The organism is Comamonas sp. B21-038 (assembly GCF_022387135.1).
Classification (GTDB): domain Bacteria; phylum Pseudomonadota; class Gammaproteobacteria; order Burkholderiales; family Burkholderiaceae_C; genus Comamonas; species Comamonas sediminis.
The window spans coordinates 4219061-4276731 of sequence record NZ_CP092462.1 but is presented as its reverse complement, the minus strand read 5'-3'; the positions used below and the strand labels follow the sequence as shown (position 1 = coordinate 4276731).

At 61.5% G+C, this 57671-nt stretch carries 37 protein-coding genes (2 of these 37 running past the window's edge); 19 read left to right on the top strand and 18 right to left on the bottom strand.

What is annotated here, in order from left to right:
• From MJ205_RS19430 to dld, 6 genes are all read left to right on the top strand, one after another.
• On the top strand, window positions 1-8370 hold the 3' portion of the coding sequence (locus MJ205_RS19430) for a putative Ig domain-containing protein (protein WP_239809954.1). 2082 nt of this gene lie to the left of the window's left edge; 8370 of the gene's 10452 nt are visible here — the last part of the coding sequence; the start codon falls outside the window, past its left edge; it ends in the stop codon at window positions 8368-8370.
• 1 nt (window position 8371) lies between these two features.
• Window positions 8372-9031 (top strand): hypothetical protein, encoded by a 660-nt coding sequence (locus MJ205_RS19425; protein WP_239809953.1) that lies wholly within the window; start codon window positions 8372-8374, stop codon window positions 9029-9031.
• 809 nt (window positions 9032-9840) lie between these two features.
• Window positions 9841-11523: an L-lactate permease gene (lldP, locus tag MJ205_RS19420; protein ID WP_239809952.1), complete on the top strand. Its 1683-nt coding sequence runs from the start codon at window positions 9841-9843 to the stop codon at window positions 11521-11523.
• Between the two features lie 150 nt (window positions 11524-11673).
• Window positions 11674-12450 (top strand): transcriptional regulator LldR, encoded by a 777-nt coding sequence (gene lldR, locus MJ205_RS19415; RefSeq protein WP_239809951.1) that lies wholly within the window; start codon window positions 11674-11676, stop codon window positions 12448-12450.
• Between the two features lie 68 nt (window positions 12451-12518).
• Window positions 12519-13655 (top strand): FMN-dependent L-lactate dehydrogenase LldD, encoded by a 1137-nt coding sequence (gene lldD / locus MJ205_RS19410; RefSeq protein ID WP_239809950.1) that lies wholly within the window; start codon window positions 12519-12521, stop codon window positions 13653-13655.
• A gap of 22 nt (window positions 13656-13677) precedes the next feature.
• Window positions 13678-15438 (top strand): D-lactate dehydrogenase, encoded by a 1761-nt coding sequence (gene dld / locus MJ205_RS19405; RefSeq protein WP_239809949.1) that lies wholly within the window; start codon window positions 13678-13680, stop codon window positions 15436-15438.
• Between the two features lie 130 nt (window positions 15439-15568).
• On the opposite strand, the gene MJ205_RS19400 is transcribed toward dld, so the two are convergent.
• Complete coding sequence (locus MJ205_RS19400) at window positions 15569-16483, bottom strand: LysR family transcriptional regulator (protein ID WP_239809948.1); 915 nt, start codon at window positions 16481-16483, stop codon at window positions 15569-15571.
• Window positions 16484-17184: 701 nt separating this feature from the next.
• On the opposite strand from MJ205_RS19400, the gene MJ205_RS19395 reads away from it, so the two are divergent.
• On the top strand, window positions 17185-17436 hold the full coding sequence (locus MJ205_RS19395) for a hypothetical protein (RefSeq protein WP_239809947.1): 252 nt from the start codon (window positions 17185-17187) through the stop codon (window positions 17434-17436).
• 125 nt (window positions 17437-17561) lie between these two features.
• Here MJ205_RS19395 and MJ205_RS19390 read toward each other — a convergent pair whose 3' ends face one another.
• The 3 genes from MJ205_RS19390 to MJ205_RS19380 all read right to left on the bottom strand — a co-directional run bounded on the left by MJ205_RS19390 (window position 17562) and on the right by MJ205_RS19380 (window position 21239).
• On the bottom strand, window positions 17562-19073 hold the full coding sequence (locus tag MJ205_RS19390; RefSeq protein ID WP_239809946.1) for a CitMHS family transporter: 1512 nt from the start codon (window positions 19071-19073) through the stop codon (window positions 17562-17564).
• A 174-nt stretch (window positions 19074-19247) separates the two neighbouring features.
• Complete coding sequence (locus MJ205_RS19385) at window positions 19248-19499, bottom strand: TIGR04438 family Trp-rich protein (RefSeq protein ID WP_239809945.1); 252 nt, start codon at window positions 19497-19499, stop codon at window positions 19248-19250.
• 1431 nt (window positions 19500-20930) lie between these two features.
• Window positions 20931-21239: a hypothetical protein gene (locus MJ205_RS19380; RefSeq protein ID WP_239809944.1), complete on the bottom strand. Its 309-nt coding sequence runs from the start codon at window positions 21237-21239 to the stop codon at window positions 20931-20933.
• A 1126-nt stretch (window positions 21240-22365) separates the two neighbouring features.
• On the opposite strand from MJ205_RS19380, the gene MJ205_RS19375 reads away from it, so the two are divergent.
• Window positions 22366-25947: a DUF5979 domain-containing protein gene (locus MJ205_RS19375; RefSeq protein ID WP_239809943.1), complete on the top strand. Its 3582-nt coding sequence runs from the start codon at window positions 22366-22368 to the stop codon at window positions 25945-25947.
• Between the two features lie 624 nt (window positions 25948-26571).
• Here the strand turns inward: MJ205_RS19375 and MJ205_RS19370 are convergent.
• Complete coding sequence (locus MJ205_RS19370; protein WP_239809942.1) at window positions 26572-26856, bottom strand: hypothetical protein; 285 nt, start codon at window positions 26854-26856, stop codon at window positions 26572-26574.
• Between the two features lie 749 nt (window positions 26857-27605).
• Between MJ205_RS19370 and MJ205_RS19365 the strand changes: the two genes are divergently transcribed.
• A complete protein-coding gene (locus tag MJ205_RS19365) occupies window positions 27606-31565 on the top strand; it encodes a DUF5979 domain-containing protein (protein WP_239809941.1) in 3960 nt (1319 codons plus the stop codon).
• A gap of 1337 nt (window positions 31566-32902) precedes the next feature.
• On the opposite strand, the gene MJ205_RS19360 is transcribed toward MJ205_RS19365, so the two are convergent.
• Window positions 32903-34159: a hypothetical protein gene (locus tag MJ205_RS19360; protein WP_239809940.1), complete on the bottom strand. Its 1257-nt coding sequence runs from the start codon at window positions 34157-34159 to the stop codon at window positions 32903-32905.
• Window positions 34160-34770: 611 nt separating this feature from the next.
• The gene (locus MJ205_RS19355; protein WP_239809939.1) at window positions 34771-35502 is read right to left on the bottom strand and encodes an SDR family oxidoreductase; all 732 of its coding nucleotides are present in this window, start codon (window positions 35500-35502) and stop codon (window positions 34771-34773) included.
• Between the two features lie 128 nt (window positions 35503-35630).
• Between MJ205_RS19355 and MJ205_RS19350 the strand changes: the two genes are divergently transcribed.
• Window positions 35631-36458, top strand: a complete 828-nt coding sequence (locus tag MJ205_RS19350) for a LysR family transcriptional regulator (protein ID WP_239809938.1) — start codon at window positions 35631-35633, stop codon at window positions 36456-36458.
• Between the two features lie 74 nt (window positions 36459-36532).
• On the opposite strand, the gene MJ205_RS19345 is transcribed toward MJ205_RS19350, so the two are convergent.
• Window positions 36533-37024 carry a putative signal transducing protein gene (locus tag MJ205_RS19345; RefSeq protein WP_239809937.1) on the bottom strand — a complete coding sequence of 164 codons (492 nt, stop codon included), beginning with the start codon at window positions 37022-37024 and terminating at the stop codon, window positions 36533-36535.
• Window positions 37025-38217: 1193 nt separating this feature from the next.
• Between MJ205_RS19345 and MJ205_RS19340 the strand changes: the two genes are divergently transcribed.
• Both MJ205_RS19340 and MJ205_RS19335 read left to right on the top strand, forming a co-directional pair.
• Entirely contained in the window at window positions 38218-38472 is a 255-nt protein-coding gene (locus MJ205_RS19340; RefSeq protein ID WP_239809936.1) for a hypothetical protein, read from the top strand.
• Between the two features lie 759 nt (window positions 38473-39231).
• Window positions 39232-39837 carry a hypothetical protein gene (locus tag MJ205_RS19335; protein WP_239809935.1) on the top strand — a complete coding sequence of 202 codons (606 nt, stop codon included), beginning with the start codon at window positions 39232-39234 and terminating at the stop codon, window positions 39835-39837.
• 212 nt (window positions 39838-40049) lie between these two features.
• On the opposite strand, the gene MJ205_RS19330 is transcribed toward MJ205_RS19335, so the two are convergent.
• From MJ205_RS19330 to dnaA, 8 genes are all read right to left on the bottom strand, one after another.
• Window positions 40050-40337 (bottom strand): GNAT family N-acetyltransferase, encoded by a 288-nt coding sequence (locus MJ205_RS19330; RefSeq protein ID WP_239809934.1) that lies wholly within the window; start codon window positions 40335-40337, stop codon window positions 40050-40052.
• An 81-nt stretch (window positions 40338-40418) separates the two neighbouring features.
• Window positions 40419-40829 carry a DUF2251 domain-containing protein gene (locus tag MJ205_RS19325; protein WP_239809933.1) on the bottom strand — a complete coding sequence of 137 codons (411 nt, stop codon included), beginning with the start codon at window positions 40827-40829 and terminating at the stop codon, window positions 40419-40421.
• A 95-nt stretch (window positions 40830-40924) separates the two neighbouring features.
• A complete protein-coding gene (locus tag MJ205_RS19320) occupies window positions 40925-41770 on the bottom strand; it encodes a hypothetical protein (protein ID WP_239809932.1) in 846 nt (281 codons plus the stop codon).
• 197 nt (window positions 41771-41967) lie between these two features.
• Window positions 41968-42171, bottom strand: coding sequence for a hypothetical protein (locus MJ205_RS19315; protein ID WP_239809931.1), 204 nt, complete (start codon window positions 42169-42171; stop codon window positions 41968-41970).
• Between the two features lie 48 nt (window positions 42172-42219).
• Window positions 42220-42630, bottom strand: a complete 411-nt coding sequence (locus MJ205_RS19310; RefSeq protein WP_239809930.1) for a hypothetical protein — start codon at window positions 42628-42630, stop codon at window positions 42220-42222.
• A gap of 330 nt (window positions 42631-42960) precedes the next feature.
• A complete protein-coding gene (gene gyrB, locus MJ205_RS19305) occupies window positions 42961-45537 on the bottom strand; it encodes a DNA topoisomerase (ATP-hydrolyzing) subunit B (protein ID WP_239809929.1) in 2577 nt (858 codons plus the stop codon).
• A 119-nt stretch (window positions 45538-45656) separates the two neighbouring features.
• The gene (gene dnaN, locus MJ205_RS19300; protein WP_133856196.1) at window positions 45657-46775 is read right to left on the bottom strand and encodes a DNA polymerase III subunit beta; all 1119 of its coding nucleotides are present in this window, start codon (window positions 46773-46775) and stop codon (window positions 45657-45659) included.
• Between the two features lie 129 nt (window positions 46776-46904).
• Window positions 46905-48440 (bottom strand): chromosomal replication initiator protein DnaA, encoded by a 1536-nt coding sequence (gene dnaA, locus MJ205_RS19295; protein ID WP_239809928.1) that lies wholly within the window; start codon window positions 48438-48440, stop codon window positions 46905-46907.
• 446 nt (window positions 48441-48886) lie between these two features.
• Between dnaA and rpmH the strand changes: the two genes are divergently transcribed.
• The 6 genes from rpmH to mnmE all read left to right on the top strand — a co-directional run bounded on the left by rpmH (window position 48887) and on the right by mnmE (window position 54903).
• Window positions 48887-49021 (top strand): 50S ribosomal protein L34, encoded by a 135-nt coding sequence (gene rpmH, locus MJ205_RS19290; protein ID WP_084635723.1) that lies wholly within the window; start codon window positions 48887-48889, stop codon window positions 49019-49021.
• A gap of 59 nt (window positions 49022-49080) precedes the next feature.
• Window positions 49081-49563 carry a ribonuclease P protein component gene (locus MJ205_RS19285; RefSeq protein ID WP_239812800.1) on the top strand — a complete coding sequence of 161 codons (483 nt, stop codon included), beginning with the start codon at window positions 49081-49083 and terminating at the stop codon, window positions 49561-49563.
• Window positions 49560-49844: a membrane protein insertion efficiency factor YidD gene (gene yidD, locus MJ205_RS19280; protein ID WP_084635722.1), complete on the top strand. Its 285-nt coding sequence runs from the start codon at window positions 49560-49562 to the stop codon at window positions 49842-49844. The genes MJ205_RS19285 and yidD overlap by 4 nt, the downstream gene beginning before the upstream one ends.
• A complete protein-coding gene (yidC, locus tag MJ205_RS19275; RefSeq protein ID WP_239809927.1) occupies window positions 49841-51544 on the top strand; it encodes a membrane protein insertase YidC in 1704 nt (567 codons plus the stop codon). The genes yidD and yidC overlap by 4 nt, the downstream gene beginning before the upstream one ends.
• Window positions 51545-51676: 132 nt before the next feature.
• Complete coding sequence (locus tag MJ205_RS19270) at window positions 51677-53260, top strand: ABC transporter substrate-binding protein (protein WP_239809926.1); 1584 nt, start codon at window positions 51677-51679, stop codon at window positions 53258-53260.
• 173 nt (window positions 53261-53433) lie between these two features.
• Complete coding sequence (gene mnmE, locus MJ205_RS19265; RefSeq protein WP_239809925.1) at window positions 53434-54903, top strand: tRNA uridine-5-carboxymethylaminomethyl(34) synthesis GTPase MnmE; 1470 nt, start codon at window positions 53434-53436, stop codon at window positions 54901-54903.
• 138 nt (window positions 54904-55041) lie between these two features.
• Here the strand turns inward: mnmE and MJ205_RS19260 are convergent, their stop codons facing one another.
• The gene (locus tag MJ205_RS19260; RefSeq protein ID WP_239809924.1) at window positions 55042-56529 is read right to left on the bottom strand and encodes an ATP-binding protein; all 1488 of its coding nucleotides are present in this window, start codon (window positions 56527-56529) and stop codon (window positions 55042-55044) included.
• The gene (locus tag MJ205_RS19255) at window positions 56526-57272 is read right to left on the bottom strand and encodes a response regulator (RefSeq protein ID WP_239809923.1); all 747 of its coding nucleotides are present in this window, start codon (window positions 57270-57272) and stop codon (window positions 56526-56528) included. The genes MJ205_RS19260 and MJ205_RS19255 overlap by 4 nt, the downstream gene beginning before the upstream one ends.
• Window positions 57273-57522: 250 nt before the next feature.
• On the opposite strand from MJ205_RS19255, the gene MJ205_RS19250 reads away from it, so the two are divergent.
• Window positions 57523-57671 carry the start of an ABC transporter substrate-binding protein gene (locus MJ205_RS19250; RefSeq protein ID WP_409450148.1) on the top strand. It continues 1018 nt past the right edge of the window, so the window shows 149 of its 1167 coding nt (coding positions 1-149); it begins with the start codon at window positions 57523-57525; its stop codon lies off the right edge, out of view.

The following is a 57671-nucleotide window of genomic DNA, read 5'->3' as shown; positions in this document are numbered from 1 at the left end:
TCGGTCAGCATTCCGCCGCAAGGCGCCTGCGTCAATGACCTGCAACTGCGCGCCAAACCTGGCAATGTGCAGCTGACCTGGGCCGATACCGGCGCTGCCAGCTATGCGGTCTACCGTGCTGACAAGCTCGACGGCCCTTATGTCCGCCTGGGCACCACGCAATCGCGCCACGCCACCTGGCTGGACCGCACGGTGCAGCCGCAAAAGACCTACTACTACAGCATCCGGGCGCTCGATGTGGATGGCCACGCGCTGTGCAGCTCTGGCGAGGTCGCTACCTATGTGCCCGCGCACTGGAGCATAGGGGATCCGGTGAACCGCCCGCCGATTTTCACCAGCCAGCCGGTGCTTGCCGGGGATGTCCGCCAGCTGTATGAATACCAGGCCACCGCCGTCGATGCCGATGGCGACCCGCTCAGCTACCAGCTGATGTATGCCCCGGTGGGCATGACCGTGGATGCCGCCAGCGGCAAGATCAGCTGGCAGCCCGGCCTGATGGGGGATTTCCGCGTCAACCTGCAGGTGAGCGACGGCAAAGGCCTGCTGGCCAGCCAGGCCTTCTCCATCCATGTGGTCGATGGCAACCTGCCACCGCAGATCACCAGCCAGTTCCCGGCCAAGGTGCCTGCGGGTGTGAGTTTCTCCCACCAGGTCACCGCAACAGATCCCGAGAAAGGGCCGTTGCAGTACACCTTGGGCAGCCAGGCAGAGGGCATCAGCATTGATGCGGCTGGACGCATCACCTGGACAGATCCCCAGCCTGGCACCTACCCGCTGGTGATCCAGGTCACCGACCAGCATGGCGCCCGTGATGTGCAGCGCGTGGTGGTGTCGGTGCAGGCGTTCCCGGAATTCACCAGCCTGCCCGTGTTGACGGCCACCGTCGCCCAGCCCTATAGCTACCAGGCCTTGGCCAGCGACCGCGACGGTGACCCGGTCATCTACAGCGTGCTCAGCGGCCCAGCGGGCCTGGTGATCAACGCCAGCAGCGGCGCCGTGACCTGGCCCTCGCCAGTGACGGGCACAGCAGCGGTGGTGCTGGCCGCCACCGATCCGGATGGCAACCAGGGCAAGCAGAGCTTCAGCATCCGCGTGACCACATCGCCTAACCGTGCGCCCGTGTTCACCGCCACACCGGTGACCTATTTGGCCTATCCGGCGGCCTACAGCTATACGGCCTCGGCCAGTGATGCCGATGGTGACAACCTGGTCTGGACGCTGTTGGAGGCACCAGCGGACATGGCGATCAACGCGCGCAATGGCGCGATCGCCTGGAAATTTGCCAGCAACACCGCCGGCAAGTTTGCCGTGCGCGTGCTGGTGGACGACCAGCGCGGTGGCCAGACCGAGCAGGCGTTTGAAGTCCAGGTGCCCGTGTATGGCAATGGTGCTCCCACCATCACCAGCCGCCCGCCCAGCCAGGTGCGCGCTGGCGCCATCTATACCTATTCGGTCAGTGCGACCGACCCAGAGGGCGAAACGCTCAGCTACCGCCTGGCCTCCGGGCCCGCCGCCGCTGCCTGGGCTGGCAACCAGCTGAGCTGGGCCACCAGCGCGGCCGATGTTGGCGTGCATGCGATGCTGATCGAGGTGGCCGATACCGCCGGCAATGTCGCGCAGCAAAACTGGCAGCTTGAAGTGCTGCCGGCCAGCGGCAACCAGCCTCCGGTGATCAGTTCCACCCCCAAGGTGACGGCCGTTGCGGGCGGGGTGTATGAGTACCAGGTCGTGGCCACCGACCGCGATGGTGACCCGCTCAGCTACCAGTTGCTGACCGGCCCCGCAGGCATGACGCTCTCTGCCACCGGCAAGCTCGAATGGCCCGTGCCAGCAGGCTTCGCTGGCAGCGAGACGGTGGAGATCCAGGTGGCCGATGGCCGGGGCGGCGAAGTGACCCAGGCCTATGCGATTGGCGTGGGCATCACCGCCAACCGGCCGCCGCTGATCAATTCAACACCGGTTGCTACCGGCACGGCCGGTGCAGCCTACCTGTACCAGATTCTGGCCAGTGACCCGGATGGCGATGCGCTGACCTACAGCGTCTCCACCAGCGAGCCCGGTATCTCCGTTGATGCGCAGACGGGCCGGGTCTCCTGGGCTGTGCCGGCCGGCGCGAGCGGCCAGGCGCAACTGACCGTGCTGGTCACGGATGGCAAGGGCGGCACCGCATCGCAGACCTATGCGATTGGTGTGGGCCAGCCCGGCAACCGTCCGCCTCGGGTAACCACGCAGCCAGGCACCAGTGGTATCTCCGGTGCGAGCTATACCTATGCGCTCAAGGCCGTGGATGCCGACGGTGACACCTTGGCCTATGCGTTGACGGAGTTCCCGCAGGGCATGGTGATCGACAGCAGCACCGGAGCTGTCCAGTGGAGCATTCCGGCCAATGTGGCAGGGCTGGCGCCCGTGATGGTGGAGGTGACGGACGGCAAGGGCGGCATCGCCACCCAGGGCTACGCCATCTCGGTCTCGGGCGCGTCCAACCGCGCACCGGCTTTCAGCTCTACCCCAGTCACCTCGGCCACCGCAGGTACGGCTTACGCCTACACCGCGCGGGCGACCGATCCGGATGGCGATGCCATCAGCTATACGCTGGACGCGGCCCCTGCTGGTATGTCCATCAACGCCACATCGGGCGCCATCAGCTGGACACCTACGTTGGCGCAAGGCGGCACCCATGCGGTTGCGGTGCGCGCCACCGATGCCAAGGGGGCCTATGCCACGCAAAGCTTCGGCATCTACGTGCAGTTGCCCAACAACAACCCGCCGCAGATCAGCAGCAAGCCCACCTTGCGCTGGGCGCCGGGCGTGCCCTACCAATACCAGGTCACGGCCACCGACCCTGAAAACGACCCACTGACCTATGCCCTGGACAAGGCCCCGGCTGGTATGGCGATGGCGACCGGCACGGGCCTGCTGACCTGGAACAGCCCGGTGCTGGGCAGCCATGCGGTGGAGATCAAGGTGCAGGACACCCGTGGCGCCTATGTGGTGCAAAGCTACACCTTGCAGATTGCGGCCAACCGCGAGCCGGTCATCACCAGCGCGCCCGTGCCTTCTGCGGCTATCGCAACGCCTTATGCCTACCAGGTGGTGGCCACGGACCCGGACGGCGACTTCCTCACCTACCGGATGAGCGGCGCACCGGCCAGCTTCACGATGTCGGCCACAGGCCTGATCTCTGGCACGCCGACGGCGCAAGGCACGCATGCGATCACGGTGACGGTGTCGGACGGCCAGGCCTCCGTCACCCAGAGCTGGACCTTGCGCGTGACCGAGCCCGCAGCGGGCGGACCGCTGGAGGCCGGCGTGACGCCATCGCCCAAGTACCTCAACCTGGGTGAATCGACGACCCTGCAGGTGTTTGCGCAGGGCGGCACCGCGCCCTATACCGTCAGCAGCCTGACCGTGAACGGCCGCGCCGTTACGGTGGATACCGCCTACCAGGCTGTCTTCACGCCCACAGCGATGGGCAAGCACAACCTGCGCCTAACCTTGCGCGATGCCAAGGGCAGCAGCGTGACCGTGGACGACTGGTTTGGCGTCAAGGACCCCAGCGATGTGCTGGCGCCGTTGGCCGCCATCACTGCACCGGGCAGCTCGGACGACATCACGGTGACCGATGTGTTCGAGCCCACAGCCATCATCGGCACGGCCTCCGATGCCAACCTGGCCGAGTACCTGCTGATGATCTCGCCGGCCGGGCAGAACCAGTGGAGCAAGGTGGGCGGCGGCACTGCCAGCGTCACTGCGGCCAAGCTGGGCGACCTGAACCCCCAGACCCTGGCCAACGGTTTGTATGACCTGGGTTTGATCGTGCGCGATGTCTCCGGCAACGAGACCAGCGCCAAGGTGACGGTGGCCATCAGCGGTGAGCAAAAGGCGGCGCCGCTGCAGCTGACCTTTACCGACATGGCCTTTGAGATCGAAGGCCTGCCGCTGACGGTTCGCCGCAGCTACGACTCGCTCAAGCGCGCGCAGCGCATGGACTTTGGTTACGGCTGGTCGGTGGACTACCAGGACGTCTGGTTGCAGACCAATGGTGTGCTGGGCCGCTCCTGGGTCATGCAGGAGACGGGATCGGGCTTCAACCGCAAGATCTGCGTGCGTCCCCAGGGCTCCCGCGTGGCATCGGTGCATATGCCCGATGGCAGGCTTGAGCAGTTCGACCTGCGGGCCAGCCCGGAGTGCGTGAGCGTGCTGCAGTGGGCCTCCAACCCCAGCGTCAGCCTCGCGTTCAGCGCCAAGGCCAGCAACAAAAGCGGCAGCAAGCTCGAAGCGCTGGGCTACAGCGATCTGCGCCTGGCCGGTGGTGACCTGTTCGACATGGGCACGACGGAGACCTTCAACCCCACGCAGTACAAGCTCACCACCCTGGATGGCATCGAGTACATCCTGAACAAGGACTTCGGCATTCAGCAGATCAAGGACCGCAATGGCAACAGCCTGCAGTTCACGCGCAGCGGTATCAGCCACTCCGGCGGCTGGGCACTGGCCTTTACCCGCGATGCCCAAGGCAAGATCAGCAAGATCACCGGCCCCGGCAGCCAGGTGCTGAACTATGGCTACGATGCGGCCGACAACCTGATCTCGGTGGTCGACCAGAGCAATGCGGTTTCCGACTTCCGTTACGAGAACCCCAAGGTAGCGCATGGCCTGACCAGCTACACCGATCCGCTGGGCCGGCTGGCGCTGAAGACTACTTATGACGACGCCGGGCGCGTACTCAGCCAGACCGATGCCGCCGGCAAGGCCGTGACGGTGAGCACCGACAACACGGCCAACAAGCAGACCATCAAGGACCGCAACGGCAACACCACCGTGTATGACTTTGATGACCGGGGCAACATCACCCGCGTGCTGGATGCCGCAGGCGGCATCACCCAGTACGCCTATGACGCCCATGACAACGAGATCGAGGTGATCGACGCGCTGGGCCGCAAGACCACGCGCAGCTACGACGCCTTCGGCAATGTCACCAGCGAAACCGATCCTGCCGGCCGCGTGACCCAAACGGCCTTCAATGCGCAAGGCAATGTCACCACCATCACCGATGCGGCAGGCAACGTCACCACCAATGGCTACAACGCCAGCGGTGATCTGACAGCCATCACCGATGCCGCTGGCAAGGCCTTTGGCATGGGCTACAGCCCCACGGGCAGCCTGAGCAGCATGACCGACAAAGCCGGCAATGTCACCCGCTACACCTATGCCAAGATAAACGGCACCACGCTCAAGCAGACCGAGACCGCTCCAGACGGTACGGTGACCACCTACGCGTATGACAGCGCAGGCAACGTCACCTCCACCACGCGCGCCATCGTCACCCAGCCGGGCCAACCTGCCACCACGGTGGTAGAAAAGACCAGCTACGACACCAAGGGCAATGTCACCAGCCGCACCAATGCGGTGGGCGATACCACCACCTACCTCTACGATGCGGCCGGCCAGCTGGTGCAAGAGACCGACAGCCAGGGCCGCAAGACGGCGCATGAGTACAGCCTGCGCGGTGAAAAGTCCAAGACCACCTACCCCGATGGCAGGGTAGAGAGCTGGGCCTATGACAACAACGGCAACGAAACCCAGCGCTGCACCGGCAGCCTGTGCACGCGCACAGCCTACGATGCGCTGGACCGTGCGACCAAGGTCACCGACCCGATGGGCTTTGCCGTGGAGAGTGTGTACGACGCAGCAGGCCAGCTCAGCTCCAGCAAGGATGCACGCGGCAACAGCACGGCGTTTGAATACGACCTGGCCGGCCGTGAAACCAAGCAGACCAATGCCGCTGGCATCGAGGTGACGCGCGAGTACGATCTGGCGGGCAACCTGGTCAAGACCACCGATGGCTTGGGCCGGGCGACGGTCCACGCCTACAACAGCACCCAAAAGCGCACCAGCACCACCTTGGCCCATGGTGCGGTAACGCAGTTTGCGTATGACGCCAATGGCGTGCTGCTGAGCGAGACCAACCCGCTGGGCCATGCCTACCAGTTTGGCCACGATCCGCTGGGCGCCCTCAAGACCGTGACCGACCCACTGGGCAAGGTGACCGGCTACACGTGGAATGGCAGCAACCAGCTGCTGACGCAGACCGATGCCAACGGCCATACCACCCGCTATGGCTATGACAGCGCTGGCCGTCGTGTGGTCCGCACCCTGCCAGGCGGCAAGAGCGAAGGCTTGGTCTACGACAGCGAAGGCCGTCTGGTGTCCCGTACTGACTTTGACGGTAGCCAGACCATCTACAGCTATGACGTGGGCGGCAAGCTCAGCAAAGTTACGCGCAGCGATGGCCGCAGCCTGAGCCAAGGCTATGACAGCTTCGGCCGCATGAACAGCCAGACCGATACGGCCTATGGCAACCTGGGCCTGACCCTGGACGGCAACGACCGCGTCACCCGCGAGGTCTGGAGCCACAACAGCCTGGGCACCAGCTTCAGTGCCACCCTGGACTACGCCTGGGACGCCAACAGCAACCGCACCCAGGTCAGCACCTCGGGCCAGGCCATCAAGGCCAGCTACAACACGCTCAACCAGCTGGAGACCCTGACCCACCCCGATGGCACCACCACCCGTTTTGCCTATGACAACGCAGGCAACCGCGTGCAGGTGGTGCGGGCGGACGGCAGCACCACCGACTACCAGTACAACCCGGCCAACCAACTCACCGCCGTGCTGCACAAAAAAGCGGACGGTGCAGACATTGCCAGCTTTGTCTACACGCTCAATGCCGCAGGCCAGCGCACCCAGGTGGCTGAGCGCATGGTGGGGGTAGGCAGCCCGGCAGCGACGGTGGAGCGCTCGGTGCACTACCAGTACGACGCGGCCGGCAAGCTGCTGCAGGAGCGCGTGGCACAAACCGCCCCTGCGGTGTTCGACTCGACCATCGACTACGTCTACGACGACGTGGGCAACCGCAGCCGCCGCACTGTCGGCCACAACGGCCAAGTCACTACCTACCAGTACGACAGCCATGACCGTCTCACGCAAAGTGTGGACAGCCTTACCGGCACCACCACCTACCAGTGGGACGAGCGCGGCAACCTGGTGCAGAAGGCATCACCCGCCGATACCACCACCTATGCCTGGACGGTGGACAACCGCCTGGCCAAGGTCAGCACCGGCGCCAAAACGGTCGAATATGGCTATGACAGCAGCGGCCGCCGCATCAAGCGCCTGGTCAAAGAGGGCGCCACCACCACGGAGACCCACTACAAGGTGGACCACCAGCGCGGCTACAGCGAGATCCTGGTGGAGAGTACCAAGGTCAACAGTGGCCCCTGGGTCGACACCGTGCATGTGCATACCCCCGATGGCCTGGGCGAGCTGATCGCCAGCACCTCGGCCGGCGTGCAAACCCAGCTGTTCAGCGATGGCCTGGGCAGCGTGCGAGTGGCCCAAACCGCTGCCGCCAGCCATGTCTTCAGCTATGACGCATTCGGCATTGCGCTGGGCGCCACCGAAGGCATGCCCACCAATGCGGCCGATGCCGCTGCCACCAGCCACCGCTACACCGGCGAATATGCCGACAGCCAGACGGGCCTGCTGCACCTCCGTGCGCGTGATTACGATCCGCAGGTTGGCCGGTTTATCTCGATGGATGAGCATCCGGGCGCGAATCGCATTCCGCTGACTTTGAACAAGTACCTGTATGGGAATGCGGACCCGGTCAATACGGTGGATCCGAGTGGGAACTTTGGTTTGGGTGGGATGGGTGCATCGATGGGCTCCATGGCCAACCTGGCTACCATGTCCTATGCACGGATGGCCGTTTTTGACATGATCTCCAATGCGCTGCTGTCTCCCATCATGGACGCTGCGGTAAAGAGCTTTATGGGCGATGGAAACACCCAGAGAGTGGTCTATGGCAACGCAGGCGTATCGCAGTTGTTGACGAGTTTGGCGCTGCAATGCCGAGTGACAAAGAAATGTCTGTTGAAGAAGATTCCTGTCATGGTGAACGGTTGGGCCAGCCCTGAGACTTCTCGCCATATCTGGGACTCGTTGCAGGGCAATGGAGGAACAGCGGATGACGTGCCTTACCCGCTCTCATTCATTCTGATCAAACGTTCTGATCGCGATGATGTGAAGCCGAGTGTTAGAAATGCCTCTATTCGATGTGGAAATAGACCCCATGGTTACGATTGTGATGAGTATCCATACGCCTCTACATTCAATGGTGGGACGGCTATGTACGAGTTAGGGGGAGTTTCTTTGCGAGGCGTGCCATTACAAGATAACAGGGCCCAAGGCAATAAGCTAAAGAGTTTTTATCAAAAGAATAGAATTGGAACAGGTAAACCCTTCATAAATCTGGCGATTCCTTATGGTCCAGGATTTTATATCGATAAAAATGGAAAGGCGCATTGACATGAATTTCGTTGCATTGAAATATGAGTTGGATAACCTCTTCAAAGGACTAAACGAGCCTTATGACGTTGTTCCTGAATGGACCGGCGCTGGTGTTTCGCCTCATGTGCTCAAAGAAGCGGAAGACCGCATGGATGTTGTCTTTCCAGAAGTGCTCAAGGATGTATCAGGCCAATTTTCAGCGATTTACCATGAGACTCCTTATTTTTTGGGGAATGCTTTTAAGAGAATTCAGAGTGAAGTTATTAAAAGATCTAGAAGAGAAATTTCTGAAGACTACTTTAAAGATGACTTAGAAATTTCTATTGTTTATGCGCCTCCAGAATGGGATGGTGAGGACGCTCAAGGTCTCAAAGCACTAAATGTTGAATACATGAGTGAAATGGATGCAAAACAATATATTGGAGTAGACTGCGATCTAATGTGGTTGCATGATAGAAGTTTTTTGCTCATCGGAGCCACTTACTCAGAGTCGCTGTATATGGATTTGAGAGAGCCCGCATCCAACCCAAGTTATGGCTCGCTCTATAATTTTAATTCTTTGGAGAATTTTTGCATCATGTATAAAGTGGCTGATGACTACGGGCAATTTCTTCTTAATATCAAGCACTCGCTGGAGAAGAAATTCCAGCTCGACGCTGAAGATGGCGACCATAACTAATTTGTAGGCGCTGTTGAGCTTGGCGGAGAACAGTACGCGCCAGGTTTGGTTGTCGTGATCTTGCATTGGCGCCACAAGAACACATGCCGACGACGTGAGCCCTCCGTAAAGGGGCTACGCCCGTCCACTCTTCGGCATCTCTACCATTCCAGCTGACCACCAGCGGTCTTGTGCAGCAGCCGCATCTCGCCATGAGATGCGGCTTTCCCTCTGCTAGGCAGCATGCTGCTGCAGTGACCACCAAATAGGTGCCCACGCCACCAGCGTGCCGCACAAGTTCCCACATTCCCACCCAAACATCCGACTGCTTCAACAAGCACAGGCAAGCGCCTCAGCGCTATACCGAGCCCGCCATGTGCCAAGCGCTTTAACAGCCAAAGCCCACGCAGAGCCCCAGATTCTGCTGAGTCACCCAGCCCGGCATGGTCCACCCGCGCGAGTACTAAAGACCCTTGACTTAAGGCAAGTGGAGCGAAGAGCCACTGGATGTACGTCCAGCTGCATTTAATAAATTGGTATTACCAATATGACAAATATGCCGTTAGATTGTCAAATTACGGGTTTACCCTGGCAGTAAGTTCGCGTGATTCCCCAATAATCGCCGAACTTTGCCGCAAGTTGGAGACGAAATGGTTTATTGGTAATACCAATTTAGACCAAAGGTCCAACCATCGGCACAGCGAACAAGCCATTCACCAGGCTAGGCCAAGCAAAGGGCAGCCCAAGCAGCCCGATAGCGCCACGCCCCTGGTAAACAGCCCAAGAACAAGGCGCGCCATGCGCCCGTCCTATAACTTCGAGACATCGCCATGCAAACTCTCTGGCAGCAAAACTACGACCCGGCTGGCAACATCTGGGTGTCGGCCCTGGTGGCATTGATTCCGATCCTGTTTTTCTTTTTGGCGCTGACCAAGCTGCGGCTCAAGGGCTACCAGGCGGGGACCGTCACGGTGGTGCTGGCCCTGGCGGTGGCGTTGTTGTTCTACCGCATGCCCGTCAGCGCGGCGCTGGCCTCGGCGGTCTATGGCTTCTTCTATGGTCTCTGGCCCATTGCCTGGATCATTGTGGCGGCCGTGTTTCTGTACAAAATCTCCGTCAAGACGGGGCAGTTCGATGTGATCCGCTCGTCGATCCTGTCGGTCACACCGGACCAGCGCCTGCAGCTCATTCTGGTGGGCTTTTGCTTTGGCGCGTTTTTGGAAGGTGCTGCAGGCTTTGGCGCGCCGGTGGCCATCACGGCGGCCTTGCTCGTCGGCCTGGGCTTTAAGCCGCTGTATGCCGCAGGGCTGTGCCTGATCGCCAATACCGCGCCGGTGGCCTTTGGCGCGATGGGTATTCCGATCATCGTCGCTGGCCAGGTCTCGCAGGTCGATGCGTTTGCGATTGGCCAGATGGCCGGCCGCCAGCTGCCGTTCATGACCGTGCTGGTGCTGTTCTGGCTGATGGCCATCATGGATGGCTGGCGGGGTGTGAAGGAGACCTGGCCTGCGGTGCTGGTCGGCGGCGGCTCGTTTGCGATCGTGCAGTTTCTGACCGCCAACTACATTGGCCCCGAGCTGCCTGATATCACCTCGGCCATCGTGTCCTTGATTGCGCTGACCCTGTTCCTCAAGGTCTGGCAGCCCAAGCGCATTTTCCGTTTTACGCTGGAGGCGGGTGAGCAGGCTGCTACGGCCGTGCCCGCAGCACCGGTACCCTCGGGTGCACCACTGACGGCCATGGCCGTCATCAAGGCCTGGTCGCCCTTCATCATCCTGACTGCGATGGTCACCGTCTGGAGCATCAAGCCCTTCAAGGCGCTGTTTGCCGCAGGCGGCCCGCTGGCGTCCACCGTCATCAATATTCCGGTGCCGTTCCTGCACAACCTGGTCGAGAAGACGCCGCCCGTCGTGGCCGCTGCCACCTCTTATGGCGCTGTCTACACCTTCAACTGGCTGCTGGCCACCGGCACCGCCATCCTGATTGCGGCGCTGATCACCATTGCCTTCACCCGCCTGTCGCCGTCCAAGGCAGTGGCGACCTTGGGTGAGACCTTCAAGGAACTGGCTGTGCCGATCTACTCCATCGGCATGGTGCTGGCCTTTGCCTTTGTCGCCAACTACTCGGGCCTGTCGGCCACCCTGGCGCTGGCCCTTGCGCACACCGGCCAGGCGTTTACCTTCTTCTCGCCGTTCCTGGGTTGGATTGGCGTGTTCCTGACAGGCTCGGACACCTCTGCCAATGCGCTGTTTGCCGCGCTGCAAGCCACCACCGCGCAGCAGCTGGGCCTGCCCCAGGTGCTGACCGTTGCTGCCAACACCACCGGCGGCGTCACCGGCAAGATGATCTCGCCCCAGTCCATCGCGATTGCCTGCGCTGCTGTGGGCCTGGCGGGGCGTGAGTCGGACCTGTTCCGCTTCACCGTCAAGCACAGCCTGGTCTTCGCCGTCATCATCGGTTTGATGACTACGCTGCAGGCCTACGTGTTTCCGTGGATGATTCCAGGTCATTGAGAGTCGCTAACCCAGCCCTTGATACGTCGTTGCCAAGCCTTGTCGTACTAAAGTACTGCCTGCGGCTTGGCGCCTCGTCTCAATCGCAAACCTACGGTTTGCTGGGCTGCTTTAGCGACTCTAGGCAACCAACACCTGAAAGCTCACCCCATGCGCCTCGCTGACCATGTCGTCGAAAAACTGCTTGCCCTGGTGCAGGCCCGCGGGCTGCAGCCGGGCCAGCGCCTGCCGGCCGAGCGGCAGCTGGCGCTGGAGCTGGGGGTGTCGCGCACGTCAGTGCGCGAAGCGCTGCAAAAGCTCATCAGCCAGGGGGTGCTGTCGGCCCGGCGCGGCGATGGCACCTATGTGCAGACGGTGCCATCGGCCGATTGGCTGCAGGAGGCCATGGGCCCGCTGGCCGGCCTGATCGAGTCGGACCCCAACTACCGCTATGACGTGCTGGAGACCCGCCATGCGCTGGAGAGCAGCACCGCCTGGCTGGCTGCGCAGCGCGCCACCGCGCAAGACAAGGAGCGCATCCAGCGCTGCTTTGACGTGATGATCGACCACCAGCAAAGCGGCCATGCCGAGCTGGCCGCGCGTGCCGATGCGCAGTTCCACCTGGCGATTGCCGAGGCCTCGCACAACCTGGTGCTGGTGCAGGTGATGCAAAGCCTGTTCACCGTCGTGCTGTCCACCGTGGAGCGCAACCGCCACGACATGTTCCGCCTGAGCGCCCCCGTCACCCTGCAGCAGCTCACCGTGCAGCACCAAAGCCTGATGCAGGCGATTTTGGAAGGCGACCCGCAGCGCGCCCGCGCCTGTATTGGCGAGCACCTGGAGCATGTGCGCCACACCATCCAGCAGATGGACGAAGAGCGCGCGCGACGCGAGCGCTCGATGCGCCTGCCCGCCGAGCTGATGCCCAGCCTGCCCGCTGCGCGATAGCCTGCGCTGCGCCAAACCACTGCCCGAGACAACAGCCGAGACAAACACCCAGCCCTGAGAGAGCCAGCATGATCATCTCTTCCGCATCCGACTACCGCGCCGCCGCGCAAAAGCGCCTGCCGCCGTTTCTGTTCCACTACATCGATGGCGGCGCCTATGCCGAGCAAACGCTCAAGCGCAATGTTGCCGACTATGCCGATGTGGCCCTGCGCCAGCGCGTGCTCAAGGACATGAGCCAGCTCGACACCAGCACCGAGCTGTTTGGCGAAAAGCTCTCCATCCCCGCCATCCTCGCGCCCGTCGGCCTGCTGGGCATGTTTGCGCGCCGGGGCGAGGTGCAGGCCTCGCGCGCTGCCGCCGCCCATGGCATTCCCTTCACCCTGTCCACCGTCTCCGTCTGCCCGATTGAAGAGGTGGCACCCGGCCTGGGCCGGCCGATGTGGTTCCAGCTCTATGTGCTCAAGGACCGGGGCTTTATGAAGAATGCGCTGGAGCGCGCGCAGGCCGCTGGCTGCTCCACCCTGGTGTTCACGGTCGACATGCCCGTGCCCGGCGCACGCTACCGCGATGCCCATTCAGGCATGAGCGGCCCCAACGCCGCGATGCGCCGCTACTGGCAGTCGGTCACCCACCCGGCCTGGTCCTGGGATGTGGGGCTGAACGGCCGCCCGCATGACCTGGGCAATATCTCCGCCTACCGGGGCAGCCCCACGGGCCTGGCCGACTACATCGGCTGGCTGGGCAGCAATTTTGATCCATCGATCTCCTGGAAGGACCTGGAATGGATCCGCGACTTCTGGAAGGGCCCGATGGTTATCAAGGGCATCCTCGATCCGGAAGATGCCAAGGATGCCGTGCGCTTTGGCGCCGATGGCATTGTGGTCAGCAACCATGGCGGCCGCCAGCTCGATGGCGTGCTGTCATCGGCCCGCGCGCTGCCGGCCATTGCCGATGCGGTCAAGGGCCAGATCAAGATCCTGGCGGACTCAGGCATCCGCAACGGCCTCGATATCGTGCGTGCCATCGCGCTGGGCGCCGATGCCACCTTGCTCGGCCGCGCCTTTATCTATGCGCTGGCCACTTCGGGCCAGGCCGGCGTCAAGCACCTGCTGGAGCTGATGGAAAAGGAAATGCGCGTTGCGATGACCCTGACCAGCGTGGCCAAGGTGGCCGATATCAACGGCGATCTGCTGGTACGCCCCTGAACCCCGTCACCGTCCAGACCCGATGACCGCCGCTACTGCCACCACCACCCCCGTCTCGCGCGATGCACTGCTCGCCCAGCTGCGTGCCGCCGTCGGCCCTGCCCATGTGCTGACCGGCGACCAGGCCACGCGCCGCTTTCGCAAAGGCCACCGCACCGGGGAAGGCCCGGTGCTGGCGGTGGTGCGCCCTGGCAGTTTGTGGGAGCAGTGGCAGGTGCTGGAGGCGGCCGTGGCCGCCGACCGCATCGTCATCATGCAGGCGGCCAACACCGGCTTGACAGGCGGATCGACGCCCGACGGCAGCGGCTATGACCGCGAGATCGTGCTGATCAACACCTTGCGCATCACCGGGGTGCAGGTGATTGCCGGCGGCGCCCAGGTCGTCTGCCTGCCCGGGGCGACGTTGGACAAGTTGGAGCAGGTGCTGGCGCCCCTGGGCCGCGAGCCGCATTCGGTCATCGGCTCGTCCTGCATCGGTGCCTCGGTGCTGGGCGGTATCTGCAACAACTCCGGCGGCGCCCTGGTGCGGCGCGGCCCGGCCTATACCGAGCTGGCGCTCTACGCCCAGGTGCAGGCCGATGGCCGGCTGGTGCTGGTCAACCACCTGGGCATTGCGCTGGGCGCCACGCCGCAAGAGATATTGACCCGGCTGCAAAGCGGCGACTACCGCGAGGCCGATATTGCCCATGATGCGCAGCGCGCCGCATCCGACCCGCGCTACGCCGCCGCCGTGCGCGATGTGGACCAGGACTCGCCCGCGCGCTTCAATGCCGATCCCTCGCGCCTGTTCGAGGCCTCGGGCTCGGCCGGCAAGCTCTGCCTGTTTGCGGTGCGGCTCGATACCTTTCCCAAGGTGCCCAGCACCGTCTTCTACATCGGCAGCAATGCGGCCGACGACCTGACCACCGTGCGCCGCCATCTGCTCACCGCCTTGCCGGAGCTGCCCATTGCTGGCGAGTACATCCACCGCACCGCCTACGACATCGGCGAGAAATACGGCAAGGACACCTTCTTGCTGATCGACCGCTTTGGCACGGCCCGCGTGCCGGCGGCCTTTGCGCTCAAAAGCCGGGTCGATGGCTTTTTTGAACGGCTGGGCCTGCGCGGCGTCAGCGACCGCATCATCCAGGCCTTGACCAACCTGCTGCCCAGCCACTTGCCGCCGCGCATGCGCCAGTGGCGCGAGCGCTATACGCACCACCTGCTGCTGCGCGTGTCCACCGACACGGCCGATGCCACGCGCGCGTTCCTTACGGAGCATTTCAGCGGCAGCGCCAGCGGCGGCTGGTTTGAGTGTGATGCGGACGAGGGCCGCAAGGCGTTTTTGCACCGCTTTGCGATTGCCGGTGCTGCCATTCGCTACCGCGAAGTGCACCGCGCCGAGGTGGAAGACATCGTGGCGCTCGATGTGGCGCTGCGCCGCAATGACCGCGACTGGGTGGAGCAGCTACCGCCCGACGTCGAGGCCGACATGGTGCACAAGCTCTACTACGGCCATTTCTTCTGCCATGTGTTTCACCAGGATTACATCGTCAAAAAAGGCGTCGATCCGCTGGCGATGGAGCACCGCATGTGGGCGCTGCTCGATGCGCGCCGGGCCGAGTACCCGGCAGAACATAATGTGGGCCACCTCTATGTGGCCAAGCCTGCGCTGGCTGATTTTTATCGGGAACTGGATCCCAGCAACAGCTTCAACCCCGGCATTGGCCACACGGCCCGGGGCAAGAACTGGGAGGCTTGCTGTGATCGGCGAACACGCTGGCCTCAGGGTTATGCGGACTAGGGCTTGAGCCCGTCCATCGTTGTGGCGTTGGCTGGCGGGTAGGCTGGCGGTATCGGAAGGTGCTGGAGGGCGCTGATAAGCGCACATTGCTGGGGTCGGCTTCGTGGGGTGCTGGCACCGCCGGGCACGCTCACAGCTCGTCGCAGAGCATGTCCCAGAAGGTCTGCACCAGCAGCGGCGTATCGGCACGCCGGCCATGCTTCATCAGGCAGATCTTTCTGGCCAGGTGCGGGCGGCTCACCGGCAGGTAGCACAGCTGCGGGTCCTGGTGCGCCTGCCGGCTCATGCTGGAAATCACGCCCACCTTCAGATCGCTGTGCACCACGGCATACAGCGACTCGATCGACGACAGGTTCTGCGGGCCGTTGATCTCCACCCCTTGCTCCTTGAGCGCCGAGGCCACCATATCGTAGGTATTGCCCCGGCGCAGCACCACCAGCGACTGGTCTTTCAGGTCCTTCCAGTACAGCTTGGGCAGGCGGGCGAGCGGGTGCCGCTGCGACACCACCACCATCATCTCGTCGGTCGTGATCAGGCGCGAATCGATGTGCAGCGGCGTGTCGAAGTGCAGGCCGATGGCGATGTCGGCATCTCCTTGCGTGATCGACTCGGCCAAGGTGTCGCTGTGCATGTCATCGAGCTCGAACTGCACCTGCGGGTGGCGCTGCTGAAAGCGCCCCATGCGCGGTGCGATCCACTGCGAGGCCGATGGAATGCAGTGCACGCGAATCAGCTGGCTTTGGCGCTGCAGGCGCTGGTGCATGTCTTCCATGCCCTGGTCAAAGGTGGCGATCATCCAGCTGACCTGGGCGCGTACCGATTCGCCGGCAGGCGTCAGCCGCACGCGCCGCATGCTGCGGTCAAACAACGTGGCCCCGAGGGTGATTTCCAGCTCGCGGATCGCGGACGAGAAAGCCGGTTGGCTCATGTCCAGCGCCTGTGCGGCCTGGGTAAAAGTAGGGTGCTCGGCAGCTTGCTTGAAACAGCTCAGCTGCCGCAGGGTGGGGATGGGTGCCGATCTCTGCGGCTGAAATACGTGCGTCATGATGAATTCATTTTTTCAAATGGCGTTAAATCATCCAATTGTAAATTCCTATGTTATGCAGTTTTTACTAAAAAGTAAGTAATTGAAGAGAATTCACCGTTCCTGTGAGGCCCGTAGCGCAATGCTGCAGCGCGAAACGGGTACTGACTTGTCGCCTGGAAAGCCTTTGTGGATGGGGTTTTCACCGGTTTACAACAGCTTAGGAGGCGCTGTTTCGGGTGCGGTTCCGCAGCGGCAAAGGGCGCAAGCACCCAAAGGCATAACATTTGTTAAATTAATTAACTATTATTCCTGATAGGTGTGATATATCATTCGTGCTGCTTTTTTGGGGCGGGGCCCGCGCCCCGCGCTGGCGGCCGGCAACCTGGTGCAGGTGCCTGGCAAAGAACGGGCGTTTGGCAAGTGGCGTGTGCACTCAAGCGATGCGCCCGGCGGCTAGGTTGCCGCCTCACCGGTGGGTGGCGCGCACCCGGAATGCCGGCGCCCCGGGCTCGCCGCTGCAGGCAATAGCGCGTCTGTGCAAACCGGTGCTGTCCGCACGGGCCGCCGCAGCGCGCGGGGCCTGCGTTGCCGCTTCCTTCCCTCCGCATGCCCATGGCTGCATCGCTCGCTGGCGATAAAGCGCAGGCCCGTCTGCCCGTCGAGGCGTCCGGTGCTGCAGCGGCGTTGGACACGACACTTTTTTCTATATGAGCTCTGTGATGAAATTTTCAGCAATTGATTGGAACCAGGCCCCCGCCAACGCGCGCTGGTGGGCGATGGACGGTGATGGCCATGCCTACTGGTACTGCACGCCGCAGATCGCGTCGGCGACGACGTTCTGGTTTGCAGCGCGCCACCCGGCGCCCAGCTTTGGCTATGCCCGCGACTTCCGGCTGTCGCTGCAGGAGCGCCCGGCCGCTGCAGACGATGCACCGGCGCTGGCAGCGGCAGCGCGCATGCTGCGCCGCTGAGCGGGCGCCTCGCGCCCCCACCGCGGCCCCACCGCCCCGGCAGGCACAGCAACGACAACGGCGCCCTCGGGCGCCGTGCTTGTGCCAGTTGCGGGCCAGCTGCCAAGGCCGCCCGCACTGCGCGTTCAGATGATGCCGAGGAACCAGGTCGCTGCCAGCAGCGACAGCGACACCCCCCAGACCCAGAAGAACGAGTAGCGGATATGCTGGCCCATCGACAGCTTGGCCAGGCCCAGCCCCATCCACAGCGCCGGTGAGAACGGCGAGACAAACGTGCCCACAATGCTGCCGATGACCATTGCGTAGGCGGCAGAGGTTGGTGGCACGCCAGCCTGCGAGGTGATCTGCTCGACCACCGGGAACAGCGCAAAGTAATAGGCATCGGTGCTCAGCACCAGCTCCAGCGGAATGCCGATGGCGCCAATGACCAGATGCACATAGGGCAGCAGCACCTCGGGCAGCACATGGACCAGTGCCAGCGCAATGCTGTTGAGCATGCCTGACTCCTTGAGGATGCCCAGGAAGGTGCCCGCTGCCAGGATGATGCTGGCCATCATGATCGCGCCACCCGCATGGGCATTGATGCGCTCGATCTGCACCTTGGGCTGGGGGTAGTTGATCACCAGTGCCACGCACAGCGCAATCATGAAGGTATAGCCCGGCGGGAACACGCCCATCACCAGCACCGCCAGGGTCAGCAGAAACACCAGCGCGTTGACCCAGCGCAGCCGGGGGCGCAGCAGCAGCTTGCGCGCGTCGTCGGCCGTTCGGGCCGCTGCTTCCTGTATCGCCAGCTCGGTGGCCGCATGCGGCTGCAGCGCTGCAGCCAAATCGGCCAGCGGCGCAGGGGCCACCGCTGCCGCCGGGGCGGCTGCCGCTGCTGCGGGCTGTGTAGGTGCCGGCTGTGCGGGAGCCTGCGCATCCAGCGGTGTGGCCGCCGTTGTCTGCGCGTCCGCGTTCATCGCTGCATCGGCCGCGCCATCACCCGCTTGCACTGCCTGCGCTGCGCGGCGCGCCTGCAGGCGAATGCGGCGCTGCTCACGCAGACCCAGGAACACCGCCAATGCCAGCAGCATCGCCAGGCCCATGGCCTGCACCACGATCAGATCGCGCCACAGCACCACGGCATCCATCTCCAGCACCGTCGCCACACGGCCCAACGGGCCGCCCCAGGGCAGCATGTTGACGACACCGGCACTCGCGGCCAGCAGCAGGAACAGCAGGTAAGGGCTCATCTTGAGCCGCTGGTACAGCGGCAGCAGCGGCGGCACCACCAGCAAAAAGGTTGATGCGCCAGCCCCGTCGAGCTGGGCAATCGCCGAGATCAGCACCGTGCCGACGGCCACCGCAATCACATTGCCGCGCGTGATGCGCACCATCGCGCGGATCAGCGGGTCGAACAGGCCCACATCGTTCATCACGCCAAAAAACAGAATGGCGAAGATGAACATCGTCACCACCTGCACCACCGAGCCGATGCCATGGCGGTAGAAGGCGTTGATCTCGGTGGTGCTGAAGCCGGCGACCAGCGCGCCGACCAGCGGAACCAGCACCATGCTGATGACGGGCGAGACTTTCTCGGTCAGCAGCAAGGCGACGATGACAACAATAATGGCTAAACCAATCAACGTGAGCATAGGTACTTGTTTCTTATAGTGCGTGGGGGGAAGTGGCCGCTACCTGTCAACGGGTGCGGCCGGCGGGCGCGAAGGCCACACACGCAGGGGACGGGGGCACTGGGGCCTCCCGTCTTGTCTCCTCGGCAAACCAGTGCCCGGGTGGGCGGGTTGGCCGGGCCGTGTGGGCAGTTCCTACCGGCTGGGCGGCCGGGGTGTGGCGTTGATCTTGCAAAGGCCTTTGTCCTGGACATAGCGGGCCGACCGCCTGCGGGCGTGGCGCGCCCGCAGGCGCCTGCGCGTGTAGCCGGACCAGTCGGCCCAAAGCTTCCACAGCAGCGCCATGAAAGAGGGCAGCAGCACCTCCATCCATAGCCAGCTATTAACTGGTGGAATGTCATAGATTTTCAGCATCAGTACGACGACAGCAATGATCAGCAGGTACATGGCAGCGGTGCGGGAGGGCGTGCACTGCAGGCCGGCTTGCCGCGCTGGGGAGCATGGTGGCAAGGCGCAGCGGCGCTGCAGTGCGGGCAGGCGGCGTGGGCTCAGACCACGAGGGGCACGCCTGCCCATGGTGATGGGGGGAGCCGGAGCGCCGTGCGGGAAGGCATCTGCCCATCCCCGCGCGGCAAGCGGCACGAAGCATGCCTACGGTGCAGCGCGCTACAGCGTGCGCTGCCGCCAGGCATGACTGCGCAAATTATAGCTATGTACTAATAAAACAATTAAACCAATCATTAACGTCTATTCAATGCGTTGGTTCCACCCCAACCGGTGGCCGGCCTGGGTGGCCGCGTTCTGCCGCCGCCACCCCTTTTTCAGCTGTTTTGGCGCCGTGGCGGCATGGCCCGGTGACCGTGCGGGCACGCCTTTTGCCCTCGCCGCAGCGCGGTGCGGCTCCATGCAGCGCACTGCCGTTATCCCCGCCGCCATAGGCCGGGTAGCAGCGGTATGAGCGGGCTGCCATGGCGCAGCGATTCAGCCCTTTAACCGCTGAAAATGCCCTCCATTGCCCGACCAGACTGCAGGGTTTGGTTTTCAGAAATTAACAAACAGAAGTATGTGAATAAGCACATTCATTTAACGATTAATGAATCAGAAATGATTGCCGTTCCATCATAAATTAGCAGCGAGAGGAAAATCGTATCCCCTTGCTAATACAGGAAATTTTCGGAGCAGGCCGGGAAGTTACTTTTTGATTCATTCCGCTGAAATCGCCGTGGTTCGATGCGTACATAAACTATTCGTTACAAAATACGCATAAATGCTATACCCATTGATTTTCAGTCAATCTTCAACCCAGGTAGCGCCGTTCAAAAACCGCTTTCTGCGCCATAAGCGCTAGCACTCCAGCGAATACTGGCGGGCAGATTCGGATGTTTCAAGGGGGGTGGGAGCGCCCACCACGATGGGCCTCGCGACGCCTGGGTAAACCCTGGTTTGGCACACGTCTCCCGCACAAATGTCAATTTTTCTAAACCAGTGTAGAAAAGGTGGTTTTTACGCCGTTTGTTGTGACAGATGCTACTTTCATCGCAGCAGCCATTAGAATTCTTAAATATTAATATTTTCAATGAATGGAGTTGTGATGATAAAAAATCGCATCAATCTGCTGTGGCCGGGGGCGCATGCGCACCCGCTCCGCAGCGCCGCCAGGGAGGGGGCGCCGCTACGGGGCGCACTGGGTAAAACACTGCTGGCCTTGGCCGGCTTTTGCGCTTTGGCCGCCCCGGCCCATGCCGCCATCAGCATCACCAGCGTGGTCGTCAGCGCCGATGGCACGGGCCCCTTTGATGCCGACAACAACCCCGGCAATGACAGTGGCCCGCTGAACGGCGTTGTGCGTACGCAAGACACCGTTCTGTACACCATCAACTACAACGCGTCGAACACCGATAGCAGCACGATTACCGCGACCTTGCCGGCTGGCATGCGCTGGGATCCAACCGCTACTGCGGCTACCGTGTGTAATGGCACCGGCGGTGGTACGTTGAATGCGGACCGTACCGTGCTGACCTGTAACCGCAAGCCGGACAGTGCTGGTGTGGAATCGTTCCAGTTGCTGAGCTGGGTCGGTGCGGTAGGCAATGGCGCTGCGGTGACGATGACGGCCGCATCGGGTGGTTCGTCGGCGACTTCGGGGCCGGTGACGGTGTCGGCTACGCCGAAGACGGATACTCGCAACCGAGTTGAAGTCGCCAACATCGTACGGGTGGAGAGCGCTCCCGGCTCAGGCGTATGGATGCGTCGGATGCCGTTCGTTATCAGCTTCGGGGCAGTTCTACCAGCAAGCGGTAACTTTAAAGGCTATGAGGCTTTGCAAAGTCCAATTTCTCTGACTATAAAGGTCCAGCCAGGCGCGGTAGTCTCAACCTGTCCAAACGGTGCGACGTGTAGCCAGCCGGGCGGTCCGGGTACGGACGTAACATTGCAGTTGAACAATCGCATCACCCATTATTTGGATGCGGCGCCCGCAGGCGGCTTTGAGTCGGCATGGCGGCAAACCGTAGCTGTAGACGTACGAATTGACGTACCTGAAGACCCCAACTTCCCAGCTGGAGTGGTAAGTCCTCTAACGACGCAGTTGACGAATTTCGCGCCACTGGGTTTATCAGGCCAACCTAATGTGGTGCCAGCGCCGGGTTACGAGCCCGGCTTCGTTTGCCCAACCACCAATGTGAATAATGCACAAACCTGTTTCCGTACGCCCATTGATCGCGTTCAAACGGAGCAACTGACTATCAGTGGAGGTACTGCCTACGATGGCAGTAACTTTATCTACAACGATGGTCATGGTTTTACAGAAGGCCGTGAAAAGGTATTTCCTGGCCAAACCTTCTTTGCGTTGATGGGCGTAGCTAACCGGAGCGTATCCGAACAGGCCTCGACTGATGTGCAGTCTTGCGTGGCCTGGGATCCTGCGTTGCTGGAGTTGCGCGCAGCAGCAAGTCTGAAGTTCAGCAACGTCACGCTGTTTTATCAGCCTGCCAACTTGGCACAGCCGGATGTCGCACCTGCTGATATGGTTCTGGAATATTCGGCCCAGCCTTATGCAGATAACGCTGCGCGTCGTGCCGCTAACTGTGGCGTGGCCGGTGATGGCAATGCGCTGTGGACCAGCAATTACGCATCCTTGCCGCCCAATACGATCACCAGTGTGCGTTACGCCTACCGGCCAGATCTGCAGCCTGGCCAGACAGTGGGTTTGGTCTTGCCTCTGCTGCGCAGTACCAGCCCAGCATCTTTGGCGCTGGCTGATGACGCACCGCTGCCCTGGTTCCGTCAATACTTTACTGCAGCAAGTGGACGCGTGTACGCCACCTATCCTGGCAACGGCAGCGCTGGGGGCGGTAACACGGGCGGCGGCTATGTGCAAGCCGCATCGGCGCTGGTGCGCCATAGCATTGAAATGCCTCCCAGTGTCGCGCCGGGCGCTATCTTCCCTGTCTCGGTGGTCCCACGCACGATTGGTGCTGCTGCGGCAGGAATCAATGCTGTTTCGCGCAATGTGGAGTATGTGATTGACTTCCCGAACACCTATATCCAGCCGGTTGCCAGCTCGATTGCTGCAGGTCTGCCACCTGGTGCAACCCATACACTGACCCCGGCTGATTTGGGTTTGGATGGCCTGCCTGGTACAGCGGATGATGGTGCACCTGCCAAGCTGGTGGTGCGCCTGGGTGACTTGCCTGCCCCTGGCGGTGCCGTAGGCCCCGCCCCGCACCAAGGCCATGTAACCACCTATCCGCCCATTACCTTCCAAGCCCAGGCAGCCTTTATCTCGCCGGTCGGCGCCTATCCGTTGAGCAGCTTGATCTCGGCGACCAATGACCTGAGCTTTGCGGATTGGACTGGCGTAGGGAATATCACACCAGTGGCGTTGACGCAAGACCGCCGCGAAGTGGCCAGCACCACAGTCTCCGGCGTAGCCGGCTTCCAGATGAGCAAATCGCTGGTCGCAGGCGGTACGGTCGATAACACCGACCCGGCCAACCCGGTGACCCGCATTACTGCCGGCCAGCCCTTTACCTATGCGATCTCCTTTGGCAATGCGACGAGCCTGACCAAGGGCCAGCTGCGCATGGTCGATGTACTGCCGTTTGACGGTGACCTGCGTGGGACTACCGGCCTGGGCGCGCTGCAAATGCTGAGCGTGGACGCGGCCATGGCGGACGTGAGCCAAGGCACGATTGCTGTGGAGTACACAACGGACTCGGCAGCCAACGTGCAAGCAGCAGTGCGCACGGTGGGTAACGAAGACGCTGCCACCGGAGTGAACTGGCAGCCCTACACGGCGGGCGCAGCGTTCCCCGCGGGTGTAACGGCCTTGCGCTTTACCACCAGCTCGGTGCTGAACCCCGGCTATAGCGGTATTGCGAATCTGCAGATGCGCACGGTGTCGCCACTGTCGCCGACGACCCAGCTGTTCAACGATGTGTTTGGCCGCGAGCAGACCCCCGGCGGCCTGGTGCTGACGGCCAGCGGCTCGGTGCAGCTGAGCGGCCAGGCAGCGGCCAGCCTGACGGGTAGCGTGTTCCTCGATGCGAACATGAACAACACGCCGGATGCCGGTGAAGCCGGTATTGCCGGTGTGACTGCTACCCTGACCTGCGATGCAGGCCCCGCTTGCGTGGCCGGTGAGACCCATACCGCGGTGACCAACGCCTCGGGCGTCTACAGCTTTGCGCCTGGCGCTACGGTTGATGGCCAAGCCAACTTCCCCGGCCTGGCCAGCGGATCGTGGACCCTGAGCATTACCCCGGCTGCGACGTTGCGCAATGTGGGCTCGACGGCCGGCACGGTCAACGGCGCCGCATCGGGCACGCCCGTGGGTCGCAGCATCAGCGGCATTGTGGTGGCCACCGGCGCTACCGCTGTGGACTACCGCTTTGCCGAGCATGAAGTGGGTGCGCTGACGATCAACAAGGCGCTGGTCGTGCCACCTGGCACCGGTCCGTTTGACTTTGGCTTTACCGCCACCTGCGACCTGCCAACGGCGGGCTTCACCTACCCTGCCACCCTGGTGGGCTACCCCGGCGCCACCTCGGTCGCGATTGAAGGCCTGCCTGCTGGCGCCACCTGCACGGTGACCGAAGACACGCTGCCTGCGGCCCCGGCCTTGTACGAATGGGCAGCGCCGACGACCCCGGCTGCGGTGGTGATTCCTGCCAGCAGCAATGCGGCCGTGACGGTGACCAACGCGCTGAACCCGCTGCTGGGCGGCATCACGATCACCAAGGATCTGGCCTTGCCTGGTGATGCTCCTGGTCCGTTCACGTTCACCTATACCGCTACTTGCGACCTGCCCACGGCCGGCTCGGTGTTCCCTGCGAGCCTGACCTACCCGACCGCAACGTCGACCACGATTGCCGGTGTGCCTGCCGGTGCACAGTGCGTGGTGGCTGAAGGCCCCCTGCCTGCAGCCCCTGCGAACTACACCTGGGGCCCAGCGGCTGCCAATGTGCCAGTGACGGTGCCTTTGAACGCAACGGCCCCGGTGACGATGGCCAGCACCCTGGTGCGTGTGCTTGCCGGTATTGAAGTGACCAAGACGCTGGCCCTGCCAGACGGTGTGACCGGCCCCTTCAGCTTTGGCTTTACCGCTACCTGCAACCTGCCTACGCCCGGCTCGGTCTTCAGCGCGACGTTGGCCAACTACCCGGCCAACACGCGGGTGACGATCCCCGGTATCCCATCGGGTGCCAGCTGCGCGGTGGCGGAAAACGCTCCGCTGCCTGCGGCGCCGAATGGCTACCAGTGGGGCGCCCCTAGCGTGCCTGCGCCGGTGACGGTGCCTGCCAGCGGTGTGGCGTCGGTCGGTGTGACGAATACGCTGGTTCAGCAGTTCGGCACGATCACCATCAACAAGACGTTGACCCTGCCCCAAGGCGTGACCGGTCCGTTCAACTTCAGCTACACGGCCACCTGCGATCTGCCGACCGCTGGCACCGTGTTCCCTGCCAGCTTGAGCTACCCGGGCGCGACCTCGACCACGATCGCCAACGTGCCTGCCGGTGCGCAGTGCGTGGTGGCCGAAGGCCCAGCGCCCACGGCCCCCACCAACTTCACCTGGGGCCCTGCGCCTGCCAATGCGACGGTGACCGTGGTGGCCAACAGCGATGTGGCGACGACGATGGCCAGCACCCTGGTGCGCGGACAAGCCGGCATTGAAGTGACCAAGACCCTGGCGCTGCCCAGCGGTGTGACGGGCCCCTTCAACTTTGGCTTTACCGCCACCTGTGACCTGCCCGCTGCCGGTACCACCTACACCGCGACCTTGGCCAACTACCCGGCCAACACCAAGGTGACCATTGCCAACGTGCCCGCCGGCGCCAACTGCTCGGTGGTCGAAGACCAGCCGCTGCCGGCCGCCCCGGCCAACTACAGCTGGGCTGCCCCTTCGGTGCCCGCCCCTGTGGTGGTGCCTGCCACCGGTGCCGTGGCGGTGAGCGTGACCAATGCGCTGACCGGCAAGCAAGGCAACATCCAGGTGAATGCCACCACGACCTTGCCTGACGGGGTGGCCGGTCCGTTCAGCTTTGTGCTGACTGCCACCTGCGACCTGCCCACCGCTGGCACGACCCACAGCGTGACCCTGACCGCGCCGCCTGCGGCGTCGGCCATGATCACCGGTGTGCAAGCCGGTGCCCAGTGCACGATCACCGAGACGCTGCCTGACGCACCTGCCGGCTACCGCTGGGCGGACCCTGCGTTCGACCAGACCACGGTGACGGTGGAGGCGGATTCGGATATGCCGGTGGCGCTGACGAACGAGCTGACCAAGGTGCAAGCGGCTAATCCCGTGCCTGTGCCTGTGGACAGCCGTGTGGCATTGATGTTGCTGGCGATGCTGATGATGGCAGCTGCTGGCGTGCATATGCGCAAGCGTTAAATCCGCTGGGCAGCAGCGCGGGCCACTCCGCGTTGCTGTCTGGTTGATGTGAGTGAGGACCGGGGCTTTGGCCCCGGTTTTTTGTTTTTAAGGCTGTGCCTTTGCATATGCCTGCGGCGTTGCTGAGTTTTGTTGGATGGCCGTTGTGCTTATTGTTTGGTTTTGTTTACTACTGCGTAGGGCAGCTGGCCGGGATGTGCGCCCGGCGGCGCAGTCACTTTCATTTGGCGCCAAATGAAAGTAACCAAAGCAAAGGCGCCCCTGCTGCTTGCGACCCTTCGCGTTGCGAAGGGCAACCTGTGCCGTGGCGTTTGCGGGGTGTGCCGCGAAACTCTCTACGCGCCGTAGGCGCTCCGTTCGGACAGACGCGGCAAGCTAGTTGACGAAGCGCTGGCACTCTGCGGTGCCAGCGCCACCCCGCAAACGCCACGCCCCAGGCGCATGCAAAAGGGGGGATTCGGGATAGCTTCTTTGGGTGTTTTGGGGCTAGGGCTTTGAGAGTCTGGTTGGCTGGCCGTTGTGCTTGTTTATTGGTTTTGTTTACTACTGCGTAGGGCAGCTGGCCGGGATGTGCGCCCGGCGGCGCAGTCACTTTCATTTGGCGCCAAATGAAAGTAACCAAAGCTAAGGCGCCCCTGCTGCTTGCGACCCTTCGCAACGCGAAGGGTCGCAAGCAGCAGGGCGACCTTCTTTTGGATACTTTTCTTCGGCCGGCGATCCGGGGTCGCCAAGAAAAGTATCTCGCCCGCCGGGCGAAATCCGGCCAACAAAACCAAGCCGCGCCGCAGGCACATGCAAAAGCATAAACATAAACATGAACATGAACATGAACATGAACATGAACATGAACATGAACATGAACATGAACATGAACATGAACATGAACAGCCAGCTGTAGCTGCCATACATGGCAATGCGTATCCCCATCCACCGGAGCGAAACCAGGCCAGCATAACTAGGCACCGCCGCAAGCCTAAGCAAAAGCAGGCAGCTGCCTTAAAAATCCGCACCGCAGGTCAGCTTCATTTTCCGACCATCCCACTCAGACAGTATTGAAAAGTTAACAGCTTGATAGCCCCTGAATAACAGGGTTCTTTAAATCTATCGACATCCCCCATCAAACGCGCTGATGGAGCACCGTCTAAGTTGTATCTTCGTCAAGCCCAAGAGGTTTGGATACAAATAAGCCATAGCGCATACGTTTAAGCGCGCTGCATGTTGCATGAAGTAGCAGCGCGCCATGTTGTTTATTTCCGCGAAATGCGGTCACCCAATCTTGTGTGTGGCGTATACCCATCATCGCTGGGCAAAGCCAATAAACACGCGGGTTTGTCAGCAGGGGTGTTGTCTGCAGAGCGTCCGGATCGACCTCGAATTGGACGTGAGGCAGCAACATTCGTATGGGATAAACCACAGCGTCGTCAGATTTCTGAAACATCAGCTTTTTGTTGATGCAGATGCAGGAAAAACAGAAAAAAAGCTGGTTTGGACATGGTCACCATTAGACTTCCTAAGTATTGATGTTATCAATCAATGGAGTTGAAGTGATTAGAAATATCTTATTTTCTCGGAATGCCAGTGGCGCCCCTTACTTGGGGCAAGCTCGCCCACTCGGCGCGCGCAGCAGCCCCGTTGGCAGGGCAAAGCGCAAGCCGGTCATGTTGGCACTGGCCAGCCTGTGTGCAATGGCGGCGTTGGCGGCACCGGCCCATGCGGCCATCACCATCACCAGTGCGGTCGTTGCGGCAGATGGCAGTGGCCCGTTTGATGCAGACAATGCACCGGGCCATGACAGCGGCACCAACAACGGCGTGGTGCGTACGCAAGACACCGTTCTGTACACCATCAACTACAACGCGTCGAACACCAGCAGCGGCACCATCACCGCGACCTTGCCCGCCGGCATGCGCTGGGATCCCACTGCCACAGCGGCCAGCGTTTGTAATGGCCCGGCCGGCGGTAGCTTGAACGATGCCAGAACCGTGTTGACCTGCGATCGCCAGCCCAGCACGCCTGGGGTGGAGTCGTTCCAGGTGCTGAGCTGGGTGGGCAATGTGGCACATGGCGCTACGGTGGCGATGACCGCTGCAGCGGGCACGTCGTCTGTCACTTCGGCACCGGTGACGGTGTCTGCCACGCCCAAGACCGACACCCGCGTGCGGGTGGAAGTGCCCAACATGACACGGGTGCAAAACCCTGCGGGTTCGGGCGTGTGGATGCGGAGCATGCCGGTGGCTATCAGCCTGGGTGCTGTAAAGCCTGCTTCAGGCAATTACAAGGGATTCGAGGCCTTGCAAAGCCCGGTGTCTGCCACCATCCAGGTGCAGCCCGGTGCAGTGGTGCTGGACTGCCCGAGCGGAGTCACTTGCAGCCAGTCGGCGCCAGGTGCTGATATCACGGTGCTGTTCAACAATCCGACGACCCATTTCCTGGACCCGGCGACCTCGCCTGGCTTTGGCGACACCTGGATGGAAACTGCACAGTTTGTGGTGCAGATCGGGGTGCCCGAGGACCCGAATTTTCCAGCTGGCCAGACCAGCCGGATCACGGCGCAGCTGACGAATTTCGCGCCGCAGGGTTTGTCGGGTCAGGCCAATGCAGCGCCCGCACCCGGGCACCAGCCTGGGTTCAGCTGTGCACCGGATGTGAACCTGAATGTCACGCAAAGCTGCTTTAACACCGTCATCGACCGCTCCCAGCCGCTGTTGCTGGAGGCCAATGGGGGCGCGGTGCATGACGGCAGCGGCTACATATACGGCGATGCCCACGGATACACCATCGGTGCCGAAAAAGTGCTGCCTGGCCAGAACTTTATGGCCACGGTCGGTCTGGTGAACCAGAGCAGTTCTGAGCTGGCAGCCACCGAGGCGCAATCTTGTGTTGCCTGGGACCCCGCCTTGCTCGAGTTACGCGCAGCATCCAGCCTCAAACTGTCCAACTCGCCGTACTTTATCTTCCCCCCCATGGTGGATTTGCCGAATGTAGCCCCAGCGGACCTGGTGCTGGAGTATTCGGCTCAGCCTTATGCCAATAACGATGCGCGCAAGGCCGCTAACTGTGGCGAGGCAGGTGATGGAAACCCGCTGTGGACCAGCAACTATGCATCGCTGCCGGCCAATACGATCACTAGCGTACGCTACGCCTACCGCCCAGAGCTGCAGCCGGGCGAAACGGTTGGTTTGGTGATGCCTTTCCAGCGCAGCACCGGTGCTGCCTCTTTGGCCCTGCCCGATGATGCACCGTTGGCCTGGTTTACCCAGTACTACAGCGAGGCCACCGGGCGCGTCTACTCTCGGTATGCTGGCGATGGATCGACTTCCGGTGGAGACGGGGGCGGGTTTGTGCAGGCCGCCTCGGCGCTTGCCCGCCACAGCATCAGCATGCCCAACAGCGTGGCTCCGGGCGAGATATTTCCAGTCAGCGTGACACCGCGCACGATTGGCGCTGTTGGTGCAGGGGTGGATGGCGTGTCTCGTAACGTCGAGATCACCATTGATTTCCCCAACACCTATATACAGCCTATTGCCAGTTCTATTGCTGCGGCATTGCCACCGGGCGCTACCCATACGCTGACCGAAGCGAACTTGGGCCAAGATGGCCTGCCAGGCACGGGTGATGCGGGTGAGGCACCTGCCAAGCTGGTGCTGCGCCTGGGTGATCTGGCAGCCCCAGGCGGTGCCCAGGGCCCAGGCCTGCACCAAGGCCATGTCACGGAGTATCCGCCCATCACTTTCCAAGCGCAGGCGGCCTATATCTCCCCAGTGGGCTCATACCCGCTGGTGGGACGTGTGGCCGCTACCAACGATCTGAGCGTGGCCGATTACACCGATGTGGACAACATTTCGCCAGAGACTATGCAGCAAGACCGCACCGAGCGCGTCAGCACCACGGTGTCGGGGGTGGGCGGCTTCCAGATGAGCAAGTCGCTGGTCAGCGGTGGCACGGTGGATAACACCGACCCGGCCAATCCTGTCACGCGCATCACCGCGGGTGAGCCCTTTACCTATGCGATCGCGTTTGGCAATGCCACCAGCTTGACCAAGGGCAGGTTGCGCATGGTCGATGTGCTGCCCTTTGACGGCGACAGCCGTGGCACCGCGGCGCTGGGCCCGTTGCAGATGCTGAGCGCCGAGGCAGCAATGGCCAGTGCCAGCCAAGGCGCGATCGACATCGAGTACACGCTGACAGGCGCCGCTGCGGTGCAAGCTGCCGTGCAAACGCCAGGCAATGAAGATGCATCGACCGGTGTGGACTGGACTGCGTATACGCCAGGTGCGGCTTTCCCTGTCGGCGTGACTGCGCTGCGCTTGACCACCACCCTGGGTTTGCAACCGGGCTTCAGCGGTATTGCGAATCTGGAGATGCGCAGCACCACGGCACTGACGCCGGCAACCCAGCTGTTCAACGACGTGTTCGGCCGCGAGCTGAGCCCGGGCGGTCTGGTGCTGACGGCCAGCGGAAGGGTGGAGCTGAGCGGACAGGCCGCAGCGAGCCTGACGGGCCAAGTGTTCAACGACCTGAACATGAATGCCAGCCGCGATGCGGGTGAACCTGGTGTGGCGGGTGTGACTGCGACGGTGACCTGTGAAGCAGGCCCTGCCTGTACCGCTGGTGCCTCGCACACGGCGGTGACCGATGCGGATGGTGTCTACCGCTTTGCGCCGGGCGCGACGGTGGACGGACAGCCGAACTTCCCGGGTCTGGCCAGCGGCTCCTGGACCTTGAGCATCGCGCCTGAGGCGAGCTGGACCCATCGCAGCTCGACAGCCGGTACCGTCAATGGTGTTGCGTCGGGTGATGCGGTAGGCCGCTCGATCACCGGCATCGTTGTGCCCACCGGTGCAACCGCAGTGGACTATGTGTTCAGCGAATCCCAAATGGGTAGCCTGACCATCAACAAGGCACTGGCCTTGCCCGATGGCGTGACCGGTCCTTTTGACTTTGCGTTCACCGCAACCTGCGATCTGCCAACGGCCGGTTTCACCTACGCCGCTACGCTGGCAGGCTACCCGGCCAACACGGCGGTGACGATGGACAACCTGCCCGCTGGCGCCAACTGCCTGGTGACGGAAGACCAGCCCCTGCCTGCAGCACCGGACACCTACCAGTGGGCGGCCCCTACGGCACCGGATGCTGTGGTGATCGCCGGCGGCAGCAATGTGGCGGTGACGGTGACCAATGTGCTCGCGCCCTTTGGGCAGCTGGGCAACATTGTGCTGAACGCCACCACGAACTTGCCCGAGGGCATCACTGGCCCGTTCAGCTTTGTGCTGACTGCCACCTGTGACCTGCCAGAAGCTGGCACCAAGCACAGCGTGACGCTGGACTACCCCAGCAGCTCGTCGGCCATGATCAGTGGCGTGCAGGCCGGTGCGCAATGTGCGCTGTCGGCAGGTCTGCCCGATGCGCCATCGGGGTACCGCTGGGCAGATCCTGCCTTTGACCAGGCCATGGTGACGGTGGAGGCGGATGCCGATATGCCTGTGGCGGTGACGAATAGCCTTGCGCGCATGGAAGTGGGTAGCGCTGAGCGGGTGCCTGTGGATAGCCGGGTTGCTTTGCTGTTGTTGGCGATGGCGATGGCAGCTGCTGCTAGTTTGCATATGCGCAAGCGTTAAATCCGCTGGGCAGGAGCGCGGGCTACTCCAAGCTGCTGTCTGGTCGATGTGAGTGAGGACCGGGGCTTTGGCTCCGGTTTTTTGTTTTTAAGGCTGTGCCTTTGCATATGCCTGCGGCGTTGCTGAGTCTGGTTGGCTGGCCGTTGTGCTTGTTTATTGGTTTTGTTTACTACAACGTAGGGCGGCTGGCCGGGATGTGCGCCCGGCGGCGCAGTCACTTTCATTTGGCGCCAAATGAAAGTAACCAAAGCAAAGGCGCCCCTGCTGCTTGCGGCCCTTCGCGTTGCGAAGGGCAACCTGTGCCGTGGCGTTTGCGGGGTGTGCCGCGAAACTCTCTACGCGCCGTAGGCGCTCCGTTCGGACAGACGCGGCAAGCTAGTGGACGATGCACTGGCACTCTGCGGTGCCAGCGCCACCCCGTAAACGCCACGCCCCAGGCGCATGCAAAAGGGGGATTCGGGATAGCTTCTTTGGGTGGTGGAGGACTTGGTTCTTTGCAGTTAAGTGTGGCTTCTGGTTTGCTTTCCGCTGCGCATATTTATAGGCGCTGTTTACTACTGGCGTAGGGCGGCTGGCCGGGATGTGCGCCCGGCGGCGCAGTTACTTTCATTTGGCGCCAAATGAAAGTAACCAAAGAAAAGGCGCCCCTGCTGCCTGCGACCCTTCGCGTTGCGAAGGGCAACCTGTGCCGTGGCGTTTGCGGGGTGTGCCGCGAAACTCTCTACGCGCCGTAGGCGCTCCGTTCGGACAGACGCGGCAAGCTAGTTGACGAAGCGCTGGCACTCTGCGGTGCCAGCGCCACCCCACAAACACCACGCCCCAGGCGCATGCAAAAGGGGAATGCGAACACCCCAACAGCCAATACCAATAGGCCATCGCTGCGCTCGGCCCCCCAAACAGGCCGAGCGCAGCGATGGCCTGCGTCTGCGAATCTCCCCTTCTGAATGCGCCGAGGAGCACAGGGTATGGGCTGGGCAGTTGCACCGAAGAGTGCAACTGCTTCGTGAACTGACTCACCGCGTCTGTTTGAACGGAGCGCCTCTGGCGCGTAGTGAGTTTCGCGGTGCAGCCCATACCCGAGCACCACAGGTTGCCCGCAGCGAAGCGAAGGGACGCAGTCAGCAGGGCGACCTTCTTTTGGGTACTTTTCTTGGTCGCCAAGAAAAGTACCTCGCCCGCCGGGCGAAATCCGGCCAGCAAAACCAAGCCGCGCCGCAGGCACATGCAAAAGCATGAACATGAACATGAACATGAACATGAACATGAACATGAACATGAACATGAAGAGCCCCGCGCCAAAGCAACGAGGCATGAGGGCACAGTACCCCGTTAGCTGATCAAACCAGCTTGCGGCGCGCCACGCCCAGCAGCAGCAAACCCAAACCCGCCAACACCAGCGGATGGCCCACAGGCACCGCCTTGGGCACAACCACCACCGGCGCATCCACCTGCAACGTCACATTCGCGGTATCGCACTGCGTCGCCTGCACTGTGCTGCAGATCTGGTAGCCCAAGGTGTACGCGCCAGCCGCCGCTGTAGGGCCGACTAGCACATTGCCATCCGGCGACACGGTGATACCGGCAGGCCAGGTGCCCACTGCCGTCAGCGTGACGCTGCCCGGGGTGGCCGCTACGCCGTCCACCGTGTCATTGGTCAGCACGTTGACCGCCGTGACGGTGCCCGTCGCGGGGCGGGTCAGCGCAGGGGCTGCGTCGTCGGTGGCATCGACACCGATCAGCTGCACACCGCCAATGCCCTTGAACGCAAAGATGAAGGTGTTGGGCGTGCCATCGGTATTGGGGGTGCCCGGGGGGTTTTCACTGGGCTTGCCCAGCGAATAGGCCTCGGCGCCAAAGGTGGCCAGCGCGGCCAGCGCATCGGCCTGGTTGCCGGCGACACCGTAGCCGATGGTGAACTCGACCTTGGCACCGGGCGCAATGGTGCCGAAGTTGAAGCGGAAGTGCGCGCCATGGTCGGTCGGGCCGCTGTCGTCGACGTCCTGGTTCACAAACAGAATGCCGGGGTCGTCTTCCAGCGGATCGGCGGTGTGGAAGCCGTTGTCGCTGGAGAACACCAGCGCCGTGCTGCTGCCGCGCTGGATGGTGGTGTATTCGTTGAACTGGGTGGGGAACACATCCCAGTCCATCGCGCGGCCATAGAGCGCCTCGACCGGTGCGGACGAGATGTTCTCGATCGTTACCTTGACTTCGTAGATGTTGTTGGTCGTCGACGGTGCAAAGGCATGGGTGACGCGGAAGGTGCCAAAGGCGTTGGCGACCGCCGTGGCCGTGGTGGCGGTCGAGGTGAAGGATTCCGAGGTAATGCCATTGATACCGACACTGGCCCCGGTGAAACCGGAGGTGCTGGTGACTGCATCGGCAATGCCCCAGGCCTCGCAGTAGCAGCCGGGTGTTAGACCATCAGCGCCATTGGCCAGGTAGGTAATGCCGGTCAAGGGAGAGATATCCTCCGGCATCAACGAGCCATCGGCCCGCACCCCAATCCGCAATGTTCCGTTCTCGATATTGGCCTGCGCCAACACCATGGCCGGCACACTGACCAGCACGCCCGCCAACCATTTTCCCCATGTCATACGCTCACCTTTTTAAGTATTTAAATTTATGATGAGCATTTCTATCATAGTTATATTGGATATCAAAATTACTATGAATGTTTGGTTTTGTTAGTAAGAGTGGATTGAAAACATGCACTTAGGCCCGATGGCACGCTGATTTTGCGGAAGCGTGCGCTCATTCACATTTGTCAAAGATTGTCAAAATCATGAACTCCGTCAATGCGCTGACTTATATCAAAACGGCGTTTTAGACGGTTGGCATACCTAGGGTTTACGCGTATTTGAGCCTCGACGATGGATGGCGGGGAGTTTGTATTGATTAGTGAACAGATCAATAAGCAAAACTCTCGGTATTCAGATTGCTCTGCTGCGAGGCCGGTATTGCAGGCCATATGCCTGTAAGGCGATTGAAGGATCCGGTCCTGCAAAAAACACAGCCCTAGTCATTGAGTATGTAATATTTGCTTACTTATTCGGCGGTATTTACTTCCAACCCAAACAGGGCTGGCTCGGACGGCGCTGCGCGTTTGGGGTGCCTTTTGCGGCGGAGCCAGCCATTGCTGGGCACAGGGCCCTCGCCGCGAAGGCTTGCGGCGATGGAGGTCAGGGTGGGGTGGGAGAGAGGGCCCTCAGGCTTGCTGGCGGGTAGCAGCCAGCACAATCTCGCGGATGCAGACGCCATCGGGCTGCGCATAAGCGTAGTGGATGGCGTTGGCCACATCCTGAGCCGACAGCACCTTGCTGCCCATGGAGGTCTTCCATTCCTCGTAGCCGGCCTTGATGCTGTCATCGGTGGTGTGGCCGAGCAGCTCGGTCTCGACCGCGCCGGGGGCGATGGTGGTCACGCGCACATTGTGGGCGGCGAGCTCTTCGCGCAGGTTCTCCGTCAGGCCATGCACGGCGAACTTGGTACCGACATAGGCGACATGGTTGGGAAAGGTCTTGCGGCCGGCCACCGAGCTCACATTGATGATGCTGCCGCGCTGGCGCTGCACCATGCCGGCGGCGACGGCATGCACGCCGTTCAAGACGCCTTTGACATTCACATCCAGCATGCGGTCCCACTGGTCCGGGTCCTGGCGCGTGATCTCGCCCAGCAGCATGACGCCGGCATTGTTGACGATGGCATCGGCCGGGCCAAAGCGGGCTTCGCCTTGCTGCACGGCGGCGGCCAGTGCGGCGCGGTCGGTCACGTCGACGGAGAGGGCCAGGGTGTCGGGGAGGTTCAGGGCCTGCATGTTTTCCAGCCGGCGGGCCAGCAGCAGCAGCGGGTGGCCCAGCGATGAAAACAGCTGGGCGGTGGCCAGCCCAATGCCCGAGCTGGCACCGGTGATGACGATCAGGGGTTTGCGGTTTTGCATAATCCGGGAGCCTTCTTAGAAATAGATATTTCTGATGAATGAGTAGAGAATCTAGTGTAGAGCGAGCGTATGGCATTTGAAAAATGGTTTATTCTTCTTTCACTCATACGTTTTGCTTATGGCTTGCCATGGATTACCGCCAGTTCCGCGCCTTTGTGGCCGTCTTTGAAGAGCGCAATATCACCGCTGCCGCGCAGCGCCTGCACTTGAGCCAGCCGGCGCTGTCGGGCAGCATCCGCCTGCTGGAAGAGGCGCTGGGCACTGCCTTGTTTGTGCGCAAGGCGCGCGGTGTGGATGTGACGGACGACGCCCGCGCGCTCTACCCCCAGCTGCGCCGCATGGTGGCCGAGGCCGATGACCTGGCCCAGCGCTTTCGCAAACGTGACGAGCGCGAGCGCCTGACCATTGGCGTGGAAGAGGATGTAGCCCGCAGCACCGTGCAGTATTTGGCCGCCACTGCCCGCGCCTGTGTGCCCGGCGTGCAACTGCATTTGCTGGCGCAATGCGAGGGCGATGCGCGCCTGGCCAGCGAAGAGCTGCGCTGCGAGGACGAACTGTTCCTGCCCCTGCTGAGCGAGCGCTATGTGCTGGCCCTGCCCGCCCAGGCCCTGCTGCCAGACAACGCAACGGCTGCCCCGCAGGACCCCGCCACCGACTGGATCGTCTGCCCCACCCACGCCAGCCACCAGCGCCTGATGCCGATCTACGGCAGCCGCGCCGACTCGCCCGCTGCGCTGGCCAGCAACTTCTCGCTGGCGCTGGACTTGGTGGCGGCCAGTGTGGGCAAGGCCATCGTGCCCGAATCCCTGGCGCAAGCAATGCCGGGCGTGCAGACCCAACCGCTGGAGGTGGAGCTCAAACGCCGCATTGGGCTTTGCTACAACGTGCAGGCTTTAGGTAATGGGGCGCTGGCGCGTTTGCGGGATGGGGTGGTGGGCGAGGGTTTGAAGGCCTAGCCCTCAACGAGTTGCTGCCCGGTGGGCAATAGACGCGCTGCTGGGGCGTGGGAGCGCTGATCTTCTTCAGGGCTTTATGACGCCATGGCGCCACATTGTTTGCACTGGTGCTGTTTGGCCGGTGGATAGGGCGCACTCCACAGCCAGAGCATCAGAAAGGCAGCCAATATAGAGCTGAGTGGGGTTTTGCGCAAAAACGCCTGCCCACCACACTGTTTGCATAGCAAGGCAGGGGTGGGAAAGTCCAGTTCCAAAGCCTGTAGTAGCAGCCCCTCATCACGCTCAGCCAGTAGGGCCTGTGCCTGCTGCATCAGCGCTGCAGGCACTACCACCCGAACACCTCCCAAGGCCAGCGACATGGGCCATTGAATCTCAATATGGTGCTCGCTGCACAAATGCGCTGGTATGCCTTCAGACTCCAACAGCCCACGGCATACGTGTACCTGCCAGGCCGTGTCGTGAATCTCCAAGGTAATGAAGCGAGTCTCGTGTTCCATGTTTTTCCCCTGAGCTGCCGCATATTCTGCGTAAAGAGTCCACGTTTCAGCCTCTTGCTTCAAGGGCATGGGCTGCAATGTTGCTGACATATGCGGAGCAACAGCTATTGCTAATGCATAAATGCCACAGTGGCTTGGTTTACAAAGCTAAGGCATGCGCGGCAGAACGCCCGGCTACGGTTTGTGATGACGGTGGACAAGCCACGCTGTCCTGAAGATTTTGCGATGTTGCTGCAGTGGATGGGGCGCCTGGTCTTACGGATCGTCCCGATCTTATGAGGCAGTCGAAGCCCAAGATATACTTTCATTCATTGCAAATATCCTTCTCTTGACTGTATCCGTAGTGAGGGTTTTATCCAGTCGGTAAATAAATATCTAAAGATATTCTGGCGCCTATGCGGCCTGCAAAGGGTTGGCATGCAAACATGCTGAATCTGCTATCGCTTGCATCTAGAGCGATAGCTCGAAAGCAGCAATATTGGCTGTAGCTATAGAAAAATGTTTCCGGGACAAATGGTGTGATAAATTCTCTAGATATATTTATAGAGTTAAACTGGATTAAAATATATCCTATTGTAGGAGTTTTAATACTTGTTTTTACTAAAAACATCGTCGGCACGCGGGTGGTTAAGTTATTGATGATTTTGGTTTTTACTGTATTCTGCTTGTATTATGGTGGTATATATTGGGGTGTGATTCAGGTGGCGGTATTCTTTGCAGTCAGTGTTTTCTTGAATGGCATACATGGAAACGCCAAATACAAATAGAATAGTCTCTTGGTGCACTTATCTCTGTGGCAGTGGTGTGTGCTGGATGTAATGGTTTCATTGCTACATTTCATGTTAAGCACAAATCGAGAGAGTAGTAACCCATGCGTGCAATAGTGATTGTATTAATTGGTTTGGTTAATTTAATTCTAATTGGATTAACTTTTTCAAAAAATACTGAAGCCGTCTTTGTTCTCAATCAGTTTTTCTATTGTTGGTACTTGATATCGTCGCTGTCGTTTGTGTCTTTGCTTTTTTTGAAACTGCAGAGCTTTTCAGCGATCGCAATTTTTCTGCTTAACTGCTTTTTGTTGAGTCGATTGGCAAGAGTTCTGGATGGGAATCATGCCACTGTTGGTCTTATGATTTTATTTGTTGCACTTATGACTGCGTGGATTGCTATGCGCTTCAAGAAATAAATCTGTTGGCTTGAGTATTTTTGATGTGAGAAATTGGGATTTCTAGATTTTTATATCTTTCTGCTGGATGGTAGTGATGAAAAGAATTGCAACGATATTTTTCCCTCTGTTTATATTGCTGGTTGGCGTGATTTTATGCTTTTTAGTTAAGTTTATTTTTTCCCTACCCTCCCTGAATATATTAAAGTCCTTCGGCATTGGGTTGTTGTTGGGTGTCATTGAGGTGCAATTCCTAAGAAAAATTGAAGAAGATAAACTAAAGTATATTCTTCTGGATGGTGCCATCTTCCCTTTCTTTTCTATGGGGATTGCTGCAGGTTTCCTCCTGTAGATATTTTTGGGTGAGTGCTATCAAGGTAGAAGCGTAGTAGAACGTATGCAGGAGTTGTTATGAGGGGTCGATGCGAAAATTGCGGAGAGTTCCTATTCTGGAAAGCGATTTTTAGCGCTATGGAGAAATGCTGCAGCTGTGGTGCGCATTTGAAAAAATCAAAGCTCGATACTTGTCTTTACTTGCTTCCTATATCTGTATTTCCTGTTAAGACTTGGATAGCGGATCCTTTGCTTTCTGATATTTTTGTCAAAAATGTCGTCTTGACCATATATCTGTTTGTTTCCTTTGTGCTTGTTTTGTTGTTCAGATGGTGGTTCGGGTATCAGGTGAAAAATTAAGATTTGGCATGAATCAGGTTCAAGGCTAAAGGGTACTGATGAAAAATTCCTGCTTATAAACCCAATATTGATTTTGCTCGTAGTGCAGGGGCTTGAGTATAAATACTATGGCGCAGTACTATTCTCATTTTTGGCTTCTGTAGCTTGTGTGGCTAATCTGACATCCATTGCGAAAGCTGCAAATGAAAATAGAGGCAAGATCGTTGCTGCATTGGTTTTGATGTCGCTGGCCTTGTTCTACTTTCGGCTGTAATGGTTTTCTTTGTGAGGGTTGTTGCTATGAAAGTGCGAATCAAAAAGTGGTTGTTTTTCGTTGTCTGGGTGTTGCTTTGTATCCCTGGCGTGATGCATCTGATGCAGTATTTTTCAATGTGACGCTGCGGGCTTCAGAGAAATAACGACATGCTCTTAATTTTTAATGAATCGCCCCGCCATGGTAAGTAACTATCCATTGATAAAAATAAATTTAAACCAAAGGTGTGTTGGGCACATTGCTTTGCCTGGGATCGTGGTGCACCATTCCGACTTTAGGGGCATGGCAGGATTTTTTAGAAAGATATCAGCCGCGCAACAGGAATACCGCTTTGTGAGATTCCCAGCAGATTCTGGTAGCGATGTACGGTATGTGTGTATTCAATCTTGGTGCAGTGATACTGTGGGCCAAAATTTTTCCGGTATTCAGATGAAGGCGTTTTATGCTATCTCGCCTTTTGCAGGATTCTCATCTGATCTTGTATTTGGCCCGCGCTCAGAAGACCCCTTTTTGTACTTGCCTGTTTTAGGTATTTTCGAAGAAGGCTGGCCTATCGCTATGGCCAAGAACGGAGGTCATGGAACGATCATGCCGACTCGTAAGCGCATGGCATATATGGCAGCGCCGCGTCATATTTTTTATATGATGGCGCTGATCCTAGAGGGCTTTGCCAAGCGGGATGATGCGCAGACATTGCGCTTTGAGCAATCTGCAGCAGGGGGCGGTGTTGGAATGCCCAGCTATGAGCTGGAATTCCAGAAAGCAATATAGCGCTGCTTTTATATCCAGTCATGCAGGCGGTCTTTTGCCAAGAGTTCGATGCCTAGCCATATAGATATGGCAATTTTTAGATGCCCTTTTAAGGTAAGGGCTGAGGACAGCTCAGCGGATAGCTATTGGGGCTGCTGTCCGTGCAGTTTGGGTCACCCTCTGAGCATGCGTATGTGGGGCAGAGAGTCGTGATGCGCTCTGCCCTAGCCGTATCAGGACAGCACATCCCGCAGCGACGCATCCTTGGCGAACTGGGCCTTAGCGAAGGGGCACAGTGGCAGCACCTTGGTGTGCGTCTCACGGGCCCAGGCGACCAGCGCATTGAGCAGCTGGCGGCCCGCGCCTTCACCGCGCAGTGAATCGTCCACTTCCGTGTGGTCGATGATGATCATCGTGGCATTGGTGCGGCTGTAGGTCATCTCGGCCACGCGTGACGCATCGCGGTTGATAAAGAATGCGCCTTTGTAATCGGCTTCTTCGTGTTGGACGGTGTATGGCATGCGGGCCTTTGGCTGAACAAAACCCCAAGAATAAGGGAAGGCTGCAGCCTTGCGATCGGCAGGGCTGTGTTCCTTGTCGTATCAGCTCTCCGTCGCAAACAGCTCGACGGCATCGTCGGACCATTCATGGCCGCTCCAGCCGGAATCTGCATCGGGCGGCGGGAAGGCGGTGCGGCAATAGCCATGCTTGGCCGCAAAATCAAACACCGCATGCGGGTAGCCATTGATCAGCAGGACGACCTTGCTGCCATCGGTGGACCAGCCCATCGTTACCTCGGACGGCAGGTGCTTGTCTGAGACATCGGCCACGTTGTAGATGTGCAGCGCGTTCTGGATGGGTTGCTCGGCATTCGCAAAATCCAGCGCGTAGAAGTAGGCAGTGTCGCCATCGTCTTCGAATACTGCGGCATAGCTGCCTTCAGGGGCGTTGCCTTGGATGGGCTCGGCGGCGCCGATCTGGATGGTGTCCTGGGCAGTAACGACGATGGGCATGAACAGTCCTTGTCATGAATGAGAGGGAAGCCGTGGCGGCCAGCAAGGGCCCAGCATAAACCGGCTTTGTGGCAGCGCTGGGTAGGCCCAGGTAGTTATCGCGTGCCCCGGATATGGGCGATCACTTCACGCAAGGTGGTGGCATCGGGCACCCACCAGTCGGCCAACGCGCCTAGAGCCACGGCGCAGACCAGGGCGCCGAGCAGCGGCTTCCAGGTCAGTCGCACGGCAGAGGCCAGCCAGCCTGCGCGCTCCACCTGCACCAGTGCGCGGGCGGTCATCATCGAAAAAGCCAGTTCCACCGCCACGGACAGCAGCACATCCACGCCAAAGTACAGCCACAGCAGCGCGCCAAAGCCAAAGAAGGCGAGCAGCAAACCGGCAAATACCGCCAGGATTGGCACGATGATGATGGCGGCTTCATCACCGCCGACATCCACCACATCCACGGCGTCAGTCCAGGAGCTGGAGGCCTCTGAAGCGTTGGATGCTGCCGACGATACTTCTATATCGACCCAATCACCCGATGCGCCCCCGCCCCCAAAATCACCACCCCCTCCGGCCTCCCAATCTGGTCTGCCCTCGCCAAACTGCAGGCCCGGTGTAGGGTCCACGCCATCGGCCCAGGAGTCACCGCGCTTGCGCGCATAGGCATTGCGCACCAGGTAGGCTGCCCACAGCCGCAGCGCCAGCAAATAGACCCCATACCCGACCCCCAAGCTGATGGCATAGCGCAGCGCCATCGAGTAGACGCCGGAATGGAGCAGCGCTGCCGTGACGGCCCACATGACCAGCATGACCAGCAGCCCCATGCACAGGCCATGCAGGCGCAGCCAGTGCTTTTCCTGCAAGGTCGCCGTAATGCGTTGGGGCATGCGCAGCGACGCCCAGCTGGACTTGCGCTTGCGCAGCGCGGCGCGGTTTTGGGGTGCTTGGGCCAAGGCTTTGGGGCGGGGAGTGGGGTCGGGAGCAGTGTAGCAGTGCGGGTTTTGTGGCTGGCTCCTGTAGTCATGGCATGCAAAATCAGGTGCGGTGGATGCATCAGGCGCCTATTACCCCCCAGAGCTTCTGTGAACCGCCAAGCGCATGCGCAGGGGGCGGGCGCATACACCCATTGCGGCGGAAGGCAATTCTCGGACTACCTCCGCCGCTCCAGCATCTCTGCCATCACGATATGGCGCATGGCCAGGGCAACATGCAGGTGTGGTGGGTTGCCCTGGATGTGCGGTGCATCGTCGCGCAACAACTCTGCGGCGGCCTTGTCGATATGGCTATGCGTCTCGTCCAGAATGCGGCCCGCCATGCCTGCAGCCAAGCCCAGCGCGATCCCGGCTTCGGCCACGCTGGGCCGCCATTGCTGTACACCACGAGCGCGCGGTTGAAGGGATGCTCAGCCATTGCGGGGCTTGGGCTGTGGCGCCGGCTCGGTGGTTGCTGGCGCCGCCGTCTTTGCCAAATCCTCCATGACCAAGTGGAACCCTGTAGGCTGAATCTGGGTGGGAGGCTTGTCCAGCGCTGCCGTAATGCGCTCAACCGCATCCGGGTCGCCGCTGGAGAGCTTGAGCAGCTGCTGCATGGCCTTCGGGTCAGAGATGTAGGCATACAAGCGGGTACCGAGCTCCTCCAGATGGCGCAGAACCGTTCCCAAGAAAACGGTGTCTTTGCCATATTCCAGATTGGACGTCGTTTGTTTGCTGACGCCGACGATGCCCGAGAGGTCATCCAGCCGAATGCCCGAGGCTTTGCGCACGGCTCGGATGGCATGGGCGAGGTCTGACGAGGACTTGATTTCGTGCTTCACAGTTCCTAGTTTGCTAGGCATTTTGAAAAAGCACCCACCGTGGATTCAACAATGCCTGGCAGACTAGGATTTTGGGATGCAGTCACGCGGTACTTGCTTGAAATCCTAGTGCAATAGGATTTATGGCGGCATAGTCAGCCTCGTTGGTGGAAAACGAGCGTGTTAACTGCAGGCAGAGTACGACTGCATGCCTGAAGCGGAAGTGCACTAGCACACGTAAAAACAGCCGCTTTCGCGGCTGTTTTTAGGGAGGCATCGGGCTGGTGCTGAGCAACAGTCAAAAGACAGGGTGCTAAAACGGCGCCTCAGTCTTTGACGGCCCACGGGCCATCACACATCAATATTCCCCGCCCGCAGCGCATTGGTCTCGATAAAGTCACGGCGTGGTTCCACCTCGTCGCCCATCAGCATCGTGAAGACGCGGTCGGCTTCGATGGCGTCGCCGACCTTGACTTGCAGCAGGCTGCGGACTTCGGGGTCCATCGTGGTTTCCCAGAGCTGCTCGGGGTTCATCTCACCCAGGCCCTTGTAGCGCTGGCGGGCGGTGGTGCGTTCGGCTTCGCTGATGAGCCATTGCATGGCCTGGCGGAAGTCGGTGACCTTCTCCATCTTGGCTTTTTCGCCTTCGCCGCGGGTGACCTTGGCGCCTTCGGCGAGCAGGCCGTGGAAGTTCTGGGCTTCGGCGGCCAGCGCTGCGTAGTCCTGGCCTTCGACGAACTCCTGGGTCAGGATGGAGCTCTTGATGTTGCCGTGGTGGTGGCGGCTGATGCGCAGGATCGGTTTTTCGGTATGCGGATCGAGCTCACCGGTCACCTCGGCGGGCACGCCGGTGGTGGTCAGCTCGCGCAGCTTGGCTTCCAGCACAGGGGCGCAGACCATGGCGTCGTCCAGCGTGTCGAGGCGGATCTGCACGCCGTCGGCGATGGCGCGCAGCGCTTCGGCGTCCAGGTAGGACGAGAGGCGTTCGATGACGGTTTCGGCCGCCAGGTGCATGGCCGCCAGGCGGCTGAGCTCTTCCCCATCGATGTTGCGCGGATTGGCGCCTCCGGTGCTCACACTGGCGCCTTGCAGCGCCACGCGCAGCAGGAACTGGTTCAGCGCTGGGCCGTCCTTCAGGTACAGCTCTTCCTTGCCGTTCTTGACCTTGTACAGCGGCGGCTGCGCAATGTAGATGTGGCCGGCTTCGACCAGGTCCGGCATCTGGCGGTAGAAGAAGGTCAGCAGCAGCGTGCGGATGTGGGCGCCGTCGACGTCCGCATCGGTCATGATGATGATGCGGTGGTAGCGCAGCTTGGCGAGGTTGTAGTCATCGCTGCTGCTCTTGCCCGAGTCTTCGCTGACCTTGCCGATGCCGGTGCCCAGCGCGGTGATCAGGGTGACGATTTCGCTGCTGGAGAGCAGCTTTTCGTAGCGGGCCTTTTCCACGTTCAGGATCTTGCCGCGCAGCGGCAGGATGGCCTGGAACTTGCGGTCGCGCCCTTGCTTGGCCGAGCCCCCTGCGGAGTCACCCTCGACGATGTAGATTTCAGACAGCGCCGGGTCTTTTTCCTGGCAGTCGGCCAGCTTGCCGGGCAGGCCCATGCCGTCGAGCACGCCTTTGCGGCGCGTCATTTCACGGGCCTTGCGGGCGGCTTCGCGGGCGCGGGCAGCTTCAACGATCTTGTTGCAGATGATCTTGGCGTCGTTGGGCTTTTCTTCGAGGTACTCGGTCAGCAGCTTGCCGACGATGTCTTCGACAGGGGCGCGCACTTCGCTGGAGACCAGCTTGTCCTTGGTCTGGCTGCTGAACTTGGGCTCAGGCACCTTGACGCTGAGCACCGCGCACAGGCCTTCGCGCATGTCGTCGCCGGTGACTTCAACCTTGGCCTTCTTGGCCAGCTCGTTGTCGGCAATGTACTTGCCGATGACGCGGGTCATCGCCGCGCGCAGGCCGGTCAAATGGGTGCCGCCATCGCGCTGGGGGATGTTGTTGGTGAAGCACAGCACCTGCTCGTTGTAGCCGTCGTTCCACTGCATGGCCACTTCGACACCGATCTCGGTGCCGGGGATGCCGCCATAGGTTTCAGCCGGGCGGCTGCCTTCGGCGTGGAACACGGTGGGGTGCAGCACTTTCTTGGTGCCGTTGATGAACTCGACAAAGCCCTGCACGCCGCCGGCGCCAGAGAAATCGTCTTCCTTGCCGTCGCGCTCGTCCTTGAGGCGGATGCGCACCCCGTTGTTCAGGAAGGACAGCTCGCGCAGGCGCTTGGCCAGCACTTCGTAGCGGAACTCGTAGTTTTCCTTGAAGATTTCCTGGTCGGGCAGGAAGTGCACTTCGGTGCCGCGCTTCTCGGTCGCGCCGACGATGCGCATGGGCGAGATCTCCACGCCCCCGACGACTTCGATCAAACGGTTTTGCACAAATCCGCGCGAGAAGTCGATCTGGTGCACCTGGCCTTCGCGGCGCACGATGAGCTTGAGCTTGACGGACAGCGCGTTCACGCAGGAAACGCCCACGCCGTGCAGACCGCCCGAGACCTTGTAGCTGTTCTGGTTGAACTTGCCGCCCGCATGCAGCTCGGTCAGTGCGATTTCAGCGGCCGAGCGCTTGGGCTCATGCTTGTCATCCATCTTCACGCCGGTGGGAATGCCGCGGCCGTTGTCCACCACCGACAGCGAGCCGTCGGCATGGATGGTCACCAGGATGTCGTCGCAATAGCCGGCCAGGGCCTCGTCAATGGAGTTGTCCACCACTTCGAACACGAGGTGGTGCAGGCCGGTGCCGTCCGAGGTATCGCCGATGTACATGCCCGGGCGTTTGCGCACAGCCTCCAGCCCTTCCAGGATCTGGATGGCGCCTTCGCCATAGCCGCTGGCATCGGGGCCTGGCGTGCTGGGGGTTTGTTCCGGCTGGTTTTCTGCGGTCATGAAGCTGCCTTGGTACTGCACTGGCAGGGCGCGGCGCCCTGCCATGTCTTTGAATCAAATAAATCTCGGTCCTGCGCCGGCCTGCATCTGCCAGCCGGCGCGCGGGTCGTGTCCGTCGCTTACATGCGCATCGGCATGACCACGTACTTGAAGGTATCGTTTTCCGGGTTGGTGATCAGCGCCGAGTTGTTGTTGTCGGCAAAGTCGATGCGCACCATGTCCTGGCCCATGTTGGAGAGCACATCGATCAGGTAGGTGACGTTGAAGCCGACTTCGACAGCCGGGCCGCCGTAGTCGATGTCCAGCTCATCCACCGCCTCTTCCTGCTCGGCGTTGTTGGCCGCGATGCGCAAGGTGCCGGGCTCGATGGTCAGGCGCACGCCCTTGAACTTGTCGCTGGTCATGATGGCCGTGCGCTGCATGCTGGCGAGCAGCGGCGCGCGGCCCAACGTGATGCTGTTGGGGTGGTTGCGCGGGATGACGCGGTTGTAGTCGGGGAACTTGCCCTCGACCAGCTTGGTGACGAATTCCATGCCGGCAAAGGTGAAGCGCGCCTGGTTGCTGGCGAACTGCATCTCGATGACGGGCTGGTTGTCGCCGCTGGCATCCGACAGGAGGCGCTGGAGTTCCAGCACGGTCTTGCGCGGCAGAATCACTTCCTGCTTGGGCACTTCCACATCCAGGGTGGCGCTGGCAAAGGCCAGGCGGTGGCCATCGGTGGCCACCAGGCTCAGGGTGTTGCCTTCGGCCACGAACAGGATGCCGTTGAGGTAGTAGCGGATGTCCTGCACGGCCATGGCGAACGAGACCTGGCTCATCAGGTCCTTGAGCACCTTTTGCGGCACGCTGAACACGGGGCCGAAGGAGGGCGCCTCCTGCACCAGCGGGAAGTCTTCCGCAGGCAGGGTCTGCAGGGTGAAGCGGCTCTTGCCACCCTTGAGGATCATCTTGGACTGCTGCGTCTCCAGGCTCACGGTCTGGTCGCTGGGCATGGTCTTCAGAATGTCGATCAGCTTGCGGGCACCCACGGTGGTGGTGAAGTCACCCATGTCACCGCCCAGCTCGGCCGTCGTGCGGATCTGGATTTCCAGATCGCTGGTGGTCAGCTGCAGCGCATTGCCGGTCTTGCGGATCAGCACATTGGCCAGAATCGGCAAAGTGTGGCGCCGCTCGACAATACCGGCGACCGACTGCAGTACTGCGATGACTTTGTCTTGTGTGGCCTTCAGAACAATCATTTCAACCTCTTGTCAAATTGCGGTGTTGTTGTGGACGGCAGCTGTGCACGGAGCCCCCTCTGCACCTGTCCCATTTGCCATTGTGCCTGCGGCGCGCAGGCAATTGGCGAAAACAAAAAATTCCATCGGCTAGCCCTTGAGGGTCTGCTCCAGCACGTGCAATTGCTGGTTCAGCTCGGTCAGTTGCTGGCGCTCGCCACCGATCTTGCGCACGGCGTGCAGCACGGTGGTGTGGTCGCGGCCGCCAAACAGCTCGCCAATCTCGGGCAGGCTCTTCTGGGTCAGCTCCTTGGCCAGGTACATCGCAATCTGGCGCGGGCGGGCAATGCTGGCCGGGCGCTTCTTGCTGTACATGTCGGCGACCTTGATCTTGTAGTAGTCCGCGACGGTCTTCTGGATGTTCTCCACGCTGATCTGGCGGTTCTGGATCGACAGCAGATCGCGCAGCGCCTCGCGCGCCAGCTGGATGGAGATCTCCTTCTGGTTGAAGCGCGAGTAGGCGAGGATCTTGCGCAGCGCACCTTCGAGTTCGCGCACATTGGAGCGCACGTTCTTGGCGACGAAGAAGGCCACTTCCTCGGGCATCTCGGTGCCTTCGACCCTCGACTTGTTGATCAGAATCGCGACGCGCATCTCCAGCTCGGGCGGCTCGATGGCCACCGTCAGGCCGGAGTCAAAGCGCGAGACCAGGCGTTCGTGGATGTTGGCCAGACCCTTGGGATAGGTGTCGGACGTCATCACGATGTGGCTCTTCTTAGCCAGCAGCGCTTCGAAGGCGTTGAAGAATTCTTCCTGCGTGCGGTCCTTGTTGGCGAAGAACTGCACATCGTCGATCAGCAGCAGATCGAGCGAGTGGTAGCGCTCCTTGAACTCGTCAAAGGTGCGGCGCTGGTAGGACTTGACCACATCCGAGACGAACTGCTCGGCATGGATGTAGAGAACTTTGGCGTCCGGGTTGTCGGCCAGCAGCTTGTTGCCCACCGCATGCACCAGGTGGGTCTTACCCAGACCGACGCCGCCGTAGATAAACAAGGGGTTGTACAAATGGCCGGGCGAGGCTGCCACATGCATGGCCGCCGAGCGCGCCATGCGGTTGGCGGTACCTTCAACCAGCGTGTCAAAGGTGAGCACCGGGTTGAGCCGGTTGCGGAAATTGCCGCTGGCGTTGCCGGTATCGCCCTCGGCGCTGCCCTGGCTTGCTGGGGCAGCGCTGCCGTCGCTGATCTGGATGCTGTTGCGGTACTGCTCGGCAGCACTGGCGGCGGCCTGGGCAGGGTTGCGGCTGGCCGGCCCGTACGAGGGGCCCAGGCCCAGGCCGGACGAGGTGCCGCTGCCTTGCGCGGAGGCCGCGAGTGCGCCTCCGCTGCGCACCGGCGGGCGCACGACGGTGCGCACGGCGGCATCGCGCTGCGCAATGGCCAACTCGATGGCCACCGGTTGTCCGTAGGTTTCTTCCAGCATGGCGGCCAGGCGGCCGGTGTATTGGGCGCGGATCCAGTCGAGCTTGAAACGGTTGGCCACATAGAGCGTGACCTTGGACAAGTCGTCCGACACGACAGCGGTCAGCGGCTTGATCCAGGTGTTGAACTGTTGCTCGGGCATTTCTTGGGCGAGTTGCTCTACAACTGCGCGCCACAAACCTTGGCCCAGGCTGGCTTCATCCATTGTTATCCCACGGAAATATTCGTCCCCCACGCTGTTGTTGTTGTGGATAAGGGGGAAGGTTGATCGGCTGCCTATTGTAGCTTGTGCAAAAGTTATCCACACGGCGGACGGGTCTGCACATGCCCCATGCTCGGGTTTCCTCGATGGGCTGGCCGCCGACTTGGCAAAAGTCTGCGCATATTACAGAAAAAACCGAGGACAAAGCCAAGTAATTGCCAAGGACAGTAAACACTGCGATAATTTGCGGTTTCCCTGCATGTCAGGGCGAATTTTACGCGCGTGTCCGCCGCGCTGGCAGCCTGGCTTGCGCCATTGCCATGGGGGTGGTCCGCACTATTTCACCGGTGTTGCGCTTGAGCAGGGCTTGAGCTTGGTTGCCTTTGTGTTCATTCATTTGGGCGCAAGCAGCCAACAAACCGGAACCAAGCCTCTCTAGGAATTGCATCATGAAACGTACTTACCAACCTTCCAAAGTCCGCCGCGCCCGTACCCACGGTTTCCTCGTCCGCATGAAGACCAAGGGTGGCCGTGCTGTTATCAACGCACGCCGCGCCAAGGGCCGCAAGCGTCTGGGCCTGTAAGGCCAGCAGGGTGACAGGCACCTCTCGGGTGCCAGGTAGTGCACCAGTGGATGACACTTATGCATCGCCTTAAGACTCGCCCTCAGTTCCAAGCCGCCATGGCAGGCGGAACCATCGCCCGTACTGCGCACTTTGCGCTGCACAGGCTGGTTTTGTCTGCTGACGCCTCAGGCAGCGATGCTGCCCCATCAGGGCCTGGTGACCAACCTGCCAAGGTTGTGCCACCGGCTCTTTTTGCGTTTGAGGCGACCTGGCTGGGCGCCATGGTGCCCAAGCGCTGGGCACGCCGCGCGGTCACGCGCAATGCGATCAAGCGGCAGATCTATGCCGTCGCTGCGCTGCATGAAGCGCAGTTGCCGGTGGCCGCCCACGTGGTGCGCCTGCGCAGCACGTTTGACCGCAAGCAATTCATCAGTCCCAGCTCCGACGTGCTCAAGCAGGCGGTGCGGGCCGAGCTGATGCAGCTGTTTGCCCGGGCACACAAGAACAGCCTGCCCGCCAAAGCCGAGCGCAACGAGGGCGCCAAGGCGCTTAGCGTATGATGCAACGCTTGCTCATGGGTTTGGTGCGCGGCTACCGGCTGCTGCTGAGTCCTTGGCTAGGTTCTGCCTGCCGGTTCGAGCCCACGTGCTCTGCCTATTCATTGCAGGCGCTGGAACAGCACGGTGCTGCCATGGGCAGCTATTTGACGGTGCGCCGCCTGGTGCGCTGCCATCCCTGGTGCGAGGGCGGCCATGACCCGGTCCCCGCGCATCCGCGCTGGTTCAGTCGTCTGGTGACTCCCGCCGATTCATCCTCTTCCCCCTCTGAGAAGTCTTCATGAACGATATTCGCCGCACCATCTTGTGGGTGATATTTGGTTTCTCCCTGGTCCTGCTCTGGGACAAGTGGCAAATCCACAATGGTCGCAAACCCACATTCTTCCCCACACCTGAGGTGACGGCCCAGGCGCCTGCAGACGCAGTCAGCACCGACAACGGTCTGCCCGCTGCCAGCGCTACCAGCCCTGCGGCAACTGCGAACGCCAGCAACGTGCCCGGCACGGCAGGCGCCGATGCAGCAGCCCCCGCTGCTGCACGCGAGAAGCTGACCGTGGCCTCCGACCTGCTGCGCCTGACCTTTGACAGCGAAGGCGCATCGCTGGTGGGTGCCGAGCTGCTCAAGTACGCGGACCAGGACGACAAGACCAAGCCTGTGAAGCTGCTCGACGAAAGCGCTAACCGCGTCTACGTGGCACAGACCGGTCTGATCGGTGGCAACTTCCCGACCCACAAGACGGCGATGACCCTCAAGCCCGGTCCGCGCGAGCTGGCCGAGGGCCAGAACGAACTGAACGTGGTGTTCGAGTCGCCCGATCTGGGCGGCGTCAAGCTGGTCAAGACCTGGACGCTCAAGCGCGGTGACTACGCCATTGGCCTGAAGCAAGAGGTGGTCAACACCGGCTCTGCGGCAGTCAACCCGCAGCTGTACCTGCAGCTGACGCGCGATGGCAACAAGCCTGCCGGTGAATCCTCGTTCTATTCCACGTTTACCGGCCCTGCCGTCTACACCGAAGCCAAGAAGTACCACAAGGTCGACTTCAAGGACATCGAAAACGGCAAGACCGACAGCGTGGACAAGGCAGCCGACAACGGCTACGTGGCCATGGTGCAGCACTACTTTGCCAGCGCCTGGCTGCTGCCCCAAGGCACGCAGCGCGACATCTATGTGCGCAAGGCCGGCACCAACCTGTACTCGGTCGGCGAGATCACCCACCTGGGCGAGATTGCACCCGGCCAGAGCAAGGCCATCGATGCGCGCCTGTTCGTGGGCCCGCAGATCGAAAAGACGCTGGAAGCCATCGCTCCCGGTCTGGAGCTGGTCAAGGACTACGGCTGGGTGACGATTCTGGCCAAGCCGCTGTACTGGCTGCTCGACAAGCTGCACGGCTTCATCGGCAACTGGGGCTGGTCGATCGTCGCGCTGGTGCTGCTGCTGAAGATTGCGTTCTACTGGCTCAATGCCAAGGCCTATGCATCGATGGCCAAGATGAAGGCGATCAATCCCCGCATCATGGAGATGCGTGAGCGCCTCAAGGACAAGCCCCAGCAGATGCAGCAGGAGATGATGCGCATCTACCGCGAAGAGAAGGTCAACCCCATGGGCGGTTGCTTCCCGATCGTGATCCAGATCCCCGTGTTCATCGCGCTGTACTGGGTGCTGCTGTCGTCGGTGGAAATCCGCAACGCGCCTTGGATCGGCTGGATCCATGACCTGTCGGTGCCCGATCCGTTCTTCATCCTGCCGGTGCTGATGACCCTGTCGTCGCTGCTGCAGACGGCGCTGAACCCCGCACCACCCGATCCGATGCAAGCCAAGATGATGTGGATCATGCCGCTGATGTTCAGCGTGATGTTCTTCTTCTTCCCGGCCGGTCTGGTGCTGTACTGGCTGACCAACAACTTGCTGTCGATTGCCCAGCAGTGGATCATCAATACCCGCATGGGTGTGCCACCGCAGTTCAATCTGCCAAAGTTCAAGTAGCCGGCATTTGTCAATGCAGGGATTGCCTAGGCGGGCATTCCCGGATACTCCTCCCAAACGGTCGCATTTGCGACCGTTTTTTCGTTAGCATCAACTGTTTGAAAGTGTGTTCAACAAAATAGGGGTTCAGGTATGGCGAAAGTATCGGTTTTTCGACCTAGCGCGCTGGCGCTGGCAGTGTTGCTCTGTGCAGGCGCAGCCCAGGCGGCCACCTTGCGCTGGGCAGGTGCCAACGACATCCTGACCCTGGATCCGCACGCACAGAACCACCAGACCACCCATGCGTTCCTGCAGCAGGTCTATGAGCCCCTGGTGCGCTATGGCAAGGATTTCCAGCTGGAGCCCGCCCTGGCCACCAAGTGGACCGAGGTGAGCCCCACCCAGTGGCGCTTCGAGCTGCGCAAGGGCGTCAAATTCCATGACGGCGCACCCTTCACCGCCGATGACGTGGTCTTCTCGCTGACCCGCATCATGACCCCGCCATCGAACATGATGAGTGCCACGCAGAGCATCAAGGAAGTCAAGAAGGTCGATGACTTCACCGTGGACCTGATCCTCAAGGGCCCCAACCCGATCCTGCTGCGCGAGCTGACCGAGGCGCGCATCATGAACAAGGCTTGGGCCGAGAAGAACAATGCCGTCAAGACCCAGGACTATGCCGGCAAGGAAGAAAGCTACTCCAGCCGCAACACCAACGGCACAGGCTCCTTCATCGCCGTCAGCTGGCAGCCCGATGTGAAGCTGACCCTGAAGAAGAACGCCGCCTGGTGGGACAAGCCCACCGGCAACGTGGATGAGATCGTCTTCACCCCCATCAAGTCGGCCGCGACCCGCACTGCGGCGCTGATCTCCAACCAGGTGGACTTCATGGTCGACCCGCCACCGCAGGACCAGGAGCGCATCAAGAAGACCGCCGAGCTGAAGCTGCTCGAAGGCACCGAGAACCGCACCATCTACCTGGGCCTGGACGTGTTCCGCGACGAGCTGCCAGGCGCTGGCACCCCGGGCAAGAACCCGATGAAGGATGTGCGCGTGCGCAAGGCCATGTACATGGCGATCGACACCGAAGGCCTGCACAAGCGCACGATGCGCGGCATGTCGATCACCGCAGGCACCATGGTCGCGCCAATGGTGCATGGCTGGAGCAAGGAGCTCGAAGAGCGTGCTGCCAAGTACGACGTCGAAGGCGCCAAGAAGCTGCTGGCCGAAGCAGGCTACCCCAATGGCTTCAACCTCAAGCTCGAATGCCCGAATGACCGCTATGTGAACGACGAGGCGATCTGCCAGGCCGTCACCGCAATGTGGACCCGCATTGGCATCAAGACCAGCCTGCAGGCCACGCCGATGGCCCAGTTCGTGACCCGCGTGATGAACTCCGACCCGAACGCCTACCTGTTCGGCTGGGGCGTGGCGACCTTTGATGCGCTCTACTCGCTGGACGCGCTGATCCACAGCAAGGGCGCCGCGGGCGGCGGCGTCTACAACGGCGGCCGCATTGCCGACAAGGAGCTGGATGCCAAGATCGACGCGCTGAAGACCGAAACCGACACGGCCAAGCGCGATGCCTTGATGAACGACGCGTTGAAGATGGCCAAGGACAACTTCTACACGATCCCCGTGCACCACCAGATTTTCCCCTGGGCCATGCGCAAGGGCATCGAGACCGTCTACCGCGCCGATGCACGCCCCATCCCCGCCTGGACCACGGTCAAGTAAGCAGCCGCTGCTGGATCCGACTACCCCAAAGCCTGCGCCAGCAGGCTTTTTTCATGGGCGTTTCAGGGGGGCACCTGGGCGGGCACCGGGCCGGCCAATAGCCTGCGGCGCAGGCGGCTGGCGCAGCCGCCCGATAATGTGGGCCTTGCCCCACTAGCGCCAGAGACCTGCCCATGCTTGCCCGCCACCACGATCCGATTGTTGCCATTGCCACTGCCCCCGGGCGCGGAGCGGTGGGCATTGTGCGCGTGTCGGGCAAGGCGATTGCGCCGCTGGTCGAGCGCCTTTGCGGCAAGGCCCTGAAGCCGCGCGAGGCCAGCTACCTGCCTTTCAAGGCGGCGGACGGCCAGGCCATCGATCAGGGTCTGGCCTTGTACTTTCCCGCGCCGCACAGCTACACCGGGGAGGACGTTCTGGAGCTGCAGGCCCATGGCGGCCCCGTGGTGCTGCAGCTGCTGCTGGCCCGTTGCCTGGAAGCCGCGCGGGCAGAGGCCGATAGCGGCAAGCCGCTGCTGCCCGGCCTGCGCCTGGCTGAGCCAGGGGAGTTCACCGAGCGCGCATTTCTGAACGACAAGATCGACCTGGCCCAGGCCGAGGCGATTGCCGATCTGATCGATGCCAGCACCGAGGCGGCAGCACGCAGCGCCAGCCGCTCATTGACCGGCGCCTTCTCGCAAGAGGTGCACCGCCTGCGCGATGCGCTGGTGCACCTGCGCATGCTGGTCGAGGCCACCTTGGATTTCCCCGAAGAGGAAATCGACTTTCTGCAAAAGGCCGATGCCTATGGCCAGCTGGACCAGCTGCGCGCCACCGTGCAGGCCGTCATGCAGCGCACCCGCCAGGGCGCCTTGCTGCGCGAGGGCATCAAGGTGGTGATCGCCGGGCAGCCCAATGCCGGCAAAAGCTCGCTGCTCAACGCGCTGGCCGGCGCCGAGCTGGCCATCGTCACGCCGATAGCCGGCACCACGCGTGACAAGGTCGCGCAGACCATCCAGATCGAAGGCGTGCCCCTGCATGTGATCGACACTGCCGGCCTGCGCGAGAGCAGCGACGAGGTCGAGCGCATCGGCATTGCCCGCGCGTGGGAAGAAATCGCCGCCGCCGATGCCGTGCTGTTCCTGCACGACCTGACCCGCATGGCCGCGCCCGACTACGCCGAGGCCGACCGCCAGATCGCCGCCACCTTGCAGCAGCAACTGCCCGCCACCGTACCGGTGCTGCAGGTCTGGAACAAGGCCGATGCCATGACCGCCGACGAGGCCCGCCGCCAAAGCGCCGAGGCCGCCGCGCAGTTTGGCACTGCTGCTGCCGCTGCTCCGGCGGGCGGCCAGGCCCCGCTGGTGCTGTCGGCCAAAACCGGCGATGGCCTCGACACCCTGCGCCAGCAGCTGCTGGCCATGGCCGGCTGGCAGCCCGCCGCCGAAGGCACCTACATCGCCCGCGCCCGCCATGTGCAGGCGCTGCAACAGGTCGAACAGCACCTGGACATCGCCTATGCCCAGCTGCATGTGGACAGCCCTGCGCTCGACCTGCTGGCCGAGGAGCTGCGCCTGGCCCAGCATGCGTTGAATGCCATCACCGGCGAATTCACGTCGGATGATTTGCTGGGGGTGATTTTTTCGAGCTTTTGTATTGGGAAGTGATGCGAAGTTCTGGCGCGTGCGCAGCGTCAGTTCACATCTAGGCAAGCTTAGAACTATCCGGAAATTCCGGATAGTTCAGCATGAGGGCCACGCCCAACGTATTGGGTTCTGCTGAGCTTTCGGAAGACGGTCACCGGGCTACGTGTAAGAACGGCTGTCGTTCATAGCGGCAGCCTCCCCCCGAGGCAACACCAGCACCGCTTCCAACCCGCCCCCATCCGCCGCGCGAAACAGCAGCTCCCCACCATGGGCCTGTGCCACCGTCTGCGCAATCGACAGGCCCAGCCCGACCCCGCCGGAGTCGGCATTGCGGGAGTGTTCCATGCGGTAGAAGGGCTCCAGCACCCTGGCCATCTGCGCGGCGGGGATACCCGGGCCGTGGTCGCGCACGTGGATGCGCAGTTGTTGTCCATCGTCGTCGATGTGCAGCTGCGCATCGCCGGCATAGCGCAGTGCGTTTTCCACCAGGTTCTGAAGTCCCCGGCGCAGGCTTTGGGCGTAGCCGGTGTAAGGCTGCAGCGCCTGGCCGCTGACGGGGACCGGCAGGCCGCTGGACTCGTGCATGTCTTGTGCCACGCCATGCACCAGCGCATGGATGTCCATGGTCTGGCGCGGGCCGCTGGCGTGGGCACCGGTGAGCATGTCGAGGGTGGAGGCGACCATGTGCTCCATCTCTTTCAGGTCCTTGCGGAACTTGGCGCGCAGCGCATCGGGCTCCAGCATTTCAGCGCGCAGGCGCAGCCGGGTGATGGGGGAGCGCAGGTCATGCGACACGGCGGCCAGGAAGCGGGTGCGCTCGGCCAGGCCTTCGTTGATTTTTTGCTGCATGGCATTGAAGGCCTGCGCAGCCTGCTGCACTTCGCGCGGGCCCCGCGCATCCATCGGCGGGCTTTGCAGGTTACGGCCCAGCGCCTCGGCGGCGGCGGCCAGGCGCTGCAGGGGGCGCATGGCCAGGCGCACTGCCACCAGGGCCACCGCCACAATCACCAGGCTGCGCAGCAGGTAGACGCGCAGCACATAGTCGGCCAGCGCCTGCAGGGGTTGTACCGGCTGGCCGATTTCGCCTTCCTGCGCATCGATCTGCAGCCAGGGACCGTCCTGCAGTTGCAGCAGCAGGCGCACATGGGCTTCGGGTTTGTCGGCCAGCAGCACGGGGCTGCGGCGGCCATCGGTGCTGCGCTCGCCCAGCAGCGCCAACTGCTGCAATTGCAGCGGCACGGGCTGGCCCAGGCGCTCGCGCACCACCTGGGCCATCAAGGCCTGGGCTTCGGGGTAGGGCGAGGTCTGCGTGGCATCGGGTGCATCGACCAGATGCAACTGGTAGCGGCTGCCTTGCCACTGTGCCAGCAGCGCGGCACGCTGCTCGGGCGGGCTGGCTCGCAGCAAGGCCAGCGTATCGGCGCTGCGTGCCGCCACCAGGCGCAAGGGCACATCCAGCAGCTGGCTGCGGCGCATTTCCCACCAGATGGTGCCGGTCATTGCCTGGGCGGCCAGCATGCCGATGACCAGGATGGCGGCAATGCGGCCGGACAGGGTTTGCGGCCACAGCCGCGCCAACCACGACAACCAACTGGGAAGCCAGCGGCCGGTGCGATGCGTGGCGGGGGTGTCGGGGGCGGTGCTCACGCCAGCGTCTCGACCTCGCAGGCAAGCACATAGCCGGCATTGCGCACGGTGCGCAGCAGCTGGGCCTGGCGTGGCTGGGGCTCCAGGTGCTGGCGCAGGCGGCTGATGCAGACATCGACGGCGCGGTCCAGCGCCTGGCGCTCGCGGCCAAAGGTGTATTCGGCCAGGTAGTCGCGGCTCAGGGTGCGCTGCGGGTTTTGCGCCAGCGCGCAGAGCACGCGGTAGTCCGACTGGGCCAGGCTGATCAGCAGGCCCTTGGGGTCATGCAGGCTGCGGCTTTGCATGTTCAAGGTCCAGCCGGCAAAGCGCAGGGTGGCCAGGTGCTCGGGCTCGTGCATCGATGCCGGCACCTGGCGCGTGCGCCGCAGCACGCCGGTGATGCGGGCCAGCAGCTCGCGCGGGTCAAAGGGCTTGGGCAGGTAGTCGTCGGCCCCCATCTCCAGCCCCAGGATGCGGTCCATCAGCGCGCCACGTGCCGTCAGCATCACCACGGCGATGGGGGTGCGCTCGCGCAGGCTGCGGCACAGCGCCAGGCCATCGACGCCGGGCAGCATCAGGTCCAGCACCACCAGGTCGGCGCTGTGGCGGGCCAGCCAGTCCCACATGCCCTGGCCATCGGGCACGGCAGCCGCCTGCATGCCCTGGGCACGCAGGTAGTCGCAGAGCAGCTCGCGGATCTCGGGGTCGTCATCGACCACCAGGATGCGGGCCTTGCCGGGCAGGCTGGCGGGGGGCGAGGTCACGGTTTTCTCCGGATAAGTAATGGATTGTGTTGGAGGGCAGCGCGAAAACATGGCATTGCAAATCAGGCGGGCGGTGGCGGCTGGGCCGCTGCGGCGCTGATTAAAGTGGCGGCTCACTGATCAATAAGAACGATTTTCATTCTAGTTTGTTGTGACCATGACCGCATCGAAGCTCTCCCCGGCACTGCAAGCTGCAGGCGCATCCCTGGTCCGCATGTCGGACCTTTTTCGTACTGCCGCACAAGCGGGCATGCGCTTGCGCGCGCTGGGTGTGGCGCTGGGGCTGGGCCTGGCCACGGGTCTGACCATGGCAGCTCCGGCGCAAGCTGCAGCGGATGCCCCGGCCGCGCAGGGCAGCACGGTGGTGGATATCGTCGGCCGCACCGTGCAGATCCCCGC

Coding starts and splice junctions, on each gene's coding strand:
- MJ205_RS19425 (WP_239809953.1), top strand. CDS start 8,372: ATGAATTTCGTTGCATTGAAATATGAGTTGGATAACCTCTTCAAAGGA.
- lldP (WP_239809952.1), top strand. CDS start 9,841: ATGCAAACTCTCTGGCAGCAAAACTACGACCCGGCTGGCAACATCTGG.
- lldR (WP_239809951.1), top strand. CDS start 11,674: ATGCGCCTCGCTGACCATGTCGTCGAAAAACTGCTTGCCCTGGTGCAG.
- lldD (WP_239809950.1), top strand. CDS start 12,519: ATGATCATCTCTTCCGCATCCGACTACCGCGCCGCCGCGCAAAAGCGC.
- dld (WP_239809949.1), top strand. CDS start 13,678: ATGACCGCCGCTACTGCCACCACCACCCCCGTCTCGCGCGATGCACTG.
- MJ205_RS19400 (WP_239809948.1), bottom strand. CDS start 16,483: ATGACGCACGTATTTCAGCCGCAGAGATCGGCACCCATCCCCACCCTG.
- MJ205_RS19395 (WP_239809947.1), top strand. CDS start 17,185: ATGAAATTTTCAGCAATTGATTGGAACCAGGCCCCCGCCAACGCGCGC.
- MJ205_RS19390 (WP_239809946.1), bottom strand. CDS start 19,073: ATGCTCACGTTGATTGGTTTAGCCATTATTGTTGTCATCGTCGCCTTG.
- MJ205_RS19385 (WP_239809945.1), bottom strand. CDS start 19,499: ATGTACCTGCTGATCATTGCTGTCGTCGTACTGATGCTGAAAATCTAT.
- MJ205_RS19370 (WP_239809942.1), bottom strand. CDS start 26,856: ATGTATGGCAGCTACAGCTGGCTGTTCATGTTCATGTTCATGTTCATG.
- MJ205_RS19365 (WP_239809941.1), top strand. CDS start 27,606: ATGTTGGCACTGGCCAGCCTGTGTGCAATGGCGGCGTTGGCGGCACCG.
- MJ205_RS19360 (WP_239809940.1), bottom strand. CDS start 34,159: ATGACATGGGGAAAATGGTTGGCGGGCGTGCTGGTCAGTGTGCCGGCC.
- MJ205_RS19355 (WP_239809939.1), bottom strand. CDS start 35,502: ATGCAAAACCGCAAACCCCTGATCGTCATCACCGGTGCCAGCTCGGGC.
- MJ205_RS19350 (WP_239809938.1), top strand. CDS start 35,631: ATGGATTACCGCCAGTTCCGCGCCTTTGTGGCCGTCTTTGAAGAGCGC.
- MJ205_RS19345 (WP_239809937.1), bottom strand. CDS start 37,024: ATGCCCTTGAAGCAAGAGGCTGAAACGTGGACTCTTTACGCAGAATAT.
- MJ205_RS19340 (WP_239809936.1), top strand. CDS start 38,218: ATGAAAAGAATTGCAACGATATTTTTCCCTCTGTTTATATTGCTGGTT.
- MJ205_RS19335 (WP_239809935.1), top strand. CDS start 39,232: ATGAATCGCCCCGCCATGGTAAGTAACTATCCATTGATAAAAATAAAT.
- MJ205_RS19330 (WP_239809934.1), bottom strand. CDS start 40,337: ATGCCATACACCGTCCAACACGAAGAAGCCGATTACAAAGGCGCATTC.
- MJ205_RS19325 (WP_239809933.1), bottom strand. CDS start 40,829: ATGCCCATCGTCGTTACTGCCCAGGACACCATCCAGATCGGCGCCGCC.
- gyrB (WP_239809929.1), bottom strand. CDS start 45,537: ATGACCGCAGAAAACCAGCCGGAACAAACCCCCAGCACGCCAGGCCCC.
- dnaN (WP_133856196.1), bottom strand. CDS start 46,775: ATGATTGTTCTGAAGGCCACACAAGACAAAGTCATCGCAGTACTGCAG.
- dnaA (WP_239809928.1), bottom strand. CDS start 48,440: ATGGATGAAGCCAGCCTGGGCCAAGGTTTGTGGCGCGCAGTTGTAGAG.
- rpmH (WP_084635723.1), top strand. CDS start 48,887: ATGAAACGTACTTACCAACCTTCCAAAGTCCGCCGCGCCCGTACCCAC.
- MJ205_RS19285 (WP_239812800.1), top strand. CDS start 49,081: ATGCATCGCCTTAAGACTCGCCCTCAGTTCCAAGCCGCCATGGCAGGC.
- yidD (WP_084635722.1), top strand. CDS start 49,560: ATGATGCAACGCTTGCTCATGGGTTTGGTGCGCGGCTACCGGCTGCTG.
- yidC (WP_239809927.1), top strand. CDS start 49,841: ATGAACGATATTCGCCGCACCATCTTGTGGGTGATATTTGGTTTCTCC.
- MJ205_RS19270 (WP_239809926.1), top strand. CDS start 51,677: ATGGCGAAAGTATCGGTTTTTCGACCTAGCGCGCTGGCGCTGGCAGTG.
- mnmE (WP_239809925.1), top strand. CDS start 53,434: ATGCTTGCCCGCCACCACGATCCGATTGTTGCCATTGCCACTGCCCCC.